General features: G+C 72.1%; 56 protein-coding genes and 1 tRNA gene (1 of these 57 cut by a window edge). 17 read left to right on the top strand and 40 right to left on the bottom strand.

The window, feature by feature from the left end; all coding sequences use genetic code 11:
- The first annotated feature begins 24 nt into the window (after positions 1-24).
- From ACZ514_RS08365 to ACZ514_RS08350, 4 genes are all read left to right on the top strand, one after another.
- Positions 25-1,017 carry an ABC transporter ATP-binding protein gene (locus ACZ514_RS08365; RefSeq protein ID WP_469124375.1) on the top strand — a complete coding sequence of 331 codons (993 nt, stop codon included), beginning with the start codon at positions 25-27 and terminating at the stop codon, positions 1,015-1,017.
- Positions 1,010-1,795 (top strand): ABC transporter permease subunit, encoded by a 786-nt coding sequence (locus ACZ514_RS08360; RefSeq protein WP_468166307.1) that lies wholly within the window; start codon positions 1,010-1,012, stop codon positions 1,793-1,795. Before ACZ514_RS08365 ends, ACZ514_RS08360 begins: the two co-directional genes overlap by 8 nt.
- Before the next feature lie 202 nt (positions 1,796-1,997).
- Positions 1,998-3,206 (top strand): ABC transporter ATP-binding protein, encoded by a 1,209-nt coding sequence (locus ACZ514_RS08355; RefSeq protein WP_468166305.1) that lies wholly within the window; start codon positions 1,998-2,000, stop codon positions 3,204-3,206.
- A complete protein-coding gene (locus ACZ514_RS08350; protein ID WP_468166303.1) occupies positions 3,203-4,057 on the top strand; it encodes an ABC transporter permease in 855 nt (284 codons plus the stop codon). Before ACZ514_RS08355 ends, ACZ514_RS08350 begins: the two co-directional genes overlap by 4 nt.
- Before the next feature lie 9 nt (positions 4,058-4,066).
- Here ACZ514_RS08350 and ACZ514_RS08345 read toward each other — a convergent pair whose 3' ends face one another.
- Positions 4,067-4,393 carry an ATP/GTP-binding protein gene (locus ACZ514_RS08345; RefSeq protein ID WP_468166301.1) on the bottom strand — a complete coding sequence of 109 codons (327 nt, stop codon included), beginning with the start codon at positions 4,391-4,393 and terminating at the stop codon, positions 4,067-4,069.
- A gap of 244 nt (positions 4,394-4,637) precedes the next feature.
- Here ACZ514_RS08345 and ACZ514_RS08340 point away from each other — a divergent pair, with 244 nt between their 5' ends.
- Positions 4,638-5,669: an LLM class flavin-dependent oxidoreductase gene (locus ACZ514_RS08340; protein ID WP_468166299.1), complete on the top strand. Its 1,032-nt coding sequence runs from the start codon at positions 4,638-4,640 to the stop codon at positions 5,667-5,669.
- A gap of 79 nt (positions 5,670-5,748) precedes the next feature.
- On the opposite strand, the gene ACZ514_RS08335 is transcribed toward ACZ514_RS08340, so the two are convergent.
- Positions 5,749-6,141, bottom strand: a complete 393-nt coding sequence (locus ACZ514_RS08335) for an SCO5389 family protein (protein WP_468166297.1) — start codon at positions 6,139-6,141, stop codon at positions 5,749-5,751.
- Between the two features lie 220 nt (positions 6,142-6,361).
- On the opposite strand from ACZ514_RS08335, the gene nucS reads away from it, so the two are divergent.
- A complete protein-coding gene (nucS, locus tag ACZ514_RS08330; protein ID WP_388939759.1) occupies positions 6,362-7,033 on the top strand; it encodes an endonuclease NucS in 672 nt (223 codons plus the stop codon).
- Between the two features lie 123 nt (positions 7,034-7,156).
- Here nucS and ACZ514_RS08325 read toward each other — a convergent pair whose 3' ends face one another.
- From ACZ514_RS08325 to ACZ514_RS08310, 4 genes are all read right to left on the bottom strand, one after another.
- Complete coding sequence (locus tag ACZ514_RS08325; protein ID WP_469124374.1) at positions 7,157-9,640, bottom strand: ATP-binding protein; 2,484 nt, start codon at positions 9,638-9,640, stop codon at positions 7,157-7,159.
- A gap of 348 nt (positions 9,641-9,988) precedes the next feature.
- Positions 9,989-10,630: a LysE family translocator gene (locus ACZ514_RS08320; protein ID WP_468166293.1), complete on the bottom strand. Its 642-nt coding sequence runs from the start codon at positions 10,628-10,630 to the stop codon at positions 9,989-9,991.
- Between the two features lie 88 nt (positions 10,631-10,718).
- Positions 10,719-11,042 (bottom strand): STAS domain-containing protein, encoded by a 324-nt coding sequence (locus ACZ514_RS08315; protein ID WP_125603340.1) that lies wholly within the window; start codon positions 11,040-11,042, stop codon positions 10,719-10,721.
- A 157-nt stretch (positions 11,043-11,199) separates the two neighbouring features.
- The gene (locus tag ACZ514_RS08310) at positions 11,200-12,048 is read right to left on the bottom strand and encodes a 3-hydroxyacyl-CoA dehydrogenase family protein (RefSeq protein ID WP_468166291.1); all 849 of its coding nucleotides are present in this window, start codon (positions 12,046-12,048) and stop codon (positions 11,200-11,202) included.
- 284 nt (positions 12,049-12,332) lie between these two features.
- On the opposite strand from ACZ514_RS08310, the gene ACZ514_RS08305 reads away from it, so the two are divergent.
- Positions 12,333-12,905, top strand: coding sequence for a cob(I)yrinic acid a,c-diamide adenosyltransferase (locus ACZ514_RS08305; protein WP_468166289.1), 573 nt, complete (start codon positions 12,333-12,335; stop codon positions 12,903-12,905).
- A 41-nt stretch (positions 12,906-12,946) separates the two neighbouring features.
- On the opposite strand, the gene ACZ514_RS08300 is transcribed toward ACZ514_RS08305, so the two are convergent.
- Entirely contained in the window at positions 12,947-13,531 is a 585-nt protein-coding gene (locus ACZ514_RS08300; RefSeq protein WP_469124373.1) for a hypothetical protein, read from the bottom strand.
- A 160-nt stretch (positions 13,532-13,691) separates the two neighbouring features.
- Between ACZ514_RS08300 and ACZ514_RS08295 the strand changes: the two genes are divergently transcribed.
- The 3 genes from ACZ514_RS08295 to ACZ514_RS08285 all read left to right on the top strand — a co-directional run bounded on the left by ACZ514_RS08295 (position 13,692) and on the right by ACZ514_RS08285 (position 17,558).
- Positions 13,692-14,876 carry a sensor histidine kinase gene (locus ACZ514_RS08295; RefSeq protein ID WP_468695931.1) on the top strand — a complete coding sequence of 395 codons (1,185 nt, stop codon included), beginning with the start codon at positions 13,692-13,694 and terminating at the stop codon, positions 14,874-14,876.
- Positions 14,873-15,529 (top strand): response regulator, encoded by a 657-nt coding sequence (locus tag ACZ514_RS08290; protein ID WP_469124372.1) that lies wholly within the window; start codon positions 14,873-14,875, stop codon positions 15,527-15,529. The genes ACZ514_RS08295 and ACZ514_RS08290 overlap by 4 nt, the downstream gene beginning before the upstream one ends.
- Positions 15,530-15,662: 133 nt before the next feature.
- Positions 15,663-17,558: a glycosyl hydrolase family 18 protein gene (locus ACZ514_RS08285; RefSeq protein ID WP_469124371.1), complete on the top strand. Its 1,896-nt coding sequence runs from the start codon at positions 15,663-15,665 to the stop codon at positions 17,556-17,558.
- A gap of 116 nt (positions 17,559-17,674) precedes the next feature.
- Here the strand turns inward: ACZ514_RS08285 and ACZ514_RS08280 are convergent, their stop codons facing one another.
- From ACZ514_RS08280 to ACZ514_RS08160, 25 genes are all read right to left on the bottom strand, one after another.
- A complete protein-coding gene (locus tag ACZ514_RS08280; RefSeq protein WP_467290514.1) occupies positions 17,675-18,121 on the bottom strand; it encodes a DUF2550 domain-containing protein in 447 nt (148 codons plus the stop codon).
- Positions 18,122-18,248: 127 nt separating this feature from the next.
- The gene (locus ACZ514_RS08275; RefSeq protein WP_007266595.1) at positions 18,249-18,623 is read right to left on the bottom strand and encodes a F0F1 ATP synthase subunit epsilon; all 375 of its coding nucleotides are present in this window, start codon (positions 18,621-18,623) and stop codon (positions 18,249-18,251) included.
- Positions 18,624-18,761: 138 nt separating this feature from the next.
- Positions 18,762-20,204, bottom strand: coding sequence for a F0F1 ATP synthase subunit beta (atpD, locus tag ACZ514_RS08270; protein ID WP_101390156.1), 1,443 nt, complete (start codon positions 20,202-20,204; stop codon positions 18,762-18,764).
- The gene (locus ACZ514_RS08265) at positions 20,204-21,121 is read right to left on the bottom strand and encodes a F0F1 ATP synthase subunit gamma (RefSeq protein ID WP_468166279.1); all 918 of its coding nucleotides are present in this window, start codon (positions 21,119-21,121) and stop codon (positions 20,204-20,206) included. The genes atpD and ACZ514_RS08265 overlap by 1 nt, the downstream gene beginning before the upstream one ends.
- A 20-nt stretch (positions 21,122-21,141) precedes the next feature.
- Positions 21,142-22,737 (bottom strand): F0F1 ATP synthase subunit alpha, encoded by a 1,596-nt coding sequence (gene atpA, locus ACZ514_RS08260; protein ID WP_388939734.1) that lies wholly within the window; start codon positions 22,735-22,737, stop codon positions 21,142-21,144.
- A 134-nt stretch (positions 22,738-22,871) separates the two neighbouring features.
- Positions 22,872-23,687 (bottom strand): F0F1 ATP synthase subunit delta, encoded by an 816-nt coding sequence (locus tag ACZ514_RS08255; protein WP_467887607.1) that lies wholly within the window; start codon positions 23,685-23,687, stop codon positions 22,872-22,874.
- A complete protein-coding gene (locus tag ACZ514_RS08250) occupies positions 23,684-24,214 on the bottom strand; it encodes a F0F1 ATP synthase subunit B (protein WP_362471677.1) in 531 nt (176 codons plus the stop codon). The genes ACZ514_RS08255 and ACZ514_RS08250 overlap by 4 nt, the downstream gene beginning before the upstream one ends.
- A 52-nt stretch (positions 24,215-24,266) precedes the next feature.
- Entirely contained in the window at positions 24,267-24,500 is a 234-nt protein-coding gene (gene atpE / locus ACZ514_RS08245; protein ID WP_007266589.1) for an ATP synthase F0 subunit C, read from the bottom strand.
- An 82-nt stretch (positions 24,501-24,582) separates the two neighbouring features.
- Entirely contained in the window at positions 24,583-25,419 is an 837-nt protein-coding gene (gene atpB, locus ACZ514_RS08240) for a F0F1 ATP synthase subunit A (protein ID WP_468166811.1), read from the bottom strand.
- Between the two features lie 210 nt (positions 25,420-25,629).
- A complete protein-coding gene (locus ACZ514_RS08235; protein ID WP_468166277.1) occupies positions 25,630-26,067 on the bottom strand; it encodes a hypothetical protein in 438 nt (145 codons plus the stop codon).
- A gap of 286 nt (positions 26,068-26,353) precedes the next feature.
- Positions 26,354-27,688, bottom strand: a complete 1,335-nt coding sequence (locus ACZ514_RS08230) for an MraY family glycosyltransferase (protein ID WP_468166809.1) — start codon at positions 27,686-27,688, stop codon at positions 26,354-26,356.
- A 104-nt stretch (positions 27,689-27,792) separates the two neighbouring features.
- Entirely contained in the window at positions 27,793-29,025 is a 1,233-nt protein-coding gene (locus tag ACZ514_RS08225) for a serine hydroxymethyltransferase (RefSeq protein ID WP_469124370.1), read from the bottom strand.
- Between the two features lie 87 nt (positions 29,026-29,112).
- Positions 29,113-29,748 (bottom strand): arsenate reductase/protein-tyrosine-phosphatase family protein, encoded by a 636-nt coding sequence (locus tag ACZ514_RS08220; protein ID WP_468166273.1) that lies wholly within the window; start codon positions 29,746-29,748, stop codon positions 29,113-29,115.
- On the bottom strand, positions 29,745-30,392 hold the full coding sequence (locus ACZ514_RS08215; protein ID WP_388939723.1) for an L-threonylcarbamoyladenylate synthase: 648 nt from the start codon (positions 30,390-30,392) through the stop codon (positions 29,745-29,747). The genes ACZ514_RS08220 and ACZ514_RS08215 overlap by 4 nt, the downstream gene beginning before the upstream one ends.
- A 52-nt stretch (positions 30,393-30,444) precedes the next feature.
- Positions 30,445-31,290, bottom strand: a complete 846-nt coding sequence (gene prmC / locus ACZ514_RS08210) for a peptide chain release factor N(5)-glutamine methyltransferase (protein ID WP_007266582.1) — start codon at positions 31,288-31,290, stop codon at positions 30,445-30,447.
- 43 nt (positions 31,291-31,333) lie between these two features.
- Positions 31,334-32,413, bottom strand: a complete 1,080-nt coding sequence (gene prfA, locus ACZ514_RS08205; protein ID WP_468166271.1) for a peptide chain release factor 1 — start codon at positions 32,411-32,413, stop codon at positions 31,334-31,336.
- A gap of 118 nt (positions 32,414-32,531) precedes the next feature.
- Positions 32,532-32,750, bottom strand: coding sequence for a 50S ribosomal protein L31 (rpmE, locus tag ACZ514_RS08200; protein ID WP_007266580.1), 219 nt, complete (start codon positions 32,748-32,750; stop codon positions 32,532-32,534).
- A 183-nt stretch (positions 32,751-32,933) separates the two neighbouring features.
- A complete protein-coding gene (locus tag ACZ514_RS08195; protein ID WP_468695947.1) occupies positions 32,934-34,037 on the bottom strand; it encodes an LCP family protein in 1,104 nt (367 codons plus the stop codon).
- A gap of 276 nt (positions 34,038-34,313) precedes the next feature.
- Positions 34,314-36,401, bottom strand: coding sequence for a transcription termination factor Rho (gene rho / locus ACZ514_RS08190; RefSeq protein ID WP_468695949.1), 2,088 nt, complete (start codon positions 36,399-36,401; stop codon positions 34,314-34,316).
- Between the two features lie 415 nt (positions 36,402-36,816).
- Positions 36,817-37,755, bottom strand: coding sequence for a homoserine kinase (thrB, locus tag ACZ514_RS08185; protein WP_468695951.1), 939 nt, complete (start codon positions 37,753-37,755; stop codon positions 36,817-36,819).
- A gap of 364 nt (positions 37,756-38,119) precedes the next feature.
- Positions 38,120-39,190, bottom strand: coding sequence for a threonine synthase (gene thrC / locus ACZ514_RS08180; RefSeq protein ID WP_469124369.1), 1,071 nt, complete (start codon positions 39,188-39,190; stop codon positions 38,120-38,122).
- Positions 39,191-39,196: 6 nt separating this feature from the next.
- A complete protein-coding gene (locus tag ACZ514_RS08175) occupies positions 39,197-40,486 on the bottom strand; it encodes a homoserine dehydrogenase (protein ID WP_468166807.1) in 1,290 nt (429 codons plus the stop codon).
- Positions 40,487-40,656: 170 nt separating this feature from the next.
- Complete coding sequence (lysA, locus tag ACZ514_RS08170) at positions 40,657-42,048, bottom strand: diaminopimelate decarboxylase (RefSeq protein WP_468695954.1); 1,392 nt, start codon at positions 42,046-42,048, stop codon at positions 40,657-40,659.
- A gap of 19 nt (positions 42,049-42,067) precedes the next feature.
- The gene (gene nrtL, locus ACZ514_RS08165; protein ID WP_469124368.1) at positions 42,068-43,072 is read right to left on the bottom strand and encodes an ArgS-related anticodon-binding protein NrtL; all 1,005 of its coding nucleotides are present in this window, start codon (positions 43,070-43,072) and stop codon (positions 42,068-42,070) included.
- Between the two features lie 18 nt (positions 43,073-43,090).
- Positions 43,091-43,558, bottom strand: a complete 468-nt coding sequence (locus ACZ514_RS08160; protein WP_468166805.1) for a response regulator — start codon at positions 43,556-43,558, stop codon at positions 43,091-43,093.
- Positions 43,559-43,663: 105 nt separating this feature from the next.
- Here ACZ514_RS08160 and ACZ514_RS08155 point away from each other — a divergent pair.
- Together ACZ514_RS08155 and ACZ514_RS08150 are read left to right on the top strand one after the other, a co-directional pair.
- A tRNA-Arg gene (locus ACZ514_RS08155) sits at positions 43,664-43,735 on the top strand.
- Between the two features lie 119 nt (positions 43,736-43,854).
- Positions 43,855-44,019: a hypothetical protein gene (locus ACZ514_RS08150; RefSeq protein ID WP_469124367.1), complete on the top strand. Its 165-nt coding sequence runs from the start codon at positions 43,855-43,857 to the stop codon at positions 44,017-44,019.
- 124 nt (positions 44,020-44,143) lie between these two features.
- Here ACZ514_RS08150 and ACZ514_RS08145 read toward each other — a convergent pair whose 3' ends face one another.
- Positions 44,144-45,433 (bottom strand): MFS transporter, encoded by a 1,290-nt coding sequence (locus ACZ514_RS08145; RefSeq protein ID WP_468166255.1) that lies wholly within the window; start codon positions 45,431-45,433, stop codon positions 44,144-44,146.
- A gap of 221 nt (positions 45,434-45,654) precedes the next feature.
- Between ACZ514_RS08145 and ACZ514_RS08140 the strand changes: the two genes are divergently transcribed.
- Both ACZ514_RS08140 and ACZ514_RS08135 read left to right on the top strand, forming a co-directional pair.
- Positions 45,655-46,635, top strand: coding sequence for an XdhC family protein (locus ACZ514_RS08140; protein ID WP_469124366.1), 981 nt, complete (start codon positions 45,655-45,657; stop codon positions 46,633-46,635).
- 332 nt (positions 46,636-46,967) lie between these two features.
- Positions 46,968-47,363, top strand: coding sequence for a DUF6479 family protein (locus tag ACZ514_RS08135; protein WP_468166251.1), 396 nt, complete (start codon positions 46,968-46,970; stop codon positions 47,361-47,363).
- Between the two features lie 97 nt (positions 47,364-47,460).
- Here the strand turns inward: ACZ514_RS08135 and ACZ514_RS08130 are convergent, their stop codons facing one another.
- Together ACZ514_RS08130 and ligD are read right to left on the bottom strand one after the other, a co-directional pair.
- Complete coding sequence (locus ACZ514_RS08130; RefSeq protein ID WP_469124365.1) at positions 47,461-48,360, bottom strand: ATP-dependent DNA ligase; 900 nt, start codon at positions 48,358-48,360, stop codon at positions 47,461-47,463.
- Positions 48,357-49,241, bottom strand: coding sequence for a non-homologous end-joining DNA ligase (gene ligD / locus ACZ514_RS08125; protein ID WP_468695966.1), 885 nt, complete (start codon positions 49,239-49,241; stop codon positions 48,357-48,359). Before ligD ends, ACZ514_RS08130 begins: the two co-directional genes overlap by 4 nt.
- Before the next feature lie 31 nt (positions 49,242-49,272).
- On the opposite strand from ligD, the gene ku reads away from it, so the two are divergent.
- Complete coding sequence (ku, locus tag ACZ514_RS08120; protein WP_469124364.1) at positions 49,273-50,493, top strand: non-homologous end joining protein Ku; 1,221 nt, start codon at positions 49,273-49,275, stop codon at positions 50,491-50,493.
- A gap of 96 nt (positions 50,494-50,589) precedes the next feature.
- On the opposite strand, the gene ACZ514_RS08115 is transcribed toward ku, so the two are convergent.
- Entirely contained in the window at positions 50,590-51,384 is a 795-nt protein-coding gene (locus ACZ514_RS08115) for an NERD domain-containing protein (protein WP_468695970.1), read from the bottom strand.
- Between the two features lie 193 nt (positions 51,385-51,577).
- On the opposite strand from ACZ514_RS08115, the gene ACZ514_RS08110 reads away from it, so the two are divergent.
- Complete coding sequence (locus ACZ514_RS08110) at positions 51,578-52,219, top strand: hypothetical protein (RefSeq protein ID WP_468695972.1); 642 nt, start codon at positions 51,578-51,580, stop codon at positions 52,217-52,219.
- Positions 52,220-53,216: 997 nt separating this feature from the next.
- Positions 53,217-53,966, top strand: coding sequence for a 2OG-Fe(II) oxygenase (locus ACZ514_RS08105; RefSeq protein WP_469124363.1), 750 nt, complete (start codon positions 53,217-53,219; stop codon positions 53,964-53,966).
- Between the two features lie 132 nt (positions 53,967-54,098).
- On the opposite strand, the gene ACZ514_RS08100 is transcribed toward ACZ514_RS08105, so the two are convergent.
- From ACZ514_RS08100 to ACZ514_RS08085, 4 genes are all read right to left on the bottom strand, one after another.
- Complete coding sequence (locus ACZ514_RS08100; protein WP_468175880.1) at positions 54,099-54,602, bottom strand: hypothetical protein; 504 nt, start codon at positions 54,600-54,602, stop codon at positions 54,099-54,101.
- Positions 54,603-54,754: 152 nt separating this feature from the next.
- Positions 54,755-55,036 carry a hypothetical protein gene (locus ACZ514_RS08095; RefSeq protein WP_468695975.1) on the bottom strand — a complete coding sequence of 94 codons (282 nt, stop codon included), beginning with the start codon at positions 55,034-55,036 and terminating at the stop codon, positions 54,755-54,757.
- Between the two features lie 10 nt (positions 55,037-55,046).
- Positions 55,047-55,766: a TetR/AcrR family transcriptional regulator gene (locus tag ACZ514_RS08090; protein ID WP_468175886.1), complete on the bottom strand. Its 720-nt coding sequence runs from the start codon at positions 55,764-55,766 to the stop codon at positions 55,047-55,049.
- A gap of 22 nt (positions 55,767-55,788) precedes the next feature.
- Positions 55,789-56,108, bottom strand: partial view of an AurF N-oxygenase family protein gene (locus tag ACZ514_RS08085; RefSeq protein ID WP_468175889.1) — the end only. 610 nt of this gene lie beyond the right edge of the window; 320 of the gene's 930 nt are visible here — the last part of the coding sequence; its start codon lies off the right edge, out of view — the gene reads right to left on this strand; it ends in the stop codon at positions 55,789-55,791.

The following is a 56,108-nucleotide window of genomic DNA, read 5'->3' as shown; positions in this document are numbered from 1 at the left end:
CCCTGGCCGTTCTAGCGTGGCCGCATGATCGAGCTAGAGGGCCTTACGAAACGATTCGGCGCGAAGACCGCCGTGGACAACCTCAGCTTCCAGGTCAGACCGGGGGTGGTGACCGGCTTCCTCGGCCCCAACGGGGCGGGGAAGTCCACGACCATGCGCATGATGCTCGACCTCGACCGCCCGACCGGCGGTTCGGTCCGGATCGACGGGAAGCACTACCGGGACCTGAAGGAGCCCCTGAAGCACATCGGAGCGCTGCTGGACGCGAAAGCCATGCACGGCGGCCGCAGCGCGTACAACAACCTCCTGTGCCTGGCCCAGTCGAACCGGATCCCGGAGCGGCGGGTGGCCGAGGTGCTGGACCTGGTCGGTCTGACGGCCGTGGCCAGGAAGAAGTCGAAAGGATTTTCGCTGGGCATGGGGCAGCGGCTGGGAATCGCCGCGGCCCTGCTCGGTGATCCGGAGATCCTGATGTTCGACGAACCCGTCAACGGTCTTGACCCCGAGGGAATTCTCTGGATCCGCAATCTGATGAAGGGGCTGGCCTCGGAAGGAAGGACGATCTTCGTCTCCTCCCACTTGATGAGCGAAATGGCCCTGACGGCTGATCATTTGATCGTCATCGGCCAGGGAAAGCTCCTTGCCGACTTGTCGATGTCCGATTTCATCCAGCAGAACTCGCGCAGTTACGTGCGGCTGCGCTCTCCGCAGCAGGAACGGCTCAAGGACGTCCTGCACGAGGCCGGGATCAGCGCGGTCAGCATCCCCGCCACCGGCACCCTGGAGATCGACGGCGTACCGTCCGAGCGGCTCGGCGAACTGGCCGCCCAGCACCAGATCGTGCTGCACGAACTCAGCCCGCAACGGGCTTCACTCGAGGAAGCGTTCATGCGCATGACGGCGGATTCCGTCGAATACCACGCCCACGCGCCCGGTGCGCCCGGCGCGCCCGTCCCCGGACCGGCGGGCCCCGCGTGGGGCACCGGCTTCGAGGCGACCCGCAAGGGCGGTGAGTGACGTGGCCTACTCCGCCGTCCTCCGGTCCGAGTGGACCAAGATCCGCACCGTCGCCTCCACCAGCTGGACGCTGGCCACCACGCTGCTGGTCACCGTCGCCGTCGGCGCCGGACTGTGCGCCGTCGTCAACGCCACCTTCGAGGACATGCCCAAGTCCTCGCAGGTCACCTTCGACGCCACGCAGATGAGCTTCTCCGGCATGCTCCTGGGCCAGCTGGCGGTGCTGGTCTTCGGTGCGATGGTGGTCGGCAGCGAGTACGGGACCGGGATGATCCGCACCTCCCTCGCGGCCGTGCCCCGGCGCGGCACCCTCCTGCTGGGCAAGGTCACCGTGGCCACCGGGCTGGCCCTGGCCGTCGGCCTGGCCACCGGGTTCCTGTCCTTCTTCCTCGGGCAGGCACTCCTCGGCGACCACAGCACCGCCCTGGGCGAGGAGAACGTCCTGCGCGCCGTGATCGGCGTCGGCCTGTACCTGGCGCTGCTCGCCGCCTTCGCGATCGGCGTGTCCATGATCCTGCGGAACTCGGCCGCCTCGATCTCGGTCCTGATCATGTTCGTCCTGATCCTGCCCATCGTCCTCAGCCTGGTCGACGCCACCCGCAAGATCGCCGACTACCTGCCCAACCAGGCCGGTTCCGCGATCATGGAGACCGTGCCGTCCGCCGTGAGCGGCTCGGACGCCCCCTACGGTCCCTGGGGCGGACTCGGGATCATGGCGCTGTGGGCGCTGGCGGCCGTGATCGGCGGTTACCTCACCCTCGCGAAGCGGGACGCCTGAGGGACACCGCGTGACGCCCCGGTGACGGGAGGGGTCCGTCCCGCGACGGACCCCTCCCGTACTACGGGACATCCCGGACCGGATCTCAGGGACGGCTCAGGGGCGGCTCAGGGATCCGGTCCGGCCGGGAACCGCGGGCGCCCCGATATCCTCTTAAGGCGTACGCGGGCGAAAGCCGTCCCGGCTGGCAAGGGGCACAGGGATGATCGAGGCAGTCGGCCTGACCAAGCGCTTCGGCGCCAAGACCGCCGTCGACCAGTTGTCCTTCCAGGTCAAGCCGGGTCACGTCACCGGCTTCCTGGGACCCAACGGCTCCGGCAAGTCCACCACCATGCGCATGATCCTCGGGCTGGACCGGCCCACCTCGGGCCGCGTCACGATCAACGGCCTCCCCTTCCGGGAACTGCCGAACGCCCAGCGGCACGTCGGCGCCCTGCTCGACGCCAAAGCCGTGCACGGCGGCCGCAAGGCCCGCACGCACCTGCTGGCGATCGCCCAGCTCTCCGGGATCCCGGAGAAACGGGTGGACGAGGTCCTCGGCGTCGTCGGCCTCAAGGACGCCGCCGGCCAGCGCACCAAGGGCTTCTCCCTCGGCATGGGCCAGCGGCTCGGCATCGCGGCCGCCCTGCTCGGCGACCCGCAGGTGCTGCTCTTCGACGAGCCGGTCAACGGCCTCGACCCCGAGGGCATCCGCTGGGTCCGCAACCTCATGCGGCAGCTGGCCGCCGAGGGCCGCACGGTCTTCGTCTCCTCGCACCTGATGAGCGAGATGGCGCTGACCGCCGACCACCTGATCGTGATCGGCCGGGGCAGGCTGCTGTCCGACATGAGCACCCAGGACTTCATCACCCACAACTCGGCCGGATTCGCGCGGGTCCGCGCCGCCGACGGCCCCGGAGCCGACGGCGCCGACGGCCGCACGGCCCTGGGCGCCGCGCTGACGCAGGCCGGCGGCCGGGTCCTCCAGGAGCCCGACGGGGCGCTGCGGGTGACCGGACTGGACCTTCCCCGCATCAGCGACCTCGCGCACGGGGCGGGCGTACGGCTGTGGGAGCTGTCCCCGCACCGGGCCTCGCTGGAGGAGGCCTACATGCGGATGACGCAGTCCTCCGTCGAGTACACCTCCACCGAGGACCCCCGAGCCGAGCTGTGGGAGCCCGAGCCGCTGACCGTCCCGGCGTGGGAGGAGGCGGAGGCACCCGTCCCGGCCGAGACCGCCGCGGGCTTCTTCCCTCCCCCGCCGCCCGGATCCGGGCGCCCCTTCCTGATGCCGGACAGCGCGGCCGGCCTGGCCAGCGCCACCCCGCGCCCCGCCCACGGCTCCCCCGCCGGGGCCCCGTCCCCCGGCCCCGCGTCCCCCGGCCCCGCGGGCGCGGGCGCGGGCAAGAACTCCCCCGAGGACCTCCGATGACCACCACCCCCGCCGGCCCGCCCGCGGCGAGCGCGGAGCAGCCGGGGACGTACAGCTCGCCCCTGCCCACGCCGCGGCCGCACCTGGGGCACGCCGTGTCCTCGGAGTGGACCAAGCTGACCTCGGTGCGCTCCACCGTGTGGACGCTCGGGTCCCTCGTGGCGCTGGTCGTCGGCATCGGGATGGTCGCCGTGTTCCAGACCTCGGCCGCCGACTACCAGTACCTCCCCTTCCCCGGTCCCGCCCTCTTCGGGCTGATGGCCGGCCAGGTGTCCGTGATGGTGCTGGGAGTGCTGACGATCTCCTCCGAGTACGGCACGGGCCTGATCCGCACCACCCTGACCGCCGCCCCCGACCGGCTGCGGGTGCTCACCGCGAAGTACCTGGTCTTCGGCACGGTCGCGTTCGTCGTGACGCTGTGCTCGGTGCTGTTCGTCGGCCTGTGGGCCGCGATCCTGCACAACGGCCCCGCCGCCGGGTCCCACGGGCCGGACGACTGGACGGGCGCGCTGGCCGGCTCCTTCTACGTGACCGTGCTGGGCGTCCTCGCGCTCGCGGTCGGGGCGCTGGTACGCCACTCCGCGGGCGGGATCGCGGTCATGCTCGGCGTGGTCACCATGCCCCCGGTGCTCGGGGCGATACTGACCGCCTGGCCGGTCACCTCGGGCCTGGGGGCGCTGGTGCTCCGCTACAACGCCCCGGTGGGCCTGGTGCAGCTCTTCGGGCTGGAGGGGGTCGACATGGAGGGCCGGTCCGCCCCCAGCGACGTGGTCCAGCTGGCGCTGCTGCTCGTGGTGACGGCGGGCGCGGTCGCCGCCTCGTACGCGGTGGTCGGCCGCCGCGACGTCTGACGGCGCGGCTCAGTACCTGGGCGCGTTGCGGGACCGCTGCACCTTGGAGGTGCGGCGGTCCTTCGCGTTCCAGCAGGCCTTGTGCCAGTGCCGCCGGTCGTCGACGCCGCCGTACTCGGGCCAGGCCACCACATGCGGGGTGCCCGAGGGGATCTCCTGGTCGCAGCCCGGGCAGCGGTAGCGCTTGCCGGCCGCGCCGGCCCCCGAGACCTGCCGGACCTTCCACTCCTCACCGAGGTACTCCTCGGTGCGCTCCAGCCCGAACCGGTCGAGGCCGGCGCCCGGGCGTTCGTCCGGACTCTCGCCGCCCCGGGGGCGGTTGTGGCGCGGTGACACGTATACCTCACGAAGGAGCGGGGGACAGTGACTTTCTCCCAGACTACGCGCAGCGAGCCGGGGTACCCGCAGGGTGGCTGGCGGGGCCGGTACTTCCGCGGGGAGCCGACCCGACTATCTCAATAACTTTCCTGTCAGGCCGTGCCTTTGGCACGTGTCAGGCGTTGTTGCCATCAGACGTTGATGCCATCAACGAGTCGGTCCACCTGGGGGAGGCCGCGTCAGCCGCGAGGAGGCTAAGGCGATGCGCGTAGGAGCGTTTGTACTGGCGGCCCAGTTCCCGGGTCAGGGGCAGGGGGAGGCGCTGCACCGGGCGGTGCGGACCGCCGAGGTGGCCGAGGAGGCCGGGCTGGACTCGGTCTGGCTCGCCGAGCACCACTTCGTGCCGTACGGGGTGTGCCCGTCGGCGGTGACCCTGGCGGCCCTGCTGCTGGGGCGGACCCGGCGGCTGCGGGTGGGCACGGCGGTCAGCGTGCTGCCGAACACCCATCCGGTGGCCCTCGGGGAGCAGGCGGCCCTGCTGCACGTCACCTCGGGCGGCCGGTTCAGCCTGGGGGTGGGGCGCGGCGGGCCGTGGGTGGACCTGGAGGTGTTCGGCGCCGGTCCGCAGGCGTACGAGACTGGCTTCCCGGAGGACCTGGACCTGCTGCGGCGGTGGCTGGCGGAGCCGCGGGTGGGGGCCGCCGGCGCGCGGCACTCCTTCCGCGAGGTGGCCGTCGTACCGCGCCCGGCCGACGCGCTGGACGGCGACGGGACGGGGCCGGAAGTGATCGTCGCCTGCACCTCCCCGGCCTCGGTGCGGCTGGCCGCCGAGCGGGGTCTGCCGATGCTGCTGGGCATGCACTGCGGGGACGAGGAGAAGGCCGAGCAGGTCGCGCTGTGGCGGCGGACCGCGCTGGAGCACGGGCACGCGCCGGAAGCCGTACGGGCCGCCGCGCACGTCTCGGCGGGGGTCTGCCAGCTGGCCGACACCACGGCCGACGCCCGGGAGACCCTGCTGAAGGCGATGCCGGGCTGGTTCCGCCAGGGCCTGGACGCCCACGTGACGGTGGACGGCCGGCAGCGTGCGATGCGCGACCCCCACGCGTACACGGAACTGCTGTGCTCACTGCACCCGGTCGGCAGCCCCGTCCTGGCGGCGGACCGGCTGGCGCAGACCGCGGAGCGGACGGGCATCACCCGCTTCGCCCTGCTGACGGAGGGGTCGGGCGACCTCGCCGCCACGGAGGACAACGTCCGGCGCCTCGCCGCGGAGGTCCTCCCCCTGCTGGTGTGACCCGGTACGGGCCTGGGCTGCCGCTCCTGTGTCAGTCGCACCTCCCGCGACACGGAGCGGCAGCGCGGTACCGGTCCTGCTAGCAGTCCCGAAGTTCCGGGGACTGGTTGAGCAGCTGGCCGCGGATCGAGGTGAACTTGGCCAGCCGGTCGTCCACCGAGGAATCCAGCGGGAACACCGCCACGCGGTGACAGTTCTGGAATGCCAGGCGCACCCCGAAGTGCCGCTGCAGCGCTCCGCGTATCGCGTCACTCGCGAGCGCGCGCAGCAGCTGCCCGCGCGCCTGCTCGTCCGGCGGCGGCGTCTGGTTGTCGGCGAACTCTCCGCCCTCAACCTCCAGCTGGGCCACCAACGAGCTGATCATCTCCCATGCGAAGGGCAGGGAGGTCCGGACGCAGTCGACGAAGGCGGCTTCGTCGACCTCGCCTCGCTCGGCCTGTTCGAGTAGGGCCGGTGAGACGTCGAGCGACATGGGTTCTCCTCTCGTGACCCCGGCAGTTTGGGCTGCCGGAGTCCTACGGGCAGGGAGGGAGGCCGCGACGCAGCGTGCACGCTCGGCAACCTCCCGCTCACCACGGTAGGCGCCCGCCGGGTACCGCACCAGGAGAATGCGCATACAACGCGCCATCGGCGAACGGGGCTTTCAGGGGCGAATCGCGTGGAGGCCCGTCGGTCGAGTAGCGTTGCCGACCATGCGTCTCGTCATTGCCCGCTGCTCCGTCGACTACGCGGGCCGGCTCACCGCCCATCTGCCCTCGGCACCCCGTCTGATCCTCGTGAAGGCCGACGGCAGTGTCTCGATCCACGCGGACGACCGGGCGTACAAACCGCTCAACTGGATGTCGCCTCCGTGCACCCTCAAGGAGGGGACCGGTGACGACGCGAACGTCTGGACCGTCGTCAACAAGGCGGGCGAGAAGCTCATCATCACCATGGAGGAAGTCCTCCACGACTCCTCCCACGAGCTGGGCACCGACCCCGGCCTCATCAAGGACGGCGTCGAGGCGCACCTCCAGGAGCTGCTCGCCGACCGCATCGACACGCTGGGCGAGGGCTACACCCTGATCCGGCGCGAGTACATGACGGCCATCGGCCCGGTCGACATCCTGTGCCGGGACGCGTCCGGCGCGACGGTGGCGGTCGAGATCAAGCGGCGCGGGGAGATCGACGGCGTCGAGCAGCTGACCCGGTACCTGGAGCTGCTGAACCGCGATCCGCACCTGGCGCCGGTGCGGGGCGTCTTCGCGGCGCAGGAGATCAAGCCGCAGGCGCGGGTGCTCGCGCATGACCGCGGGATGGACTGCGTGGTCCTCGACTACAACGCCCTGCGCGGCATCGAGGACGACAAGCTCCGCCTATTCTAGGCCGCCTCTTTCGGATCTTGCCGGTCAAGCCCGCGGCCCGTCGTTCCCACGGCCCTCCGAGCCCCGCTCGGAGGGCCGTTGGCGTACGGGCGCCCGTGCGGGCCGGTGCCGCGCCCCGCCGGGTCAGATCGTCGTCGGGGACTGCGCCGCCGTCGGGGACTGGGCTTCCGACGAGGTCGTCGGGGTGGTCGGCGCCGAGTCGGTCGGGGCCGGGCTCGTCGGGGGCGGCGGTGACGTCACCGGGGGCTCCGGGTCCGGGTCCGGGTCGGGCTTCGGGGTCTCCGGCGTCGGCTTCGGGGCCGGCGGGGTGGGCCGGGGCTGCTGCGGGCCGGGCGTGTGGCCCGCCGGCGGGGGCGTCGGCCGGCGGACCCCGCCCGGGTCGTCCGGGCCGGCGGCCGACGGCGGCGCGGCCGGTTCCGGCGCCGAATCGTTCCCGCTGTTCCCCGGCACCTGCGGCGGGGCCACCGCGGGCGTGTCCGGGGTCGAGGACACGGCCGGCGCCGCCGGCTGCTCCGGGTCGCCCCCGGCGGTCAGCGACAGGCCGACGACCGTGCCGAGCGCCACCACCGTGAGCGCTCCGGTGGCGGCCAGCAGCACCGTCTTGCGGCGTCCGGCCGCGAAGGGCCGCGGGCGGCGGGGAAGGGACGCCGGTGGCGGTGCCGGTGCCGCCGCGGCCGCCGGTGCGGGCGTGAACGCGTCGGCGTAGACCTGGGCGAGGGTCGAGGGCGAGCCGGCCGGCTTCCCGATCACCGGGGTCACCCGGGTGACGGCCTCGGACGGCGCCGGCTGGGGCGCCGTCCGCGGAGCCGGCGGCGACGGCTGCGACGGCGGCTGCGCAGCGGGCCCGGCGGCCGGAAGGGCCGGCGGCGGCTCCAGGCGCAGCGGGGGCGACGCCTTCGCCCCGGCCGCCGCCCGGTCCCGGTCGGTGACCAGCGCCAGCGCCCGGCGGCCGGAGACCGTCCCGCGCTTGTCCGCGAGCGCGCCGCGCAGCCCGATCGAGGCCTCCAGCTCCGCCCGTGCCCGGTCCAGACGCCCCTCGCACAGCGCGAGCACGCCCAGCTCGTGGTGGAAGTACGCCTGCTCGGCGACCTCGCCCGCCTTCCGCGCGGCTTCGGCTCCCGAGCGCAGCACCCGCTGCCACGCCTCCCAGTGGGGCGCCGCCGCGAGGGCCGGCGCCGCCGTGCGGGCCAGGAGTACGGCGGCCACCACGTCGGCCCCCGCCAGCGCGGCCAGTACGGCGTCGGCCTCCGCCGCGACCCGCTCCGGGGTGACCGAGGCGTGCCCGGTCCACCAGGCGTAGTGCCGGGCGGCGGTACGCGCCTCCTCGGCGGCGGTCTCCCCGTACCCGGCCTCCTCCAGCTGCCGCGCGACGCCCTCCGCGAGGCGGTAGCGCGGCCCGACGGGGGTGATCAGGCCGCAGCCGAGGAGTTCGGCGACGGCGGCGTCGGCGTGCGTGTCCCCGACCAGCGCGGGGAGGTGGGCGTGGTGCGGCAGTTCCCCGGCCAGCGCGCAGGCGGTCCGCAGGGCGGCGCGGGCCGACTCGCTCACCCGGGACGCCAGCAGTCCGGCGGGGGCGGCGGCCTGCGCCAGGGTGGGCAGCGGCACGTGGGAGGGATCGCGGGGGCGCTCCTCGAAGACGCCGGGCTCCTCGTCCTCGTCGGCGGCGGCGGTGTCGTTGAGCTCGTCGCGCTGCCGCAGCAGCGCGGCGGCCTGTACGAAGCGCAGCGGCAGGCCCTCGGAGGCGAACCGCAGGTCCTCCGCCCAGGCCGTCTCCTCGTCGGTGAGCGCCCTGCCGGTCGCGGCCTCCAGCAGCCGCAGGCAGTCGGCCCGGCCGAGGCCGCCGAGGAAGACCTCCTCCAGGTGCGCGTCGTCGGAGGGGGCCTTGGTGTCGGGGGTGGCGGCGAGCAGGTAGGCGCATTCGGGGGTGGCGCGGAGCAGCTCGTCGAGGGCGGGGCCGCCCAGTTCGAGGTCGTCGAGGAGGACGATCGCGCCGATCCGGGCGACGCCCTCGAGGAGCCGCGTGCGGTCGGGGCGCTCGTCCCGGGTGTCGTACACGGTGCCGTACAGGGTGTGGAGCAGTTCGGCGGGCTGCTGCCGGCCGTGGCCGCTGAGCCGGACGACCCCGTCGGGCGCGAGGTCCGCGCAGTCGGCGGCGACCGCGTCGAGGAGGGTGGACCGGCCGGATCCGGCGGGCCCGGTCAGCCGTACGGAGCGGCCGCGCCCGAGGAGGCGGACGAGCCGCTCCCGCTCGTCGGCGCGGCCGAGGAGCGGCAGGGCGGGGACGGGCGGTCCGGGCAGCGCGGGCGGACGCGCGGCGGCGTCCCGGGCGGCGCGGGCGGCGGCGTCGCGCCTGGCGGGGCGGCGGGCCGCCGCTGCGCGCGCGTCGGGGCGCAGGGGTTCGATCTCGCTGCCGTCGACGGGGTTGACGGTGAGGGTGTACTCACCGGTGGTCAGGGTCACGACACGGGCGGGTGCCGGGGCCTGCGCCGGTGCCGCAGGCTGCGCCGGGGCCTGCGCCGCCGCTGCCGGGGGCCGCGCCGCCGCTGCCCCGGCCGGCCGGCCCGCCGGCTGCTCGTCCGGGCCGGGCTGCCCCTGTGTACGGTCCATGACCAAGTCCCCCGATCGCGCCGCGCGCCGCCGCGTCTTCACCGTCTTCGTCGTGCCGGCGCCCGCTCACGTCGTCGTCGTTACCGGTCCGGTTTCCGCCCGAACCCTAGACCGTGGCCGGCCCCGCCGTCACCGCAGGGGTGGCTTCACCACCGGACCGTTACGATTCCCGCCGATCTTCGGCCTAGGCTGTCTCTTTCGGATCTTGCCGGTCACGCCCGCGTCGTCCGGTGCCGTGCATCGCAAGGCGGAGAGGCTCCCGATGACCGGACGTCCTCGGGTGCCTCGACAACGCGGCGAGGTGCGGTGCCGGGCGACGCGGGTCAGGCAAGATCCGGAAGAGCCGGCCTAGTCCTTCCGGCCGGTCACGGCCACGGTGACCCCGAGGCCGATCATGGCGAGCCCGCCGGCCCCGCCGACCGCGGAGAGCCTGCGGGGCGATCCGGCGAACCAGTCCCGGGCGGTGGCGGCGGCGATCCCCCAGACGCTGTCGGAGACGATCGCGATGAGGTTGAAGACCAGCCCGAGCAGGAGCATCTGGAGCACGACGTGGCCCTGCTCCCGGTCGACGAACTGGGGCAGCACGGCGGCGAAGAAGACGATGGTCTTGGGGTTGGCCACGCCGACCGCGAAGCCCTCCCCCAGGGTCCGCAGGCCGCCGGCGGCCGTGGGGGGCGCTTGCGCGACGGCGGCGTGCAGCGACCGCCGGTCCCGGAAGGCCTTGACGCCGAGGTGGACGAGGTAGGCGGCGCCGGCCAGCTTCAGGGCGGTGAAGACGAGGACGGACCGCTCGACGACGGCTCCGACGCCGAGCGCCACGGCGACGACGAGCGCGTACGCTCCGAGCGTGTTGCCGGCCACCGTGATCAGCGCGGCCCGGCGGCCCTGTGCCAGCGCCCGTCCGACGACGAAGAGCACGCTCGGGCCGGGGATCAGGATCAGCAGGAGGGACATGGCGGCGAAGGCCGCGAGCCGGTCGGTGGACACCATGGCTCCATGTAAGCGGAGGGCGCCCCGGGGACGCAGCCCCTTTTCCCGCCCCGCGTCCGCGCTCCGCGCCCCCGCACCCCGCCCCGGATCACACCCGGGGCAGGCTCTCCGCTTCCAGGCCGCCCTCGATCGCGAGGATGCGGTGCAGCCGGGTGGCGACGAGCAGCCGCTGCATCCGGTCGGGCACCCCGCGCAGGACCAGGCGCCGCCCGGTCCGCCCGGCCCGCCGGTGCGCTCCCATGATCACGCCGAGACCGGTCGCGTCCCAGGAGTCGAGTCCGGTCAGGTCGAGCACGAGGTCGCCGTGGCCGTCGTCGAGGGCGGTGTGGAGGACCGTACGGGCGTCAGCCGCGCTGCGCACGTCGAGGCGACCCCCGACAGCGAGTTCGGCGTGGTCGCCCCTGATGTGCATGTGTGCTCCCCGGCTTTACTGCGTACGTGTGGTCCGACGGGTCCGTGATCGGAAACTCTCACTGCAACTGACTGCCGCGCGGGCGGTGAAGTTGCCGACCGTGAGCGAACCGATACCTAATTCACCCCGTAGGGTGCGGGGATTCGAACGTCCGTGCTCAGTGCTTGTAGAAGCCCTGGCCGCTCTTGCGGCCGATGTCGCCCGCGTCGACCATGCGGCGCATCAGCTCCGGCGGCGCGAACTTCTCGTCCTGGCACTCGGTGTAGATGTTGCTGGTCGCGTGGAGCAGGATGTCGACGCCGGTGAGGTCGGCGGTGGCCAGCGGGCCCATGGCGTGCCCGAAGCCCAGCTTGCAGGCGATGTCGATGTCCTCGGCGGTGGCGACGCCCGATTCGTAGAGCTTCGCGGCCTCGACGACCAGCGCGGAGATCAGACGGGTGGTCACGAAGCCGGCGACGTCGCGGTTGACGACGATGCAGGTCTTGCCGACCGACTCGGCGAACGCGCGGGTGGTGGCGAGGGTTTCGTCGCTCGTCTTGTAGCCGCGCACCAGCTCGCAGAGCTGCATCATCGGGACGGGCGAGAAGAAGTGCGCGCCGACGACCCGCTCCGGGCGCTCCGTCACGGCCGCGATCTTGGTGATCGGGATGGCGGAGGTGTTGGAGGCCAGGACGGTGTCCTCGCGCACGATCTTGTCGAGGGTGCGGAAGATCTCGTGCTTGACCTCGAGCTTCTCGAAGACGGCCTCGACGACGATGTCCACGTCGGCGACCGCGTCGAGTTCGGTGGTCGTGGTGATCCGGGCCAGGGCCGCCTCGGCGTCCTCGGCGGTCATCCGGCCCTTGGAGACGAACTTGTCGTACGAGGCCTTGATGCCGTCCGTGCCCCGGGTCAGCGCGGCGTCGGTGACGTCCCGCAGGACGACGTCCCAACCCGCCTGAGCGGAGACCTGAGCGATCCCGGAACCCATCAGTCCCGCGCCGATGACGGCGAGCTTCCCAGCCACTGCACACCCCTTGCTGTTCTCAGTACGACCCGGCCTCGTAGCCTCTCCGGCGGAGACTAGCGCCCGTGAGGGGCCGAGTGACCGCGAAGTAACACGCGTCACGTCTCAGATGACGGACATCACACTGGTACGGCCCACCAGGCGTGCGCCGCCTCACAGTTCACCTGCGGAGCCGCCCCCGCCGCGCGCGGGACGGCTCCCCGGCCGTCCCGCGCCGCGGGCGCGCCCCGGGGGCGGGCGGCCGCGCCCGGTGGTTCTGCGGCGGGCCCGTCTACGCTGGCGGCATGGTGAACCTGACGCGCATCTACACCCGCACCGGCGACCAGGGCACGACCGCCCTGGGGGACATGAGCCGGACGCGGAAGACGGACCTGCGGATCTCCGCGTACGCCGACGCCAACGAGGCCAACGCCGCCATCGGGACGGCCATCGCGCTGGGGTCGCTTCCGGAGGAGGTCGTGAAGGTCCTGGTCCGCGTGCAGAACGACCTGTTCGACGTCGGCGCGGACCTGTGCACCCCGGTCGTGGAGGACCCGGAGTACCCGCCGCTGCGCGTGGAGCAGTTCTACGTGGACCGGCTGGAGGCGGACTGCGACGTCTTCAACGAGCGGCTGGAGAAGCTGCGGAGCTTCATCCTCCCCGGCGGCACCCCGGGCGCGGCCCTGCTGCACCAGGCCTGCACGGTGGTCCGCCGGGCCGAGCGCTCCACGTGGGCGGCGCTGGAGGCGCACGGCGAGGTGATGAACCCGCTGACGGCCACCTACCTGAACCGCCTCTCCGACCTCCTCTTCATCCTGGCCAGGACGGCCAACAAGGAGGTCGGTGACGTGCTCTGGGTCCCCGGCGGCGAGCGCTGACCCACCCCCCCGCCCGGGCCGTGGTCCACCGGGACCCCTGGCTAGCGCCTGCTCCCGGCCGGTTCGGCGCTCCCGTCCCGGTCGGCGTCCGTGCCCGCCGGGGCCTTGCGGGGCCAGATCGAGTAGCTCGCGGCGATCAGGGCCTGGATGCCGAGGACCCGCAGGGCGCCGGACTGCCAGGCCCGGAGCCCGTCGGTGGCGGCGTCGCCGCCGACGTACCAGATCCCGGCCTGGAGCAGCCCGACGGCGACGAGGGCGGCGGCCAGGGTCCGCGCCCACAGCTTCCACTCGTGGACCGCGCGCTCCTTGCCGTAGGTGGTTCCGGGCGGCTTGGGGCCCCCGGCGAAGCGGTGGGCGGCGTGCCGGTCGAGCCACTGCACGGTGTAGTGCCCGTAGCCGACGGTGTAGCCGATGTAGAAGGCCGCGAGACCGTGCCTCCAGCTGGGCTCCCCGCCGTTCTTCAGATCGATGAAGGACACCACCAGCAGCACCAGCTCCAGCAGCGGCTCCATCAGCAGCACCGCGGCTCCCAGCCGCGGCATTCCGGCCAGGTAGCGCAGCGCCAGTCCGCCCGCCAGCAGCACCCAGAAGCCGACCTCACAGGCGACGATCAGCCCGAGCAGCATGACGGCCCTCCCTTCCTTCCCCGGTTTCCCCTCCAGGTTCCCGGCGGCCGCGCCCCGCCGCGTCGTCGCCAGTGAGGAACGTCCACTGCATCCTTCGATGTAGCGCCGTCTCCGCCCCCGTGCCGAGGCCGCCCCTCGGCGGACCGTGTTGGATGGGACCGTGCTCCTCCAGATCCCCCGCCCCCACCGCGACGACGTCCTGCTCGCGGTGGTCAGCGTGTGCGCCGGCCTGCTGCTCTGGGCGCTCGGCGTGTACAGCACGCCCAGCCGGCACCTCCTGCCCGACTGGGCGGCGCTGGTGCCCCTCGCGGTGCTCGGCGTCCTGGAGCTGCTGCGCCGCTCCGCGCCCGCCGTCACCCTGCCCGTCGGCACCGTCGCCCTGGTCGCGGACCAGTTCACGGTCGGCAGCATCGCCAGCGTCATCGTCTTCACCGACCTGATGTACGCGGCGGTGGTGTACGGAAAACCGGCCACGGCCCGGCGGCTCCCGGTCAGCACCGGGCTGATCACCATGGCCGTCACCATCGGCTCCCTGGTGTGGCTGCGCACCCCGCAGGCCCTGCTCATCGGCGTGCTCACCGGCATCGTGAGCTTCGCCCCGGCGCTGACGGGCGCCACCCTGCGCAACCACCGCGAGGCCGCCGAGGCCGCCCGGCTGCGCGCCGAGCAGACGGCGCTGCTGGCGGAGATGGACCGGACGCAGGCGGTGGCCGCCGAGCGCGCCCGGATGGCGCGGGAGCTGCACGACATGGTGGCCAACCACCTCTCGGCGATCGCCATCCACTCGACCGCCGCGCTGTCCATCGACTCCCCCGCCACCAGCCGCGAGGCCCTCGGGGTGATCCGGGAGAACAGCGTGCAGGGACTGGCCGAGATGCGCCGTCTGATCGGGCTGCTGCGGGACGCCGGAGCGGGGCAGGAAGCCGTCGCGGTGCCCTCCCTGGACGGCCTGGACGCCCTGCTGGGGCAGGCCCGGACCAACGGGTCGGCGAGCGGGCTGGACTTCGTCCTGGCGGACGAGCGGGCCGCGGGGCCGCCGCTGCCGGCACCGGTGGAGCTGGCGGCGTACCGGATCGTGCAGGAGTCGCTGACCAACGCCCTCAAGCACGCGGTTCCCGGCACGGTCCGGGTCCGGGTGGCGCGGGGCGCCGGGCTGCTGACGGTGGCGGTGGACTCCCCGTACGGGGAGCGGCCGGGCCCGCGCGCCCCGGGCTCGGGGGCGGGGCTGGTCGGCATGCGGGAACGGACGGAGCTGCTGGGCGGGACGTTCGCGGCGGGCGCTTCGGGCAGGGTGTGGCAGGTGCGGGCGGCGCTGCCCGCCGGGGAGAGGGCGGTGCAGTCATGACCATCAGGGTCGTCGTGGCCGAGGACCAGCGGGCGGTACGGGCCGGTCTGGTGCTGATCCTGCGCAGTGCGGGGGGCATCGAGGTGGTGGGAGAGGCCGCCGACGGTGAGGAGGCGGTGCGGCTGGCGGAGGAGCTGCGGCCGGACCTGGTCCTCATGGACGTGCAGATGCCGAGGCTGGACGGGGTGTCGGCCACCCGCCGCGTGGTGGAGCGGGAACTGGCGGACGTGCTGGTGCTGACCACCTTCGACCTCGACGAATACGTCTTCGGGGCGCTGCGGGCAGGGGCGGCGGGCTTCCTGCTGAAGGACGCGGACGCCGCGGAGCTGATCGCGGCGGTGCGGACGGTGGCGCGCGGCGAGGGGCTGATCGCGCCCGCGGTGACCCGGAGGCTGATCGCCGAGTTCGCGGCTCCGAAGGCGGTGCGGGCGCCGGTGCGGCCGGAGGCGGCCGCGGCGGTGGAAACGCTGACGCGGCGCGAGCGGGAGGTGCTGGGGGCACTGGGCGGGGGGTTGTCGAACGCGGAGATCGCCGTACGGCTGGACATGGCGGAGGCCACGGTGAAGACCCACGTCAGCAGGCTGCTGGGGAAGCTGGAGCTGCGCAGTCGGGTCCAAGCGGCCGTGCTGGCGCAGGAGTTGGGGATCGAGTAGGCCCCTGGGGATGAGGTCTGGACCTCTTGACGGTTGGTCCAGACCTTTCTAGTCTCACCGCATCACTGTGGTGAGCGTGCCATGACAAAGATTGCACCGAGGCGTGCTCACGGGCGGCGCAGGTCCCACCCCCATGTACCGGTCGGCCCCACGACCGGTACGGACCTCCGGAGGAGCACCCTTGAGCACAGCACCCCCACGACGCAACCGTCTGTTCGGGAGGCTGGCCGCCACCGTGGCCGCCCTCGCCCTGCCCGTCGCCGGCCTGGTCGGCCTGGCGGGCCCGGCGCAAGCCGCCGCCTCCGCGACCGCGACCTACACGAAGGCCTCCGACTGGGGCTCCGGCTTCGAGGGCAAGTGGACGGTGAAGAACACCGGCACCACCACCCTCAGCAGCTGGACCGTGGAGTGGGACTACCCGGCCGGCACCCGGGTGACCTCCGCGTGGGACGCCACGGTCACCAGCTCCGGCGACCACTGGACGGCCAAGAACGTCGGCTGGAACGGCACCCTCGCCCCCGGCGCCACCGTCAGCTTCGGCTTCAACGGCACCGGGTCCGGCGCCCCCTCCGGCTGCAAGATCAACGGCGGCTCCTGCGACGGCGGCTCCAGCCCCACCGACGCCCCGCCCTCGGCCCCCGGCACCCCCACCGCGACCGGCGTCACCGAGACCGCCCTGACCCTGTCCTGGACGGCGGCCACCGACGACAAGGGCGTCAAGAACTACGACGTCTACCGCGACGGCACCAGGCTCACCACCGTCACCGGCACCACCTTCGGCGACAGCGGCCTGGCCAAGGGCACCACGTACACCTACGCGGTCACCGCCCGTGACAGCGCCGACCAGACCGGCCCCTCCTCCGGCACCCTCTCGGTGACCACCACCGGCGGCGGCACCCAGCCCCCGGACCCCGGCACCAAGGTCAAGCTCGGCTACTTCACCAACTGGGGCGTCTACCAGCGCAACTACCACGTGAAGAACCTGGTCACCTCCGGCAGTGCCGCGAAGATCACCCACATCAACTACGCCTTCGGCAACGTCCAGAACGGCAAGTGCACCATCGGCGACGCCTACGCCGACTACGACAAGGCCTACACCGCCGACCAGAGCGTCGACGGCGTCGCCGACACCTGGGACCAGCCCCTGCGCGGCAACTTCAACCAGCTGCGCAAGCTCAAGGCCAAGTACCCGCACATCAAGATCCTCTACTCCTTCGGCGGCTGGACCTGGTCCGGCGGCTTCGGGCAGGCCGCGCAGAATCCGGCCGCCTTCGCCGACTCCTGCCACGCCCTGGTCGAGGACCCGCGCTGGGCGGACGTCTTCGACGGCATCGACATCGACTGGGAGTACCCGAACGCCTGCGGGCTGTCCTGCGACACCAGCGGCGCCGCCTCCTTCAAGAACCTGATGTCGGCCCTGCGCGCCAAGTTCGGCGGCTCCAACCTGGTCACCGCCGCGATCTCCGCCGACGGCTCCAACGGCGGCAAGCTCGACCTCGCCGACTACGCGGGCGCCGCCCAGTACGTCGACTTCTACAACGTCATGACGTACGACTTCTTCGGTGCCTGGGAGGCCAAGGGACCCACCGCCCCGCACTCCCCGCTGACCTCCTACGCCGGCATCCCCATCGCCGGCTTCAACTCCGAGGCCGCCATCACCAAGCTCAAGGGCAAGGGGATCCCCGGCTCCAAGCTCAACCTCGGCATCGGCTTCTACGGCCGCGGCTGGACCGGAGTCACCCAGGACGCCCCCGGCGGCACCGCGACCGGACCCGCCCCGGGCACCTACGAGCAGGGCATCGAGGACTACAAGGTCCTCAAGAGCAGCTGCCCCACGACCGGCACCGTCGCCGGCACGGCCTACGCCAAGTGCGGCGGCAACTGGTGGAGCTACGACACCCCCTCCACCATCGCCGGGAAGATGACCTGGCTGAAGAACCAGGGCCTCAAGGGCGCCTTCTTCTGGGAATTCAGCGGCGACACCGCCAACGGCGAACTGGCCGACGCCATCCACACCGGGCTGCGGTGACCCCCACGCACCGCCCCGGTCCGCGATCCCTCGTATGAGGGTACGAAGCCGGGGAGGCGGGACCGTCCCCCGCCTCCCCGGCTTCTCCACGTCCCGCGGGCGGTGGCCCGCCCGCCTCAGGCGACGTTCACCCGCTGCCCGGGCGGCGCGGCCTCCAGCCACGCCAGGAAACCGGTCAGCGCGTCCTCGCTCATCGCCAGCTCCAGGCGCGTCCCCCGGTGGGAACAGCCGAGCACGACGGCGTCGGACAGCAGGGCCAGCTCCTCCTCGCCCTCGGGCGCGCGGCGCGCGAGGACCTCGATGGAGGACCGCTCCAGCAGCCGGCGCGGGCGCGGGGAGTACGAGAAGACGCGGAACCACTCGATCCGGTCACCGCTGTAGCGGGCGACCCCGTAGACCCACCCCTTGCCGGAGACGTCCGGCTCGTCGGTCACGCCCCAGCGCAGGCTGCAGTCGAAGGTCCCGCCGGACCGCTGGATGAGTCTGCGGCGCAACCCGAACACGAACAGCCCGATCACCACCAGGGCTACGACCAGGCCGCTCACAAGCAGAGCGAGGAGCATCTTCACCGACCTCCTCGCTCATCGAAAACCGCACAAACAAAAGTACGTACATCGCCTCAGCCGCGACCCGGTCCGGAAAATTCCGGACCTGACCGCGGCTGAGGTATCAAACTGTTCGGTACGGGGCTCAGTGCCCCGCGACCGCGCGCAGCCGGACATCGGCGCGACGTTCGGCGGCCGCGTCGGCCTCCGACTTCGCGCGCTCCAGTGCCCGCTCCGCCCGCTGGACGTCGATCTCGTCCGCGAGCTCGGCGATCTCGGCCAGCAGGGACAGCTTGTTGTCCGCGAACGAGATGAATCCGCCGTGCACCGCGGCGACGACAGTGCCGCCCTCGCTGGTACGGATGGTCACCGGGCCCGATTCCAGCACACCGAGAAGCGGCTGGTGACCGGGCATGACGCCGATGTCGCCGGACGTGGTGCGGGCGACGACCAGGGTGGCCTCGCCGGACCATACATTGCGGTCCGCCGCGACCAGCTCGACGTGCAGCTCAGCAGCCAAGGTGGCTCCTCGGGTCACCACCCGGCGGGTCAGCCGGGTGTTGGGTCAAATTCTAATGGGCGTGGGGAGAGGGACGGGACACCCGCCCCTCTCCCTGGGGACTGCGAACCGGGAGCGCTCCTCGCGGAGCGCGCCGGATCAGGAGACGCCCAGCTCCTTGGCGTTGGCCTTCAGGTCCTCGATGCCACCGCACATGAAGAACGCCTGCTCGGGGAAGTGGTCGTACTCACCGTCGCAGATCGCGTTGAACGCGGTGATCGACTCGTCGAGCGGAACGTCCGAACCGTCCACGCCGGTGAACTGCTTGGCGACGTGGGTGTTCTGCGACAGGAAGCGCTCGACGCGACGGGCACGGTGGACGACGAGCTTGTCCTCCTCGCCCAGCTCGTCGATACCGAGGATCGCGATGATGTCCTGGAGGTCCTTGTACTTCTGGAGGATCCCCTTGACGCGCATGGCGGCCGCGTAGTGGTCCGCCGCGATGTAGCGGGGGTCCAGGATGCGGGACGTGGAGTCCAGCGGGTCGACGGCCGGGTAGATGCCCTTCTCGGAGATCGGACGGGAGAGAACCGTCGTCGCGTCGAGGTGGGCGAAGGTGGTCGCCGGCGCCGGGTCGGTCAGGTCGTCCGCGGGGACGTAGATCGCCTGCATCGAGGTGATCGAGTGACCGCGGGTCGAGGTGATGCGCTCCTGGAGGAGACCCATCTCGTCGGCCAGGTTCGGCTGGTAACCCACCGCGGAGGGCATGCGGCCGAGCAGGGTCGACACCTCGGAACCGGCCTGGGTGTACCGGAAGATGTTGTCGATGAAGAAGAGCACGTCCTGCTTCTGCACATCGCGGAAGTACTCCGCCATGGTCAGACCGGCCAGGGCGACGCGCAGACGGGTGCCCGGGGGCTCGTCCATCTGGCCGAAGACGAGCGCCGTCTTGTCGATGACGCCGGAGTCGCCCATCTCCTCGATGAGGTCGTTGCCCTCACGGGTACGCTCACCGACACCCGCGAACACCGACACACCGTCGTGGTTGTTGGCGACGCGGTAGATCATTTCCTGGATCAGAACGGTCTTGCCGACACCGGCACCACCGAACAGACCGATCTTTCCACCCTTGACGTACGGGGTGAGGAGGTCGATGACCTTGACGCCGGTCTCGAACATCTCGGTCTTCGACTCGAGCTCGTCGAAGCTCGGGGCCTTGCGGTGGATCGGCCAGCGCTCGGTGACCTCGGCGTTCGCCTCCGGGTAGTTGAGCACCTCACCCAGGGTGTTGAAGACCTTGCCCTTGGTGAAGTCACCGACGGGGACGGTGATGCCCTCGCCCGTGTCGGTCACCGGGGCCTGGCGGACCAGGCCGTCGGTCGGCTGCATCGAGATGGTGCGGACGAGGCCGTCACCCAGGTGCTGCGCGACCTCGAGGGTCAGGGTCTTGAGCTTGCCGTCCTCGGCCGGGTCGGCGACCTGGACCTTGAGGGCGTTGTAGATCTCGGGCATCGCGTCGACGGGGAACTCCACGTCGACGACCGGGCCGATGACCCGGGCGACGCGGCCCGTGGCGGCGGCCGTCTCAACAGTGGTCGTCATTACTTGTCACTCCCCGCGGTCGCGTCGGCCATGGCGCTCGCGCCACCGACGATCTCGCTGATTTCCTGGGTGATTTCGGCCTGGCGGGCCGCGTTGGCAAGCCGGGAGAGGCTCTTGATGAGGTCTCCGGCGTTGTCGGTCGCCGACTTCATCGCGCGGCGGCGGGCGGCGTGCTCGGAAGCGGCCGACTGCAGCAGTGCGTTGTAGATGCGGCTCTCGACGTAGCGCGGCAGAAGGGCGTCGAGGACGTCCTCCGCCGACGGCTCGAAGTCGAACAGCGGAAGGATCTCGCCCTTCGTACCGCTCTCCTCCGCAGCCTGGTCGAGGCTGAGCGGCAGCATCCGGCCGTCCACCGCGTTCTGCGTCATCATCGACACGAACTCCGTGTAGACGATGTGCAGCTCGTCGACGCCGCCGTCGGCCGTTTCCGTCTGGATGGCCTCGATCAGCGGCGCCGCGACGCGCTTGGCGTCGGCGTAGGCCGGGCTGTCGGTGAAGCCGGTCCACGAGTCCGTGACCTTGCGCTCACGGAAGCCGTAGTAGGCGACACCCTTGCGGCCGACGATGTAGCTGTCGACCTCCTTGCCCTCCGCCCGCAGCCGCTCGGTGAGCCGGTCTGCCTGCTTGATGGCGTTCGAGGAGTAGCCGCCGGCCAGACCGCGGTCGCTCGTGATGAGCAGGACCGCGGCGCGGGTCGGCGCCTCGACCTCGGTGGTCAGGGCGTGCTTGGTGTTCGAACCGGTCGCCACCGCGGTCACCGCGCGGGTGAGCTCGGTCGCGTACGGCATCGATGCCGCCACCTTGCGCTGCGCCTTGACGATGCGCGAGGCGGCGATCATCTCCATCGCCTTGGTGATCTTCTTGGTCGCCGTGACGGCACGGATGCGACGCTTGTAGACCCGGAGCTGCGCTCCCATGAGTCAGGTCCCTTCCGTCGTCACTTGGAGACGTTGACGGCCGGCGCGTCCTCGCCCAGGAGCTTGCCGTCCGAGGTCTCGAACTGGCGCTTGAAGGCGGCGATGGCGTCGGCGATCGACGTCAGGGTGTCGTCCGACATCTTGCCGCCCTCGGCGATGGAGGTGAGGAGGTCCTTGCGCTCGCGGCGCAGGTGCTCCAGCAGCTCCGACTCGAAGCGACGGATGTCGTTGACCGGGACGTCGTCCATCTTGCCGGTGGTGCCGGCCCAGACGGAGACGACCTGCTCCTCGACGGGCATCGGCTGGTACTGGCCCTGCTTCAGCAGCTCGACCATGCGCTTGCCGCGCTCCAGCGAGGCCTTCGACGCGGCGTCCAGGTCGGAACCGAAGGCGGCGAACGCCTCCAGCTCGCGGTACTGGGCGAGGTCGACGCGCAGACGGCCGGAAACCTGCTTCATGGCCTTGTGCTGCGCGGAACCACCGACGCGGGAGACCGAGATGCCGACGTTCAGCGCCGGGCGCTGGCCCGCGTTGAACAGGTCGGACTCCAGGAAGCACTGGCCGTCGGTGATGGAGATGACGTTGGTCGGGATGAACGCCGAGACGTCGTTGGCCTTGGTCTCGACGATCGGCAGACCGGTCATCGAGCCGGCGCCCATGTCGTCGGAGAGCTTCGCGCAGCGCTCCAGCAGACGGGAGTGCAGGTAGAAGACGTCACCCGGGTAGGCCTCGCGGCCCGGCGGGCGGCGCAGCAGCAGCGACACGGCGCGGTAGGCGTCGGCCTGCTTCGACAGGTCGTCGAAGATGATCAGGACGTGCTTGCCGGCGTACATCCAGTGCTGGCCGATGGCGGAACCGGTGTACGGCGCCAGGTACTTGAAGCCGGCCGGGTCGGACGCCGGGGCGGCGACGATCGTCGTGTACTCGAGCGCGCCGGCCTCTTCCAGGGCGCCGCGAACGGACGCGATGGTCGAGCCCTTCTGGCCGATGGCGACGTAGATGCAGCGGACCTGCTTGTTCACGTCGCCGGAGCGCCAGTTGTCACGCTGGTTGATGATCGTGTCGACGGCCAGGGCGGTCTTGCCGGTCTGGCGGTCGCCGATGATCAGCTGACGCTGGCCGCGGCCGATCGGCACCATCGCGTCGACGGCCTTGTAGCCGGTCTGCATGGGCTCGTGCACCGACTTACGGACCATGACGCCCGGGGCCTGCAGCTCGAGGGCGCGGCGGCCTTCGGTCGCGATCTCGCCGAGACCGTCGATCGGGTTGCCGAGCGGGTCGACCACGCGGCCGAGGTAGCCCTCGCCGACGCCTACGGAGAGGACCTCACCGGTGCGCTGCACCGGCTGGCCCTCCTCGATGCCGCTGAATTCGCCGAGGACGATCGCACCGATCTCGCGCTCCTCGAGGTTGAGGGCGAGACCGAGGGTGCCGTCCTCGAACTTCAGCAGCTCGTTCGCCATGGCGGAGGGCAGACCCTCCACCTTCGCGATGCCGTCGCCGGCAACGCTGACCGTTCCGACCTCCTCGCGCGAGGCCGCGTCCGGCTGGTACGACTGGACAAAGGTCTCCAGTGCGTCCCGGATCTCCTCCGGCCGGATCGTGAGCTCCGCCATCTGGGTTCCCTGCTCTCCTTGTTGGGCCTGAAGCTTCTTAGGGGTCTGGGGGTGACCCCCAGGAATCTTCTGCAAGTTCTGCACGGCCCAACCGGGCCGCTAGGAATGCTTTGTATCTGTGTGGTGGCGGCTGGTCAGCCGGCCATGCGGCGCGACGCCTCGGCGAGGCGGTCCGCGATGGTGCCGTCGATGACCTCGTCGCCGACCCGCACCGAGATCCCGCCGAGGACCGCGGGGTCCACGTCGAGGTTCAGGTGCATCTGGCGGCCGTACAGCTTGGCCAGCACCGCGCCGAGACGCTGCTTCTGCACGTCGCTGAGCGGAACCGCGCTGGTCACGGTGGCGACCATGCGGTCACGGCGCTCGGCGGCGAGCTTGGAAAGGGACTCGAGTCCCGCTTCCAGGCTACGTCCACGCGGGTGCGTGACGAGACGGATGACCAGACGCTCGGTGACGGCGTTCACCTTGCCGCCGAGCAGGCCGCGCAGCAGCTCGCTCTTGGCGGTGCCGGTGGCGGCGCGGTCGGTCAGCGCGGAACGCAGCTCGGTGCTCGAGGAGACGATCCGGCCGAAGCGGAAGATCTCGTCCTCGACGTTGTCGAGCCCGTTGCCCTGCTGGGCCGCCGTGAGGTCGGCGGTGGCCGCCAGCTCCTCCAGCGCGTCCACCAGGTCGCGGGACTGCGACCAGCGGGAGCGCGCCATGCCGGACACCAGGTCGAGGGTCTCCCCGCCCACCTGGCCGGACAGCAGCCGGCCGACGAGCTCGGCCTTGGCCTCGCCGGACTGCGCCGGGTCCGTGATGACCCGACGCAGCGAGACCTCACGGTCGAGCAGCGCGGTGACGGCTGCCAGCTCACCGGCGAGCTTCGCCGCGTCGACGGACGTGTTGTCCGTCAGCGCGTCGAGACGCTCGCGCGCGGAGGCCAGCGCCTCGCGGCTCGCTCCGTTCATCGGGCCGCCTCGGCCTTCTCCTCAAGCTCGCTGAGGAAGCGGTCGATGGTGCGGCTCTGGCGGGCGGCGTCCTCGAGGGACTCGCCGACGAGCTTGCCGGCCAGGTCGGTGGCGAGCTTGCCCACGTCCTGACGCAGCGCCTGAGCGGCGGCCTTGCGGTCTGCCGCGATCTGGGCGTGACCGGCAGCGATGATCTCCTCACGCTGCCGCTGGCCCTCTGCGCGCAGTTCTTCCTTGAGCGCAGTGCCCTGCTCCAGCGCGTCCTGGCGCAGGCGCGCGGCCTCGTGCCGGGCTTCGGCGAGCTGGGCCTTGTACTGCTCCAGCACGCTCTGGGCCTCGGTCTGAGCGGCTTCGGCCTTCTCGATACCGCCCTCGATCTGCTCGCGGCGCTCGTCCAGAACCTTGTTGATGTTCGGGAGGAGCTTCTTCGCGAGGAAGCCGAAGACGATGACGAAGGCGATCAGACCGATGACGAGCTCGGGGATCGGCGGGATGAGAGGGTTTTCCATCTCAGCCGCGAGAACCATGAGGTTCACATCAGTGCCTTTCGTCTAGTGGGCTGTTCGTCGAGACCGAGGATCAGGAGCTCGGGTAGACGAACGGCATGACCAGACCGATCAGGGCGAGCGCCTCACAGAAGGCGAAGCCGAGGATCTGGTTGGCGCGGATCAGGCCGGCCGCCTCGGGCTGGCGGGCGAGGGCCTGCGTGCCGTTACCGAAGATGATGCCGACGCCGACGCCGGGGCCGATGGCCGCGAGACCGTAACCAACGGAGCTGAGGGAGCCGGTGACGGCGGCAAGGGTCTGGGACATGCCAGTTCTTCCTTCTCTTTCACGGACCGGTGGGGGTTGGCCACCGGACGAATACGGGGGGCTGAGCGGGGGCGGGCCTGGCTCAGTGGTGCTCGGCGAGCGCGCCCTGGATGAAGCTGCAGGCCAGGAGGACGAAGACGTACGCCTGGACGGCCTGGATGAAGAGCTCGAAGGCGGTCATCACGATCACCATCACGAACGACACACCGGCGTAGGCGATGCCGATGCCGTTCAGCAGGTACCAGCTGGCGATCGTGAAGAGCAGCAGCAGGGTGTGACCGGCGAACATGTTCGCGAAGAGTCGGACCGCGTGGGTGAACGGGCGCACCAGGACGTTCGAGAAGAACTCGATGACCATGATGAGCGGAAGGACGCCGCCCAGGCTCTTGTCGTAGCCGGTGAGGTTCTTCAGGCCGCCGACGAAGCCGTGGCGCTTGAAGGTGACCGACATCCAGATCACGTAGACGATCAGCGCGAGGACGGCCGGGTACGCGATGATCGAGGTCACGGGGAACTGCGCCACCGGGACGATCGACCAGACGTTCAGGATCCAGACGAAGAAGAACAGGCTGACCATGAAGGGGACGTACTTCTCGCCCTCCTTCTTGCCCAGCGTCTCGTAGACGATGCCGCGGCGCACGAAGTCGTAGCCCGCCTCGCCGACCATCTGGAGCTTGCCGGGAACGATCTTCGCCTTGCCGAAGGCGGCCCAGAAGAAGGCCACGATGATGACGGAGCCCAGGAGGGCCAGCAGCATCGGCTTGTTGAAGTAGGCATTGCTGCCGGCTTCGCCCCACAGCGGCTCGAAGAGGAACGAGTGCAGGCCCGGGCCGGGGAATCCACATCCGTCGAAGATGTGACAGTCGGTCTCGAAGGCGAGGACCTGCGTCGGGTCAGCACTCACCGCGGGCTCCTTCAGCGTGGCGCATAGGTACGGCAACCTCGTTGTGTCGGCGCGGCGCGCGGCCGCGGTTCGGCACTGGACTGGTGTAACGGATGTGGGGGCGGCAGTCAGGCATCGAGCCTCGCGATGGAACAGGCGTCAGCTCAGATGCCCGCGCCCGCAGTGCCGCAGTTGGAACCGGACGATAGCAGCATCTCGAACGCACACTTATCCCGGCCCTACCCCTCACGGCTTCGACCCCGGGTTCTCGGGCTTTTCACCCTTCGTCGAGTCCGGCTCGACGTACAGGATCTTCGCCTTCATGTGAGCACGCGTCTGCGCGCCGATCCACACCAGGGTGGCGGCGACGAGCGTGATGGCGAACGCGCGGGGGTGGAACAGCGTCGTGTTCTTGAACACGGCGAGAAAGACGAAGAGCAGCAGGATCTGCGCGGCGTAGAGCATGAGGCCCATGGCCTGGAACAGGTGCGGCAGGGATTTCGCCGTGCGCTGCAGGACGACGAATCCGAGTCCCATGAACAGGATCACGACCGCGGTCGCGACGACGGACCCGACGGCGCCCTTGCCCCCGACGACCAGACCGCTGATCACGGCCGCGACGGCGCCGGCGAGAGCGGTGGGTACGGCGGTTTGCAGGAGGGATCGGACGTCATCTGACCGCATGGCGGTTTGCTCCGCGTGGTGGTGGGGGCACGGACTCGTACGGGAACTCGTACGGGGACGAGCGTAAGCCCGGTCCGAGCGAGAGCCTCGGGCCAATGGACCGTCGCACTACGGTCCTTCGGCTCTGTCACCGGGTTTAGTGAACGGTATCACAAACTATTTGATGAGAGCTTTACCTGCCTGGTGTGCTGACTGTCACACATGAGGGCTAACCCGCCCGTGTGTGCAGGACAAGGCGGCTCATTGTCTGGTAAAGGGCGCCCATGTCGGATATGCGGCCGCGCCGTCAGCGAGCCGATCCGGCCTTACGCCGGTCGGGGAGGCGCGAACGGGGGCCTACGGCGGTCGCGCCGTTGACGCCCGACACCCCCGCCACGACGGGCCGTGCCGGCACCGGCTCCAGGCCCTCGTCGTCCCGCACGGCCGCCTCCGCTGCCCGCTCGGCGTGCCGGTAGCGCGGCGGGACCAGGCCTTCGGCCCAGCGCGGCGCGCGCGGGGTGAAGCGCGGCATGAGGAGGAGCACGAGTCCCAGCGCGCTCAGCGCGGCGAGGGAGAGGACGATCCACATCGAGGCCGAATGCACCGAATAGGCCACCGTGCCGAATGCGATCAGGCCCGACCAGAAATACATGATGAGTACGGCGCGGCTGTGGGAATGCCCGAGTTCCAGCAGCCGGTGGTGCAGGTGGCCCCGGTCCGCGGCGAAGGGGGACTGGCCGTTCCAGGTGCGCCGGACGATGGCCAGGACGAGGTCGGCCATCGGAATGGCGATGATGGTCAGCGGCAGCAGCAGCGGAATGAAGACCGGCAGCATCGCGTGGGTCGCGTTCCGCTCACCGCCGACGAAAAGGGCCATCGTGTCGGGGTCGACCTGCCCCGTGATCGAGATGGCCGAGGCGGCCAGCACCAGCCCGATCAGCATCGAGCCGGAATCCCCCATGAAGATCCGCGCCGGGTGCATGTTGTGCGGCAGGAAACCCAGGCACATGCCCATCAGGATCGCCGCGAACAGGGTCGCGGGAGCGGCGGACTCGATGCCGTAACCGAACCAGATCCGGTAGGCGTAGAGGAAGAACGCGCACGTGGCGATGCAGACCATGCCCGCCGCGAGACCGTCGAGGCCGTCGACGAAATTCACCGCGTTGATCGTGATCACCACCAGCGCCACGGTGAGCAGGGTGCCCTGCCACTGGGTGAGCGCCACGGTGCCGATGCCCGGAACCGGAATCCACAGGATGGTCAGGCCCTGCATGACCATCACGCCCGCGGCGATCATCTGGGCGCCCAGCTTGATCAGCGCGTCGAGTTCGAACTTGTCGTCCAGGACGCCGATCAGCCAGATCAGCGCCGCACCCGAGAGCAGGGCCCTGGGCTCGTTGGACCGCTCGAAGACCCCGTTGAGGTTCTGCAGGTGGTCGGCGATCAGCAGCCCCGCGCACATGCCGCCGAACATCGCGATCCCGCCGAGCCGCGGGGTCGGCTCCCGGTGCACGTCGCGCGCGCGGATCTCCGGCATCGCGCCGGCCGCGATCGCGAACTTCCGCACGGGCCCGGTCAGCAGGTAGGTCACCGCGACCGTGACGCAAAGCGTCAGCAGGTATTCACGCACTGGCTGCCCCAGAAGTATCGCCGGCCATCTCAGCCCCACACATTAGCCGCGATGTCACCACGGACGAGGACGCGCGGGGGCCCCGTTCCGGTTGCACTACGCCATACTCGTCCCGGTTACGCCCCGTACGGGGGAAATCCACTGGTCAGCTCGGCCACGTCGGCACGCGTCGCCGCCGCTTCCCCGCGCAGCGCGGCCGCGAACAGGTCCGCGATCACGGCCATCTCCGGCTCCCCCATCCCCTGCGTGGTCACCGCCGCGGTACCCAGGCGGATGCCGCGCTGGTCCCCGTACGGCAGCGCGCAGGTGTCCAGGACGATCCCCGCGGCGGCCAGGCGGCCCCGCGCCGTCGGCCCGTCGACGCCGAGCCCGGCGGGATCCGCGCTGACCAGGTGGGTGTCCGTACCGCCGGTCGTCACGGCGAACCCGTGCCGCTCCAGGGCGGCGGCCAGGGCGCGGGCGTTGGCGACGACCCGGTGCGCGTACCGGCCGAAGGCGGAGGCGGCCGCCTCGCCGAAGGCCACGGCCTTGGCGGCGATGGTGTGCATCTGGGCGCCGCCCTGGGTGAAGGGGAACACCGCCCGGTCGACGCGCTCCGCGAACTCCGCGCCGCACAGGACCATTCCGCCGCGCGGGCCGCGGAGCACCTTGTGGGTGGTCGCGCAGACCAGGTCCGCGTACGGGACGGGGCTGGGCGCCGCCCCGCCGGCGACGAGCCCGATGGGGTGCGAGGCGTCGGCGATCAGATGGGCCCCGACCTCGTCGGCGATCTCGCGGAACGCCGAGTACTCGAGGTGGCGGGGGTAGCAGATCGACCCGCACACGATGGCCTTGGGCCGGTGCGTACGGGCCAGCCGCTGCACCTGCTCGTAGTCGACGAGCCCGGTCTCCGCGTCGACCCCGTACCCGACGAAGTCGAACCAGCGGCCGGAGAAGTTGGCGGGAGATCCGTGCGTGAGGTGGCCGCCGTGCTCCAGTCCCATGGCCAGGACGGTGTCCCCGGGCCGCAGCAGCGCCGCGTAGGCGGCCAGTACGGCGGCGGAACCGGAATGCGGCTGGACGTTGGCGTGCTCGGCCCCGAAGAGCGCCCTGGCCCGCTCCACGGCGGTCCGCTCGGCGAGGTCCGCGTACGCGCAGCCCCCGTGGTAGCGGGCGCCCGGATACCCCTCGGCGTACTTGTTGGAGAGCGCGGAGCCCAGCGCCGCGAGCACGGCGGGCGAGGTGAAGTTCTCGGCGGCGCTCATCTGCAAGGTGGTCGCCTGCCGCTGCCGCTCCCCTTCGAGGATGTCGGCCATCTGCGGGTCCTGCTGCCGCAGGAGGTCCGCCGCCTGCTGGGTGGTGACAGTCATGGCACGACTCCCGCGCGTGGGTGTACCGGTACCAGCCACTGTAGGCCGGACCCGCCCCGCGCGCCCGCCGCCCGGCCGCGGCGGGGCTCAGCGGGAGGAGGTGACGCCCGTCAGGGCCGTGACCACCGGGTCCAGCGCCTGGTTGATCTCGTCGCCGATCGACCGGAAGAAGGTGATCGGCGAGCCGTACGGGTCGTACACCTCGTCGGCGTCGGCGGACGGCGCCAGCAGCCAGCCGCGCAGCGCCGCGGCGGCCCGTACCAGCGCCCGCGCCCGCTCCGCCATGCCGTCGTCCAGCGGCGGCAGCGTGGCCGGGTCTATCGCCCGTACCAGCCGGGTGAACTCCTTCAGCGTGAAGGTGCGCAGGCCCGCCGAGTGGCCCATGGAGATCACCTGCGCCCGGTGGTCGCGGGTGGCGGTGAGCACCAGGTCGGCGCGTATGACGTGCTCGTCCAGCAGTTCCCGCCCGGTGAACCCGGACGCGTCGGCACCGAAGTCGGCGAGGACGGCGGCCGCGTTGGCCTCCATCGGGGCGCCCTCGTGGCCCCAGGTGCCCGCGCTCTCCACGATGAGGTCCCCGGCCGGGAGGCCGAGGGCGCCCAGCCGGTGGGCCAGCGCGTGCCGCGTCAGCCGCTCGGTGATGGGCGAGCGGCACACGTTGCCGGTGCTGACGTGGAGTATGCGGAAGGACCGACTCGCTATGCCACGCCCCTCAGGGCTCACGGAGCCACCTCGAGGTCGGGTACGACCTCCCGCAGCTGTTCCGCGGTCAGCGCGCCCTCGCGCAGCAGTACGGGAACCTTCCCGGTGACGTCGACGATCGACGACGGCTCGGTGCTCGGCGTGGGACCGCCGTCCAGGTACACGGAGACGGAGTCGCCGAGCATCTCGCGGGCCGCGTCGCAGTCCGCCGGCGCGGGGTGCCCGGAGAGGTTCGCGGAGGACACGGCCATCGGGCCGACCTCGGTCAGCAGCTCGATCGCGACGGGGTGCAGGGGCATCCGCACCGCCACGGTCCCGCGGGTCTCCCCCAGGTCCCACGCCAGCGACGGCTGGTGCCTGGCGACCAGGGTGAGCCCGCCCGGCCAGAAGGCGTCGACGAGCTCCCACGCCTGCTCGGAGAAGTCCGTGACGAGACCGTGCAGGGTGTTCGGGGAGCCGATGAGGACGGGGGTGGGCATGTTGCGGCCGCGTCCCTTGGCGGCGAGCAGGTCGCCGACCGCCTCCGGGCTGAAGGCGTCCGCGCCGATCCCGTACAGGGTGTCGGTGGGCAGCACGACGAGCTCTCCGCGGCGCACTGCGGAGGCCGCTTCACGCAGACCCGTCTTGCGGTCCGTCGCGTCGTTGCAGTCGTATCGCCGGGCCATCAGCGGTTCTCCTCGTGCGGCGGGGTGGTGGCGGGGAAAGCGGTCGCGCGGGTCACGGCATGGCCTTGCGGGCGGTCGCGAAGCGCGGACGGTTGTTCAGGTCGGGGTGGTCGGCGGCGTCGGCCCAGCCCCGTTCGTCGGCGAAGATCCACGGCACCTGGCCGCCCTGCGTGTCGGCGTGCTCGATCACGACGATGCCGCCGGGACGCAGCAGCCGGTGGGCGGTGCGCTCGATGCCGCGGATGGTGTCGAGGCCGTCCTCGCCGGAGAAGAGCGCCATCTCGGGGTCGTGGTCGCGGGCCTCGGGGGCCACGTACTCCCACTCGGTGAGCGGGATGTACGGCGGGTTGGAGATGACCAGGTCGACCTGACCGTCCAGCTCGGGCAGCGCGGTGAGCGCGTCGCCCTGGTGGACGGTGACCCGGGAGCCCTCGGCGTTCTTGCGGGTCCAGCGCAGGGCGTCCTCGGACAGCTCCACGGCGTGCACGCGCGAGCGCGGCACCTCCTGGGCCATGGCGAGCGCGATGGCGCCGGAACCGGTGCACAGGTCCACGATCAGGGGCTCGACCACGTCCATGGCGCGGACGGCGTGTATGGCCCAGTCCACGACCGACTCGGTCTCGGGCCGGGGCACGAACACCCCGGGGCCTACCTGGAGCTCCAGGTACCGGAAGAAGGCCCGGCCGGTGATGTGCTGGAGCGGCTCGCGGGCCTCGCGGCGGGCGACGGCCTCCCAGTAGCGGGCGTCGAAGTCCGCGTCCTTGACGTGGTGCAGTTCCCCCCGCTTGACGCCGTGCACGAAGGCCGCGAGCTCCTCCGCGTCGAAACGCGGTGAGGGCACGCCGGCGGCGGCCAGCCGCTGGGTGGCCTGGGCCACCTCGGCAAGCAGCAAGTTCACGCTGGTCCTCCGGGCTGCTGTCGTACGGGGGGTGGGGCGAAGGTCAGTGCGCGGCCGCGAGCTTCGCCGCGGAGTCGGTGTCGACGCAGGCCTGGATGACCGAGTCGAGGTCGCCGTCGAGCACCTGGTCCAAGTTGTACGCCTTGAAACCGGTCCGGTGGTCCGAGATCCGGTTTTCCGGGAAGTTGTACGTACGGATCTTCTCGGAGCGGTCCACGCTGCGCACCTGGCTGCGGCGCTGGTCGGAGGCCTCCTGCTCGGCGGCTTCCTGGGCGGCGGCCAGCAGGCGCGAACGCAGGATGCGCATGGCCTGCTCCTTGTTCTGGAGCTGGCTCTTCTCGTTCTGGCAGGAGGCGACCACACCGGTCGGGATGTGCGTGATGCGCACGGCCGAGTCGGTGGTGTTGACGGACTGGCCGCCGGGGCCCGAGGAGCGGTACACGTCGATGCGGAGGTCGTTCATGTTGATCTCGACCTCGACCTCCTCGGCCTCCGGGGTGACGAGCACGCCCGCGGCGGAGGTGTGGATGCGTCCCTGGGACTCGGTGGCCGGCACGCGCTGGACGCGGTGCACGCCGCCCTCGTACTTCATCCGGGCCCACACGCCCTGGCCGGGCTCGGTGGCCCCGTTGCCGCCCTTGGTGCGGACGGAGACCTGGACGTCCTTGTAGCCGCCGAGCTCGGACTCGGTGGAGTCGATGATCTCGGTCTTCCAGCCCACGCGCTCGGCGTAGCGCAGGTACATGCGCAGCAGGTCGCCGGCGAACAGGGCGGACTCGTCGCCGCCGGCGCCCGCCTTGATCTCCAGGAGCACGTCCTTGTCGTCGCTGGGGTCGCGCGGGACGAGCAGCAGGCGGAGCTTCTCGGTGAGCTCGTCGCGCTGGGCGCTCATTTCCTTGACCTCGGCGATGAAGTCGGGGTCGTCGGCCGCCAGCTCCTTGGCCGTCTCGATGTCCTCGCCCGCCTGCTTCCACGCACGGAAGGTGGCGACGATCGGGGTCAGCTCCGCGTACCGCTTGTTCAGCTTGCGCGCGTTCGCCTGATCGGAGTGGACCGAAGGGTCGGCGAGCTTCTTCTCGAGGTCGGCGTGTTCGCCGACCAGTTCCTCGACCGCTTCGAACATCGGATGCTCCTGTGTGAAAAGTCAAAAATGGGCTGGGCTGGCTGAACGACGACAAAGGCGCCGGTCCGGCCGCCCCCGCGTGGTCAGGGGGCGGCCGATGACCGGCGCCTGGGTCGCGCTACTTCTTGGCCGCACCCTTGCCGAAGCGGGCCTCGAAGCGGGCCACGCGGCCACCGGTGTCGAGGATCTTCTGCTTGCCCGTGTAGAACGGGTGGCACTCGGAGCAGACCTCGGCACGGATGGTGCCCTCGGTCAGGGTGCTGCGGGTGGTGAACGACGCGCCACAGGTGCAGCTGACCTGGGTCTCGACGTACTCGGGGTGAACATCGCGCTTCAAGGTGTCTCCTAGATTCGGGAGGGCGCCGGGTCGCAGGAGCCGAATTGCGCACTGCGTGAACCGGGGCCGACAGACCAGTCTGCCAGGACCGGGCCGCCTGTCAAAATTCCGGGAACGCTCCCCTCAACGGGGAGGGGCCGCCCCCTATTCCCCGGGGGTGCTGCCGGATCCCGGCAGCCCCTCCTACTGGACGATCGAGCCCGCGGTGCTCTTGTCCCCGGCGGACTTCTCGGTGGCCTGGGGCGGGATCGGCTGGTCGGCCAGCAGGGAGTCCCAGACCATCTTGGACTCCTTGGTGAGGGGGACCACCCGGTCGCGGTCGGCGGGGTCCGGCCCGACCGGCAGGGTGATCATGTGCATGTTCTCGGCGCCGATCCCCTGGAGGCCCTGGGCGAAGCCCATGAGGGACTTCACGTCGCCGAGCGCCTTGTCGGTGGTGATCGCCTTGGTGGCGGAGTCGGCGAGGCCGAACAGCTTCTTCGGGTTGTCGAACACCCCGACCCCCTTGACCTGCTTGATCAGCGCCTTCATGAAGGCCTGCTGGAGCTGTATTCGGCCCAGGTCACTGCCGTCGCCGACGCTCTTGCGGGTGCGTACGAGGCCCAGGGACTGCTCCCCGTCGAGCTTGTGCGGGCCGGGCGGCAGGTCGAGGTGGCTGGCGTCGTCCTTGATCGGCTTCGTGGTCGTGAGCTGGACCCCGCCGAGGTTGTCGATGATCTTCTTGAAGCCGGTGAAGTCGACCTCGATGTAGTGGTCCATGCGGATCCCCGACAGCTGCTCCACGGTCTTGACCGCGCAGGCCGGCCCGCCGACCGTGAAGGCCTCGTTGAACTGGGCCTTCCTCCGGCCGGGGTCGGTCTTGCCCTTGCCGGTGGCGCAGGCGGGGCGCGGGACCATCGCGTCGCGCGGGATCGAGACGACGCTGGCCTTCTGGTGGCCCTCGTAGAGGTGGACGATCATCGCGGTGTCCGAACGGGCGGAGCCGCCGTCGTCCTGGCCGTACTCGCCGTTGGCGCCGCTGCGGGAGTCGGAGCCGAGGACGAGGATGTCCATGGAGCCGTTGTCGACGTCGGCCGGGCGGTCCTTGCCGAGGGCCTGGTCGATGTCGACGCTGTGCAGGTTGCCGTTGAGCTTGAAGTAGAACCAGCCCAGCCCGCCCCCGCCCAGCAGGACCACTCCGGCGGCGGTCCAGGCGGCGACGGTGAGGCCCTTGCGGCGCCGCGGCTGCCCCCTGCGCCGGCCCCCGCGTGCGGCTCGGCGGCCGCGGCCTCTGCTGTCCTCGCTCATGCTCTCCTCAGTCCTGGCTCCGTGGCCCGTCGTCTCTCACTCAGACGGGTGAGCGCGGTCCAGGGTTCCACGCCTCCCGGTGCCGTTCGCACACCGGGGGGCGGTCCGCCCCCGCTTCCCCGGTCTCCGGGCCGCGGCCGGTCTGCCTGGGGTTCCGGTACGGGTGCGGGGCCGCGCGGGGGTCCGCCCGCGGTCGGGAGTGTGGTGAAGGTCGCACAAACGGAACCGCCCCCGCCGTGGGAGGGCGGGGGCGGTTCCGTACTGCGGGCGACCCGGTCAGTCGTCGTTCTTGCCGGCCGGGGTCGTCTTGGCGATCTGCATCAGGAACTCGGCGTTCGACTTCGTCTGCTTCATCTTGTCGAGCAGCAGCTCGATCGCCTGCTGCGAGTCGAGCGCGTGGAGCACCCGGCGCAGCTTCCAGACGATGGCGAGCTCCTCGCTGTTGAGGAGGATCTCCTCCTTGCGGGTGCCCGACGGGTCGACGTCGACGGCCGGGAAGATGCGCTTGTCGGCGAGCTTGCGGTCGAGCTTGAGCTCCATGTTGCCGGTGCCCTTGAACTCCTCGAAGATCACCTCGTCCATGCGCGAGCCGGTGTCGACGAGCGCGGTGGCCAGGATGGTCAGCGAGCCGCCGTCCTCGATGTTGCGCGCGGCACCGAAGAAGCGCTTCGGCGGGTACAGCGCGGTCGAGTCGACACCACCGGACAGGATGCGGCCGGAGGCGGGCGCCGCGAGGTTGTACGCGCGGCCCAGACGGGTGATGGAGTCCAGCAGGACGACCACGTCGTGACCCAGCTCGACGAGGCGCTTGGCACGCTCGATGGCCAGCTCGGCGACGGTGGTGTGGTCCTCGGCCGGGCGGTCGAAAGTCGAGGAGATGACCTCGCCCTTCACCGACCGCTGCATGTCGGTGACCTCTTCCGGACGCTCGTCGACCAGGACGACCATCAGGTGGCACTCGGGGTTGTTGGTGGTGATCGCGTTGGCGATCGCCTGCATGATCATGGTCTTGCCGGTCTTCGGCGGGGCCACGATCAGACCGCGCTGGCCCTTGCCGATCGGCGACACGAGGTCGATGATCCGGGTGGTCAGCACGCCCGGGTCGGTCTCCAGGCGGAGCCGGTCCTGCGGGTAGAGCGGGGTCAGCTTCTGGAACTCCGGCCGGCCGCGGCCTGATTCGGGCGCCATGCCGTTGACGGAGTCCAGGCGCACGAGCGCGTTGAACTTCTCGCGGCGCTCGCCGTCCTTGGGCTGGCGGACCGCACCGGTGGTGTGGTCGCCCTTGCGCAGGCCGGCCTTGCGGACCTGGGCGAGGGACACGTACACGTCGTTCGGACCGGGCAGGTAGCCGGAGGTCCGGATGAACGCGTAGTTGTCGAGGATGTCGAGGATGCCCGCGACGGGGATCAGCACGTCGTCATCGGCGACCTGCGGCTCGTTCGGCGCGAACTCGTCACGGCCGCGACGGCCCCGGCGGTCGCGGTAGCGGCCGCGGCGGCCGCGACGGCCGTCCTCACCGTCGAAGTCGTCCTGCGGGCCGTTGTCCTGACGGTCCTGCCGGCCCTGGCCGCGGCCGCCCTGCTGCTGGCGGTCCGCGCGGTCCGTACGGTCCTGGCGGCCGCCGCCCTGCTGCTGGCCCTGGCCGCCGCCCTGCGGCTGACCCTGCTCGTCGGCCTTGGCGCCGCGCTCGCGGCGGCCCTGCTGGCGGTCACCGCGGTCACCACGGTCACCGCGCTCGCCACGGTCACCGCGCTCGCCGCGGTCACGGCGGTCGCGGCGGGTGCGGCCCTCGCCGGCCTCCTGCGCCTGGCCCTGGGGCTGGGCGGACACCGCGACGGCGGCCTCGGCCTTGGCCTCGGGCTGCGCGGCCGGGACCGTCTCGGTCTTCTGCTCGACCTGCACGGCGGCGGGGGCCGAGGACTCGGGGCTGCCGGAGGGGGCGGTGGCCCGGCGGCGGCGTCGCTCGCCGACGGGCGCGTCCTCGCTGGCCGGCTGGCCCGGGATCTCGATCTGCGGCTGGGCGGCGGTCTTCTCCGCGGGAGCCGCGGCGGCGACCTCGCCCGTGCGGGCCTTGCTGGTGGCGCGGCGCTTCGGCTTGGCCTCGGCGGCGTCGGCGGCGGGGGCCGCGGCGGCCTTGGCGGCGCCGCCGCCCTGCGCCTCCTTGATGACCTCGATCAGCTGGCTCTTGCGCATCCGCGCGGTGCCCCTGATACCGAGGCCCGACGCGACCTGCTGCAGCTCGGCCAGGACCATGCCCTCGAGGCCGGTGCCGGAGCGGCGGCGCTTGGGGGCGGCGCCCGCGGCGGGAGCACTGGTGTCGACGTTGGTGTCGGCAGCGCCCATCAGATCGGTGGTGTCGCTCACGAAGGGTCCTTCCCTGGAGCGGACGTCGGCCTGTCTGGCTCGGCGACCGGTTGTGCTGTCCGACAGCAGTCCTAGGTGTGGACCGTGCCGGGGCGGTGGTCCGCCGGTAGAGATACGGCGGAGAGAAACGTGCGTGGTGGTTCCGGCGAGAAGCCCCCGAGCTGGAAGCGTGGGAATGTCACGCCGATTCCGGAGCGTGCCCGAAGCTGCTGGCAGTGATCAAAGCAGTCGGGGAGGCTCCCGGAAGAAATGTGGTCCCGAAGGGGGACACTGAGCACCGAGCCATGGCGGCTTCGGATGCGCACTTGAGGTTAACACTACCGGATCCAACAGACATTCCCCCTCTCAATCACCGGCAATCGCCCTGTCGGGGGCGGAGGGCCTGCCCGGCCGCCCGCCCCCGAGGGCCGTGTCGTTACGACACGGGCTGACCGCCCGGGGCGCCCAGCGGAAGGACGCTCGCGCCCGCGGCGTCGAGGGCGAGCCGGTTGGCCGCCCACCCCTCGCCCGCGAGCCGCGCGACCTTGTCGGCCGCGCCGTTGTCGACCAGCGCGAGGACCGTGGGGCCCGCACCGGAGATGACCGCGGGGAAGCCGTCCGCCCGCAGCCGGTTGACGAGTGCCACGCTCTCCGGCATCGCCGGGGCCCGGTACTCCTGGTGCAGCCGGTCCTCGGTGGCGGGCAGCAGGAACTCGGGACGCCTGGTCATGGCCTCCACGAGCAGGCCCGCCCGGCCCGCGTTCACGGCCGCGTCCACGTGCGGGACGGAGCGCGGCAGCAGCCCGCGCGCGGTCTCGGTCAGGACCGGCTTCGAGGGGACGAAGACCACCGGAACGATGGAATCCGAGGGGTCCATCCGGATCGCCCTGGCGCTGCCGCCGTCCATCCAGGCCAGGGTGAAACCGCCGAGCAGACAGGCGGCGACGTTGTCGGGGTGGCCCTCGATCTCGGTGGCGAGTTCCAGCAGTGCCGCGTCGTCGAGCTTGGCCTCGCCGCCTATGGTCACGGCGCGGGCGGCGACGATGCCGGCGCAGATCGCGGCGGAGGAGGAGCCGAGGCCCCGGCCGTGCGGGATGCGGTTGGCGCAGACGACCTCCAGGCCGCGCGGCTGCCCGCCCAGCAGGTCGAAGGCGGTGCGCATGGAGCGTACGAGGAGGTGGCTCTCGTCCCGCGGCAGGGTGTCGGCACCCTCACCGGCGATGTCGATGTCCAGGCCGGAGTCGGCGACCCGGACGACTACGTCGTCGTAGAGCCCCAGGGCCAGGCCGAGGGCGTCGAAGCCGGGGCCGAGGTTGGCGCTGCTGGCGGGGACGCGCACCCGTACGGCGGCGGCGCGGAACGCTGGACCTGCCATCGGTCGATGACACTCCTTGTGACTGTGCGGGATCCGGCTGCGGTGCGGGATCTTCGCTGCGAATGTACTGGAGAACGTACGACACCCGAAGGCCCTGGGGGCAGCACCGTGGTCATGTGCGCGGTGGCGGATGTAAGTACAGCGTATCGAAGGAAGGTTCTCCCGCGACATAGGGCGCACGGGAGGCGCACGACGCGTGTCGGCGTCTTCCGGCGGATACCGCTGCGGTCCGGGTGGCCCCCGGCCGGCTTCCGGCGGCGTACGGCGCCGGGCCGCCGGATTCCGCAGACTTCCGGAATCCGGCAACCCGGGCGCGGGGCCCGGCGGCCGGGGACGGGGCGCCCCCGGCAACCCGGGCCGTGCGTCAGGCCAGGCCGAGACGGATGGCGGCGGCCTCGGCGTCCACGGGGACGGTCACCGGCTGCGGAGCGCCGGCGACGGCCCAGTCGGGGTCCTTGAGGCCGTTGCCGGTGACGGTGCACACGATCGTCTGGCCGGGGTCGACCAGGCCGGCCTCGGCGGCCTTCAGCAGACCGGCGACCGACGCGGCCGAGGCGGGCTCGACGAAGACGCCCTCCTGCGCGGCCAACAGGCGGTAGGCCGCCAGGATCTGGCGGTCCGTCACCTCGTCGATGAAGCCGCCCGACTCTTCGCGCGCGGCGAGCGCGTAGTCCCAGGAGGCCGGGTTGCCGATGCGGATCGCGGTGGCGATGGTGTGCGGCTCCTTGACGACCTCGCCGCGCACGATCGGCGCGGAGCCGGAGGCCTGGAAACCCCACAGGCGGGGCGTGCGGGAGGCCAGGCCGTCGGCCTTGTACTCCTTGAAGCCCTTCCAGTACGCGGTGATGTTGCCGGCGTTGCCGACGGGCAGCACGTGGATGTCGGGGGCGTCGCCGAGCGCGTCGACGATCTCGAACGCGGCCGTCTTCTGGCCCTCGATGCGCACCGGGTTCACGGAATTGACCAGGGCGACCGGGTAGTTGTCGGACAGCGCGCGGGCCAGGTTCAGGCAGTCGTCGAAGTTGCCGTCAACCTGCAGGATCTTCGCGCCGTGCACGAGGGCCTGGCCCATCTTGCCGAGCGCGATCTTGCCGCGGGGCACGAGGACGGCGGACACCATCTCGGCGCGCACCGCGTAGGCCGCGGCGGAGGCCGAGGTGTTGCCCGTGGAGGCGCAGATGACGGCCTTGGCGCCCTCCTCCTTGGCCCGGGTGATGGCCATGGTCATGCCGCGGTCCTTGAAGGACCCGGTGGGGTTCGCGCCCTCGACCTTGAGGTGGACCTCACAGCCGGTGCGCTCGGAGAGCACCTGGGCGGGGACGAGGGGAGTACCGCCCTCGCGGAGCGTGACCACGGGAGTGGTGTCCGTGACCGGCAGGCGGTCCCGGTACTCCTCGATGATGCCGCGCCACTGGTGGGTGCGATTGCTGCTCATGGGTCCTTACTCCCCTTCAACACGCATGATGCTGGCGACACCGCGCACGGTGTCCAGCTTCCGCAGCGCCTCGACGGTCCCGGAGAGGGCGGCGTCGGGTGCGCGGTGGGTGACGACGACGAGGGAGGCCTCGCCGTCCTTGCCCTGCTGCCTGACCGTGTCGATCGACACGCCGTGCTCCGCGAAGGTGGTCGCCACCTGGGCGAGGACGCCCGGCTTGTCCGCCACATCGAGGCTGATGTGGTAGCGGGTGACGACGTCCCCCATGGGGCTGACCGGCAGCTGGGTGTACGCCGACTCGCCGGGCCCCGTTGCCTCGGCGAGCTTGTTGCGGCAGACGGCGACGAGGTCGCCGAGGACCGCGGAGGCGGTCGGAGAGCCGCCCGCGCCGGGCCCGTAGAACATGAGCCGCCCGGCGGCCTCGGCCTCGACGAAGACCGCGTTGTACGCCTCGCGGACGGAGGCCAGTGGGTGGGTGAGCGGGATCATCGCCGGGTGGACGCGGGCGGTGACGGAGGCACCGTCGGCGGCGCGCTCCAGGATGGCGAGGAGCTTGATGGTGCAGCCCATGCGCTTGGCGGAGGCGAAGTCCGCGGCGCTGACCTCGGTCATGCCCTCGCGGTAGACGTCGTCGAGGCGGACCCGGGTGTGGAAGGCGATGCCCGCCAGGATCGCGGCCTTGGCGGCGGCGTCGTAGCCCTCGACGTCGGCGGTGGGGTCGGCCTCGGCGTATCCCAGGGCGGTGGCCTCGTCCAGGGCCTCCTGGTAGCCGGCGCCCGTCGAGTCCATCTTGTCGAGGATGAAGTTCGTCGTGCCGTTCACGATGCCCATCACCCGGTTGATCTTGTCGCCGGCGAGGGACTCGCGCATCGGGCGGACCAGCGGGATGGCGCCGGCGACGGCGGCCTCGTAGTAGAGGTCCAGCCCGGCCTGCTCGGCGGCGGCGTGCAGGGCGGCACCGTCCTGCGCGAGCAGCGCCTTGTTCGCGGAGACGACGGAGATGCCGTGCTCGAAGGCGGTGGTGATCAGGGTGCGGGCCGGCTCGATGCCGCCGATGACCTCGATGGCCACGTCGATGTCGCCCCGTTTCAGCAGGGCGGTCGCATCGGTGGTGATCAGCGACGGGTCGATGCCCTCGCGCACCTTGGAGGGACGGCGCACGGCCACGCCGGCGAGTTCGACGGGCGCGCCGATCCTGGCCGTCAGGTCGTCGGCGTGCGTCGTCATGATGCGCGCCACCTCTGAGCCGACCACGCCACAGCCCAGCAGCGCCACCTTCAGCGGACGCGTACGCATCATTGACCTACGCCTTTCGATCTTTCTTCGCTCCCGGCGCGCGGTTTGCGCGTCAGGTAGGACCCAGTCTCACTCAATGGACAGAAGTTTCCATCTCCGGTCCATTGAGTGAGACGTGGACTGAGACGTCTATTTTGGGGACCCGGGGCCCTTCCCCAGAAACATGCGGTTCATCCGAGGTCGAGGGACAGGAGATCTTCTTCCGTCTCGCGGCGGACGATCACCCGGGCCGCTCCGTCGCGCACCGCGACCACGGGCGGACGGAGCGCGTGGTTGTAGTTGCTGGCCATGGAGCGGCAGTACGCCCCGGTGGCGGGCACGGCGAGGAGGTCGCCGGGCGCCAGGTCGGCCGGCAGGAAGGCGTCCTTCACGACGATGTCACCGCTCTCGCAGTGCTTGCCGACGACGCGGACGAGCATCGGCTCGGCGTCGGAGACCCGGGAGACCAGGGTGACCGCGTACTCGGCGTCGTACAGGGCCGTACGGATGTTGTCGGACATGCCGCCGTCGACGGAGACGTACGTCCGCAGCCCCTCGAGCGGCTTGATGGTGCCGACCTCGTACAGGGTGAACGCCGTCGGGCCGACGATGGCGCGGCCGGGCTCGACGGAGATCCGGGGCGCCTTCAGCCCGGCGCTCTCGCACTCCCGGGCCACGATCTCGGTGAGGGCCTTGGCGATCTCGTGGGGCTCGCGCGGATCGTCGGCCGACGTGTACGCGATGCCGAGGCCGCCGCCGAGGTCGATCTCGGGCAGCTCGACGCCGTGCTCGTCGCGGACGGCGGCCAGCAGCCGGACCACCCGCTTCGCGGACACCTCGAAGCCGGCCATGTCGAAGATCTGCGAGCCGATGTGCGAGTGGACGCCGAGCAGCTCCAGGCTGTCGTGGCCGAGCGCCCGGCGCACGGCCTCGGCGGCGGACCCGTCGGCGACGGCGATGCCGAACTTCTGGTCCTCGTGGGCGGTCGCGATGAACTCGTGCGTGTGCGCCTCGACGCCGACGGTCACGCGGATCTGCACGGGCTGGCGCACGCCCAGCTCGCGGGCGGTGTGGGCGACGCGGGCGATCTCCTGGAAGGAGTCGAGCACGATCCGCCCGACGCCGGCTCCGATGGCCCGGCGGATCTCGCCCTCCGACTTGTTGTTCCCGTGGAAGGCGATCCGCTCGGGCGGCATCCCCGCGGCGAGGGCCGTGGCCAGCTCCCCGCCGGAGCACACGTCGAGGTTGAGCCCCTCTTCCTTGAGCCACTTCACGACGGCCTTCGAGAGGAAGGCCTTGCCGGCGTAGAACACGTCGGCGTCCTTGCCGAAGGCGTGCGCCCAGGCGCGGCAGCGGGCGCGGAAGTCCTCTTCGTCGAGGAAGTAGGCGGGGGTCCCGAACTCCTCGGCGAGCCGCGTCACTTGCATGCCGCCGACGCGGACGACCCCGTCGTCGTCGCGGGTGACCGTACGGGACCACACCTTCTCGTCGAGCGCGTTCAGGTCGGCGGGCGGCGGGGCGTAGTGGCCCTCGGGCAGGACGTCGGCGTGGCGGGGCCCGGCGGGGTGCGCGGAACGGCTCATCGGAATCTCTCTTCGCGGATCACAGGAAGTCGGGGGCGTCTATGCCGAGGAGGGCGAGGCCGCCTGCCAGCACCGTCCCGGCGGCTTCGGCGAGTGCCAGCCGGGCGCGGTGGGCGGCCGAGGGTTTCTCGTCCCCCTTGGGCAGGACCTGGTGCTGGAAGCCGAGGAGGGCGTCGGCGACGGCGACCAGGTGCCGGACGAGCCGTTCGGGCGCCTGGTGGTGCGCGGCGGCCTCCAGGACGAGCGGGTACTCGGCGAGCAGGCGCAGCAGGGCGGGGGCCTCGGCGTCGGCGTCGCGGGGCCCGGCGGGCTCGCCCGGCTCCGCGTCGAACCCGAGCCGGCCGGCGTTGACCCGCAGGGACCGGGCGCGGGAGTGGGCGTACCGGACGCGGAAGAACTCGCTGGACTCGTCCTGGACGAGCAGGCCGGGCGTGAAGGAGGGGGTCTCGCGGGCCGGTACGCAGAGCATCGCCCAGGCCGCGGCGTCCGCCCCGTACGCGGCGACGACGTCCCCGTCGCGCCCGGCGACGGGCGCGACGCGCAGTTCCTCGGGGCCGGCCACGCCCTGACTGGCCCGGATCCGCCGCACGGCCTCCCCCAGGACCCGCGCCCGCAGCTCCCCGTCGGGCGCGTACCCGTACCTGTGCCCCCTGGCCCGGATCTCGCGCACCAGCTCGGCGGCGGGGACCGGCGCGAGGGTGAAGTTCAGGAACCCGGGCCCGGTGATCTCCACGCTCCGGATCCCGGGTTCGTCGGCCAGCAGCCGGTCCGCGAGCACCCGGGCGACCTCACGGGGCTGCTGCCCGGCGCTCCTGGCGACCTGGAGGGCGACGGGGGTGGCGTACTCCCCCGCTCCCCCGGGCCGGGTCCGCTCGACGACCGCCCGCGCGGGCACGCCCCCGGACAGCTCCCCATCCTCCACGGCGCGACGTACGGCTTGTACGACGGCACGAGAGAGGTCGGCGGGGATCACGGAACCCAGCCTAGGGGAGAAGCCCGCGGGCCATGCATCGGGTTTCGCCATGTGAACAGGGCGGAGCCGTCAGGCCCCCCGGCCCGCCCTCCCGGCCCGTCCGGCCGGGGCTCCCTTGCGCTCCACGAGGCGGCGTACGACGCGGACCAGCTCGGCCGGCTCGAAGGGCTTGGCGACGAACGCGTCAACCCCGGCGGCGATCGCCGCCTCGGCCTCGAGCTGCGTACAGGCACTGACGATGGCGACGGGCAGGTGCCGGGTCCGCGGATCGGCCCGCAACCGCGCGGCGGCCCCGAACCCGTCCAGCCGGGGCATGACCACATCAAGGGTGATGACATCCGGACACACCCGGTGCACGACGTCCAGGCACTCGGCACCATCGCTCGCGGTCACGACCTCGAAGCCCTCCAGCTCGAGATTGACCTTGATCAGCTGCCGGATGACCTTGTTGTCGTCGACAACAAGCACCCGGCCCGAGGCGCCTGGCACAACTCGAGAGTAGGTCGCCCTAAGCCCCCGCGTCCGGGTTTTCGCCACTTCCACCCCCTCCGGGCGACCGACCGCCCCCTCCCGCCGAATCGGTTCCTGATCACCCCGCGGAAGCTGGTAGTGTTCAACCCGTCGCCGCAACGCGGACGACACGCCCCCGTAGCTCAGGGGATAGAGCAACGGCCTCCGGAGCCGTGTGCGCAGGTTCGAATCCTGCCGGGGGCACTTCGCAGGAAGTGCCCAAAGACCCCGCCATCAGCGGCAACGCTGAGACGGGGTCTTCGCGTATGCGCAGCCAACTGCCGTGTCCCGGCAGCTTTTTCGCCCCGGGTACGCGGAGCGGCGTGCCCGCCCCACTCCCAACCGAAGCCGACACGGTCCTGGCCGGCCTCGAAGCCGCACTGCGGTGCCCCCACATCAGCGACTACATCTACTGGGACTTCGACGCCGAACCGAGCGCCGAGAAGGTCGTGGACCGAGCCATGGCGTACGAGCCCTTCGCGCTCTGAGCCGGACGGCGCCGTACGGGCAGGGGCTCGGGCACGGCGGTCACCGTGGCGGCGGGGCCGGGCGGGGGCACGGGTCCGGCGCCCGGCGGGGTCGGCGCCCGCGCCGGGGACGGCGGGGCAGCGGTCAGGGTTGCTCGCGCCGGAGGTCCTGCGCGGGGGTGCCGGAGTGCGTCGTCCGTGCGGGGGCGTCGTCCGGGGTGGCGGGGGCGGGTTTCCGGCCCGGGGCGGCCGTTGCGGCCAGGGCCGTGGCCGCCAGTGAGACCAGGCCGCCCGCCGAGAGGGCCCAGCGGGGGCCCCAGTGGTCGGCCAGCCATCCCGTCAGGAGGGCGCCCAGCGGGGTGGTGCCCTGGAAGATCAGCATGTAGAGGGCCATGACGCGGCCCCGGTAGGCGGGGTCCGAGCCGAGCTGGATCCGGTGGTTGGCGGCCTGCGCGAAGTACATCATCGCGAAGCCGGTCAGGGCCAGCAGCAGGCACGCCGTCGGCAGGGTCGGGGCCAGGCCGGTGAGGGCCTCGGCGGCGCCGAAGGCCAGGGCGGAGCCCGTGACGACGGCGGCCGTCGGCCGGGCGCGGCGGGACGAGCCGGCGAAGGCGGCCAGCAGGGAGCCCGCCGCCAGGGAGCTGCTCAGCAGCCCGAAGGCGGCCGAGCCGGTGCGGAACCCGGTCTTGGCCAGCAGGGGCAGCGTCAGCTGGAAGTTGAAGCCGGCCAGGCCCAGTACGCCGATCAGGGCCAGCGGGAGGACCAGGTCCGGGCGCCGGGCCACGTAGCGGAGCCCGTCCGCCACCCGGGGGTCGCCGGGGCGGGCCGGCGGTCGGTGGAGTTCGGCGGGGCGCATCAGCGCGAGGCCCGCCACCGACCCCAGGTAGCTGCACGCGTTGATCAGGATCACCGGCCCGACGTCGAGGCGGGCGATGAGGAGGCCGGCCGCGGCGGGGCCGGCCACCCGGGCGGCGTTGAAGTACGCGCCGCTCAGCGCCGACGCGTTGGGCAGCAGCTCGTTGCCCACCATCTCCCCGACGAAGGCGATGCGGGCGGGCGCCTCCACCGAGTTGACGGTGCCGAGGGCGAGCGCGAAGAGCCAGATGTGCCAGAGCCGGATCTCGCCGAGGAGCACCCACAGGCCCAGTACGAGGGCGAAGGCGCCGGACGCCAGGTTGGCGAGGACCAGGATGCGGCGTTTGCTGTGGCGGTCGGCGAGCCGGCCCCCGTACAGCGTCAGCAGCAGGACGGGGGTGAACTGCAGGGCCGTCACCACCCCCAGGGCGGTGCCCGAGTTCCCCGACAGCTCCAGTACCAGCCAGTCCTGCGCGATCACCATCATCCAGGTGCAGGTCACCGAGAGGAGCTGGCCGAGGAAGAAGAGCCGGAAGTTGCGTACGGAGAGGGAGTCGAAGGCGTGTCTGAGGGTGTGCACGGTGGTCGTTTCCCTTCACGTCCCCTCGATTCTCCGTGGTGCCGGTGGAGCAGCCACCCGTGGGGGTCTTCCGGTGGTCCGTACGAGGGCGGCGGGCCGGGGTCTGTGGGTTCGGGGGGTGGGGGGCGGCGGAGGGCGTGCGTAGGGTGGTTCCGAGGCCGCTTCGCGCCCGCTGACCAGGCGCTTCGCGGCGAGGGAGCGCACAGGATGGGGCGACGAGGATGCGTGGGCTTGCGGAGACGGCACGGCGGTGGACGGCCGAGGGGCGGGTGGCCTTCCTGGCCCGGCCGGTGACCGAGCAGGGGTTCGGGCCGCGGGATCCCGCCGGGGCCGTGCTCGTGGACGCCCGGGGGGAGTGCGTCGGAGCCCTGTACCGCGGGGTGTTCGACGCCGAGCTCGTCGCGGAGGCCGGGGCCCTGGGCGCCGGGCGGACCGCGCGGGTGTGCGAGGTGTCGGTCGGTACCGGCGAGGCGGTGGACGCGAAGCTGACGTGCGGCGGGCGGGCCGAGGTACTGCTCCAGCCCCTCTCGACGGTGCCCGCCGCATGGTGGGAGCTGCTCGGCAGCGGCGCCGGGGTGGCGCTGGTGACCCGGATCGGCGAGGGCGCGGACGGCACCGTCAGCGAGGTCGTGCGGGCCGGCGACGAGCCCGACGACGAGGCCGGGCGGCGGGCCGGGGAACTGCTGGGGACCCGGCGCCCGGGACGGGACGCCCTGTACGGGGGCGCCGGGCTGGTGCTGGTGGAGGCGTACCCGTCGGCCCCGTACCTGGTGATCGGCGGGACCGGTGAGCTGGCCGAGGTGATCGGTGCGCAGGCGGCGCTGCTGGGCTGGGAGGCGGCCGTGGTGGAGGCGGCGGCGGACGCGGAGAAGGCGCTGGCGGCGCACCGGGACGCCGCCTGCCTGGTGATGCTCAGTCACGAGCCGGACTTCGACGTGCCCACGCTGCGCACCGCCCTGGCCCTGGGGATCCCGTACGTCGGCGCGCTGGGTTCGCGGCGGACCACCGCGCGGCGCCGGGAGGGGCTGGTGGCCGCCGGGGTGGACGAGGCCGCGCTGGCCCGGGTGCACGGGCCGATCGGGCTGGACCTGGGTGCCCGGACCCCGGCCGAGACGGCGCTGGCCATCTGCGCCGAGATCCTGGGGGTGCTCGGGGGCCGGGACGCGCGGGGGCTGCGGGACGCGGAGGGGCCGCTGCGCTGAGCGGCCGCCGCCCGGCGGTCCGGGGCGGGGTTTCGGCCCGGGCGGTACGGCGTACCGGGCGGGGCGGGGCGGTAGGAGCCCGGGGCGGGAGGCCGGGCGTGTCATCCGTCCGGAGCACGCGGCGCGGGCGGAATCGTTCCGGCCCGGTACGGCGTGGGCGGGGGGCGGCGCGGGCCCCGGGCCGGGTGTCCCCTGCCCGGGTCCGCGGGGGTGCGGGGCGGGTCCGGGGGCGGCTCCCTCGGCCGGCCGCGGAGGGCGGGAGCCGCGCCGGCCGGGGGATTCTTTGCACCGCCCCCGCGTGCAAAAGCAGCAAAAGCGGGAAAATGGGATCCATGGACACGATCCTCAGCGTGGACGAGATCCTGACCGACATCGCCTGGTTCTTCGTCGTCGGAATCATCATCACCGGCATGCTGCTCGGTGGCTTCAAGCTGGGCCAGCGGGTCCGGGCGAAGGAACCGCCGCCGCCCACCCCCGAGAGCCAGCCGCACCTGCCCGACGGCGGGGCCGTCCACGAGGTCCGCGAGGAGCGGGACCCGGTGGAGATCCCGAAGGGCGGTCTGCGGCCGCACGAGATGCAGGGCTACGGGAACTTCGGCTCCACCACCTCCAGCCATGCCGACGAGGTGCGGGCCGAGCGCGAGTCCGGCTTCGAGAAGCCGGAGGGGCCGGGGCCGCACCCGCAGCCCGGCGCTCCCCCCGACGCCGGCCGCGGGGCCCACTCGTAAGCGGTCGCACCCGCCCGGCACGTGCCCCCGACCTGCGCCTCCCGCGCGGGTCGGGGGCACGTCGGCGTCCACGTCCGCGTCCGCGTCCCTATAGGTCCTACAGGTCCGTCCGCAGCCGCAGCACCTCCGGCGGCGGGTGCCTCGCCGAGGTGTGCCGGACCTCGGCGGCCAGCGGCGGGTCCAGGGGGCTGAACGGCACCTCCCCGAGCCCGATGGCGGTGACCGTGGCCCCGCCCGGGGCGGCGCGCCCGCGCTCGGCGAGCACGGCCGCGAGTTCCGCGCGCAGCGCCGCCGGCAGCGGGCTCGACACGAGCGGCGCCTCGTCCTCCTCCCCCGGCAGGACCAGGACCAGTGCCGTCGGGCGGCGCGCGGTGCCGGTGTAGCCGATCACCGCCGCGTCCCGCACGTCCGTGTGCCGGAGCTTGCGCCAGGCGCGCCGCCCCGCCGGGTAGGGCTGGTCCAGCCGCTTCACCACCAGGCCCTCGATGCCGCTGGCGGGCAGGGTCTCGTACCAGGTCTGCGCCAGCTCCGGGTCGGTCGTCATCGGCACCGGCTGGATCGGCGGCCCGAGCGGCAGCAGCAGGTCGACCAGCAGGGCCCGGCGCCGCTCGTAGGGGCGGCCCCGGACGTCGACCCCGGCCAGCTCCAGCACGTCGAAGGCCGCGTACGAGGCCGGCAGGCTCTGCGCCAGCACGGCGGCGCGGGCCGCCGTGGCCGCCGCGCGCCGCTGGACCAGGGCGAAGTCCGTGCGGCCGGCGTGCCAGACGACCACCTCCCCGTCCAGCACCGTACCGGCGGGCAACTGCCGTGCGGCCGCCGCCAGATCGGGGAACGCGCTGGTGACGGTCCGCCCGGAGCGGGCCTGGAGCACCACGTCCTCCTCGGTGCGCAGCACGACCATGCGGTGGCCGTCGAACTTCGGTTCGTACGCCAGTCCCGCCCCGCGCGGCAGGGTCCGTACGGCGGCGGCGAGCGCGACCCGCACGCGCGGGGTCACGGCAGGCTCCCGGCCTGCCCGGGGTCGTTCAGCGGGGCGAGGAGGTCACCGTCGCGGGCCAGCCTGGGCGGGATGTCGTCGGCGAGGAACACCAGGTCGGAGGGGTCGCGGCAGGCTTCGACCTCGGCCCAGGAGACGGGCGCGGAGACGGTCGGCAGGGGCCGCGCGCGCAGCGTGTAGGGCGCGGCGGTGGTCTTGGCGGCGGCGTTCTGGCTGTGGTCGACGAACACCTTGCCCGGGCGCAGCGCCTTGGTCATGCGGTGCACGACGAGCCCGCGCAGCTCGCCCTCGGCCTCCTGGGCGAGTGCCTTCGCGTACGCGGACGCGCGCGCGGAGGAGACCGGTTCGAGCGCCACGGCCAGGTGCAGGCCCTTGGAGCCGGAGGTCTTGGCGTACGCCGTCAGGCCGTCGGCGGCGAGGCGCTCGCGCAGCCAGAGGGCGGCGGTGCAGCATTCCACGACGGTGGCGGGCGGGCCGGGGTCGAGGTCGAGGACGAGCCGGTCGGCGACGGCGGGGGCGCCGGCCCGCCACTGGGGGGTGTGGAACTCCACGACGAGGTTGGCGGCCCACATCAGGGACGCCAGCCCGGATACGACCACTTGTTCGGCCCGTTCGTCCTCGGAGCGGGGCACGGGGGTGGTCTTCACCCAGGCGGGTGTGCCGGGCGGAGGGTTCTTGGTGAAGAAGAGCTGACCGTCCGGACCGTCCGGATAGCGCAGGAAGGAGAGGGGGCGGTCCTGGATGTGCGCGAGGAGGGGGTCCGCGACGGTGGCGTAGTAGTGCAGCACCTCGCCCTTGGTGAAGCCGGTCCCCTTGTAGAGGACCTTGTCCAGGTTGCTGAGCGCGATGCGACGCCCCTCCACCATCGTGATCGGCGTCATACGATGAGATTGCCACGAATCAGGAGGAACCGTGCGATCCATTTGGAATGGGGCGATCTCCTTCGGCCTGGTCAGCATCCCGATCAAGCTCGTGAACGCCACCGAGAGCCACTCGATCTCCTTCCGCCAGATCCATGTGACCGACGGCGGCCGGGTCCGCTACCGCAAGGTGTGCGAGCTGGACGGGGAGGAGGTGCCCTCCGTCGAGATCGGCAAGGGGTACGAGGAGGCGGACGGGTCGATCATCCCCATCACGGAGGAGGACCTGGCACGGTTGCCGATCCCGACGGCGAAGACGATCGAGATCGTGTCGTTCGTACCGACCGAGGAGATCGACCCCCTCCAGATGGACGCCGCGTACTACCTCGCGGCGAACGGCGCCACGGCGGCCAAGCCGTACACGCTGCTGCGGGAGGCGCTCAAGCGCAGCCGCCGGGTCGCGATCGCCAAGTACGCGCTGCGGGGGCGGGAGCGGCTGGGCATGCTGCGGGTCGTCGACGACGTGATCGCGATGCACGGGCTGCTGTGGCCGGACGAGATCAGGGCGCCGGAGGGGGTGGCCCCCGAGGCGTCGGTGACCGTGCGGGAGGCGGAGCTGGACCTGGCCGACGCGCTGATGGCCACCCTCGGCGAGGTGGACATGTCCTCCCTGCACGACGACTACCGCGAGGCCGTGGAGGCGATGATCGCGGCGAAGGCGGACGGGGCGTTCGAGCCGTCGGAGGCCGTGGTGGAGCCGGCCGGGGCGCAGGTGATCGACCTGATGGCGGCGCTGGAGAACAGCGTCCGGGCCGCCAAGGCCTCGCGCGGCGGCGGTCAGGGGAGCGCGGAGACGGAGGACGAGCAGGGCACGGGGGACGAGCAGGGCACGGAGGCGGAGGAGGGCACGGAGGCGCGGGTGACTCCCATCCGGCGCGGCGCGGCACCCGCCGCGCCGAAGGCGGTGGGCGGGAAGAAGTCGACGGCCTCGGGCGCCCGCAAGACGGCGGCGTCCGGGAAGAATACGACCGCGAAGTCCACTTCGGCGGCCGCTTCGGGCAAGTCGCGGGCCGCGAAGTCCACTTCGACCGCAACGAAGTCCACCTCGGCCGCCACGAAGTCCGCCTCCAGGGCGACGAAGTCCACCGCGAAGTCGGCGACGAAGTCCACGGCGAAGTCCACGGCGAAGTCCGCTTCGGCCGCCGCCGCGAAGAAGACGGCCGGCGCCGGCGCGGCCAGGAAGGCGGCTCCGCGCAAACGGAGTTCGGCCTGAGGAAGGCCGGGCGACGGGGCGCGGCGGGGTGCGGTGGGGTGACGGGGCGCGGCGGGGCGGCCGAGCGGCGGGGCGCGGCGGGGCGGCGGGGCCTGCTCAGCCCCACGCGGGGCGGGCGCGGGCGCGGGCGAAGAGGGCTTCGACCTCCGGGGGCTTGAGGGTCGCGGGCACCGCCCGCAGCACGGCCGTCAGGGTCGGGGGCTGGAGGACGAGGACGTCCTGCTGCGTCGGGGCCACCACCACCCGGGAGGCGTCCGCCAGGACCAGGGCCGGGGTCACCGGAGCGTCCAGCACCCGGGCGGCGCAGGCCGCCGCCCGGCGGATCCAGCGGGGGTCGGGCCGGGGCTCGGCGCGGCCCACCGTCAGCAGCAGGTCCCCGACCTGGACGCGCTGGCGCCGGCCCGGGACGGTACGCACGGCCAGGACGCCCGGCGGGCCGATGAGCAGGTGGTCCAGCAGCCCGAGCCCGGGCACCGGGACGTCGTGCAGGGCCCGCCAGTCCGTCGCCTCCAGCAGGTCGAGTTCCGCACCCGTACGCTGCCGGGCCTGGAGTTCCTGCCGCATGCGGAGCCGGGCGCGGCTGCCCGGTGAGCCGTACGCCAGCTCGCCCAGCAGGGTCTCGCCGGGCCGGTTCGGGGCCAGGTCCCCGTCGGGCGGCAGGCTCAGGCAGCGCAGCTCCGCGGCGGTCGGCACGGGGGGCGGGCCGATGGTCCAGCCACGGGTCAAGTACGGGCGCAGGGCGGCCAGTACCGCTTCGCGCTGGTCCTCCGCCAGAACGCTGATCCGGTTGGCCTGCCGGTCGTACCAGGCCACCGCCTGGCCGTCCGGCCGGTTGACGTAGAGCCGGCCGCGGCCGGGCCTGCCGCTCGGAAGGACCTTGAGTCCGCGCATCGGCCTCACCCCCGCCCTCCATGGGAGCAGGCGGCGCTGCCCCGGGCAATCCCTCGGTTGTGTAACAGCTCCGTCGGGTCCCTGCTGCCTTCCTGTTACAAGGCCATCGCCCTACCGCAACGGCCGGGGCCTACTTTTGTGCCGTCCGGAAGCCGTCCGGAAGCACCAGACGCTGACCAACCGAGGGAACCCCGTGGACACCGCCCGCCGCCGTGCCATCGTTCGCGCCACCGCCGTGACCGCCTGCGCCGGTGCGCTGCTGGCCCTGCCGGCCGCCGCAGCGCTCGCCGACGCGGCACCGGCCGCCTCCGGCGCGCAGCGGACCCTCGTCAGCAGCATCTCCCTCGCGGACGGCCGGTCGACGGCGAAGGTGTACCGCGTCGCGAAGGACGCCTACCAGGCCGAGATCCTGCGCGCCGGAGCCACGGTCGTGACGCTGACCAGCCGCGACGGGGCCACCGGGGTCGGTGCCGCCGGTGAACTGCACGCCGCGCTGGGTCCGGACGGGCGGCTGTCCTCCTGGGTCGGCGAGACCGTCCGGGGAGACGGCTCTCACGCGGTGGGCGGCGACGGGCACAAGACCGGGACCCGGACCCCGCACGGCGGTGGCGGCGGCGGTGGCGGTGGCGGTGGCCAGGTCGTACCCGCCTCGGTGGACGCCGCCGCGCGGGACCGCTCCGGCGCCCCGGGTACGGCCGAGGCCCTGCGCCTGAACACCCTGGCCGACGGCCCCGGCGAGGGCGTGCTGCTGCTCGCCGCAGGCGGCGGCATCGCGGCGGTGGGCGCCGCCGGGCTGGGCTACGCGATGCTGCGACGCGGCCGCACGGACGGCTGATCTTCGTTTTTCGGGGGCGCGGGCGGAGCGGGGGGCGGGGCGGGGGCTGTTCCGGCGGGGCGGGGGTTCGGGGGCGGTAGCCCCTCGGGCGGTGTCAGGGCTGGTTCGGGGGTTTCCCGTCAGTCCCATCGTCCTTCCGTGTCGGGCCGGTCCCTCAAGGGCGCTCCTTCGTCGCGTCACTGCGTGATGGCCTTCGGCCACCCTTGACCGACCGTCCCGCCCCGGAAAGACAAGGACTGCCGAGAACCCCCCAAAGAAACGGGACGGTCCAGAGGGAAGGACTTCCGTATCAGCGATGAGGCGGGGTGGGCGGGCGTCGGCCTGCCGGGCATTCGGGCTCCCAGAGACCCCCGGCGGTCCACCCGGGCGCGTCAGATCGCTACGTGCTCCTCCCGGCATGGCGTCCGGCGACCGGCCGGGGCTGATACCTGCACGAAATGCCGAGCAGAGCCCCTTTCGGGGGCGGTGGGCACGTCAGATCGCTACGCATCAAGGTCCTCCAGGGCGGGGTTCCTCTTCCCCGGGCGTCGACGCGGATTCCGTCGACGTTGGGCCCCAAGTTCGCCGGGGAGTTTGCTGCGGGGAGTGCAGCGCGGATCTCGGCCGGGTTTCCGCGCACACAGCGCCCTGCTGCTCCGCCTCGCCCATCCGGCTGCGGCGACAAGGGCTCTGTCCGCTCCGACTCCGCGTCCTTCGAGCAGCCTTGACCTGCCGTCAGGTTCGCCACGCGGGGGACGCCCAGGTTGCTTTGCAGGTTCCTCCCGTCTAATCTCGTCAGCATGACGATAAGCGCGCGGCGGCCCCCGCTCCCTGCGGGGATCGACTCCAGGAGCCTCGGTCCGCCACCGCTCGCACGGCTGTGACGTCGAGCACCGGGCAGAGACGGCACGAAGGCTGCGGGCACCCCAACGCCTGATGTGACCGCTGCGTGAACTCGGACGGCGAGCCTTCTCTCCTGCCGAAGAAATCCCTTCGACGATCACCACAGGACGGTAAAGTGACCACGTTCGCCATGCCGGTGAATCCCTTCGACCTCTCCGAAGCAACGCTGAGCCGAATATCCGCCGATGACTCATGGGCCCCGACCGCGTCGGAGATCCCACATGTCGACGCCAGGGTGATTCGCCATTTCCTCAGCCCTGCCGAAGTCGCGGCATTCGCGGCCGAACTCGCGGCTCAGCGCTTCGCGCCGGTGGGTCTGGACGGCATTGCCGCCAACTACGCGGAGGGAGATCCGGTCGGCTATTACCGTGCGACGGCTGACTCCGAAGCCTTGGCGGCAGAGTTCTACCGCAGGCTGCGGACGTTTCTGTCGTCTGAAGCAGGACCGGACGATCCGACGGATTCAGACGGAAGGGTCTGGAGGCCGGCGGCCGTCAATCCGCGCATGCGCTTCATCACCTACGAACAGGGCGGATTCCTCGTTCCGCACTATGATTCGCCCTATTTCGCGCCCGATGGGATGCGAACGCATCTGACGGTCGTCGTCTACCTGGCGTATGAGGCGGTGGGCGGAGAAACGCGGTTCATCGCCGACAAGCAGAACGACCTCCCCTTTGCGCAACGCGACTTCTCGGACTGGCCGCGGCTCGCAGAGCCCGAGGAAATATTGAGCGCCCACCGCCCCGAACCGGGCGATGCCCTCCTCTTCTGGCATCGGACGCTTCACGACTCGGCCCCGCTTCTCGAGGGAACGAAAACGATCCTCCGAACCGACGTGCTCTACGAGCCCGTAGAGGCGCCTTGAAGGCAACGTCACGGCGTCCCCGAGCCCGTCACACCACCGTCCCCATGCCCCGGTAGTGCGGGGTGACCTCCCGCGCGTTCCCAAGGGCCATGCGGCGGGGAGCCGCGAGGTGGTGGTCCGCAGTGCCGTCCGCTACGCCAGAAGGAGGGTCAGGAGTTCGGGGAGCTCGGGCAGGCCGGGGGCGCATCGGGCGTGCACGCCCACGAAGTTGATCACGTCGACGCGGTCGGTCTCCTTGAGGCTGCCACGGATGCTCCAGTCGCCCTTCTTGAGCGAGACGAGAACGAGTTCGCCCCGCTCGCTGCGGCTCTCGCGCCGCCATCCCCGCTTCTCCAGTGCCCTGACGACGGCCTCGTACGGTCCGGCCCCGGTTCCCTGGCCGACCGGGGCGTCGGGGCGGCCGGACCACAGTGTCGTGCACGGTGCCAGCTGCGTACCGGACGGTCCCTTGACCTCGGGGGCCACCGACGGAGACAGCCCGATCATCCCTGCCTCGGCCGTGGCCTCCTCGACGTCGCGGTCGACCTCGTCCCGGTCCGCCGCCTTCGAGGCTGCGGACGTATCCGGACGGGGGTCCCCAGCGTCCCCACCGCCGCAGCCGGTCACACCCGCCATCACGACGGCCGTCGCGGCCACAGCCCTGACCGCTGCTCTCCACACAGGCACTCTCCCGCCCCTTTACCGTTCACCAGGCGGTGCCCGCACGTTTCTCCGGGGAGTATCCCATGGTGACGGACGCACCGGTTCGCCTCATACGGCCACGCCCCGGACCGGTGGCACTCGTGCCCTCAGCGTGAGGCCCCGCCCCGCCCCGGCCTTCCCCACGGCCAGCGCGGCTTGGGCTTCCGGCCCGTCGGGGAGAAGGTGTACTTCCACCCCTTCTGGAGTCCCAGCCGCTTCGTGTACCCCGACGGGACCCGCTCGTAGAGCAGTACCGTCGGGGGTCCGCCGTCCGGGGCCGGGACGGGGATCTCGTACCACTTCGGCGGGTGGCCCGTCGGGCCGACGAGGATCGGGAGGACCCGGCCGTCCATCGGCCCGCCCTCGAAGGGGGTCGGTTCGCTTCTCACCCCACCAGTGTCACAGCAGGTGGGCCGCCTCGGAGACCAGTGGGATGACGCGTCGGGCGAGGACGCCCACCGGGCCCTCCGGCGGTTCCAGCGCGAGCGCGGCCCGGGCGGCGGACGCCGTCTCGGGGTCGGTGGCCGCCGTGGCCGTGAGGAGGGCGATGAACTGGTCCACCAGCCAGTCGCGGAGGGTGGCGGCCTCCGGCTGTTTCCCCTCGTCGATCCAGATCAGGGACGCCGCCTCGACCGCCGTGATCCAGGTGCGCACCATCATCCGCAGCCGTGGTCCGGGCCCCGGGGCGGGGACGTCCAGGTGGAGGAGGATCTGGTCGGCGGCCGCGCGGCGGATGCCGTCCACCGTGGCCGTGGTGCGGGAGGTCTCGACGACGCTGCCGCCCTGCAGGAGGGCGGCGAAGCCGGCGTCGTGCTCGTCGACGAAGGCCAGGTAGCGGTCCAGGACCCGGGAGAGCCGCTGGGTCAGCGGGCCGGTCTGCGGTTCCGCGAAGCACAGTTGGAGGACGTCGGCCGCCGAGCGCAGGGCGGCTTCGTACAACTGCTGTTTCCCGCCCGGGAAGTAGCGGTAGACCAGCGGGCGCGAGACGCCGGCGGCCTCCGCGACGTCGTCGAGGGAGATCTCCTCCGGGGCACGGTGCGCGAACAACGACAGCGCGGCGTCGAGGAGCTGGGCTCGCCGCTCCTCGACGCTCAGTCTGCGGTAGGCCCGTACGGTCATGCCCGCAGCGTAGACGACCCTCCTACGCGAGGAGGCCCGAGCTGCGCCAGAGCCTGCGGCCGACGCCGCGCAGCACGCCGATGTCGTCGAGGAAGTCGGTGAGCCGCTTCGCGCCGGTCTGCATCACCTCGCGGCGGTGGCCGCTGGCCTTGACCTGGGCGACGGCTTCGCGCCGGTCGAGGCCCACGTTCTCGTAGACGGCCGGGTTGACGAAGGCCACGGAGAAGACGCGGGCGGCCTCGCCGCAGCTGATGCGGGTGAGTTCCCGCTCCCAGCGCGGGGCGGTCAGCATCTGGCGGCGCAGTTCCTCGCGGGCGTAGCGGACGTGCCGGGCCTCCTCGA

The sequence above is a fragment of the Streptomyces sp. NPDC034086 genome, assembly GCF_055575515.1.
Note: the sequence above shows the minus strand (reverse complement) of the source record. Positions and strands in the feature narration are given on the sequence as shown.

Bases quoted from the DNA above. Each gene is read 5' to 3' on its own strand.
- ACZ514_RS08365 (WP_469124375.1), top strand. From the start codon at position 25: ATGATCGAGCTAGAGGGCCTTACGAAACGATTCGGCGCGAAGACCGCC.
- ACZ514_RS08355 (WP_468166305.1), top strand. From the start codon at position 1,998: ATGATCGAGGCAGTCGGCCTGACCAAGCGCTTCGGCGCCAAGACCGCC.
- ACZ514_RS08350 (WP_468166303.1), top strand. From the start codon at position 3,203: ATGACCACCACCCCCGCCGGCCCGCCCGCGGCGAGCGCGGAGCAGCCG.
- ACZ514_RS08340 (WP_468166299.1), top strand. From the start codon at position 4,638: ATGCGCGTAGGAGCGTTTGTACTGGCGGCCCAGTTCCCGGGTCAGGGG.
- ACZ514_RS08335 (WP_468166297.1), bottom strand. From the start codon at position 6,141: ATGTCGCTCGACGTCTCACCGGCCCTACTCGAACAGGCCGAGCGAGGC.
- nucS (WP_388939759.1), top strand. From the start codon at position 6,362: ATGCGTCTCGTCATTGCCCGCTGCTCCGTCGACTACGCGGGCCGGCTC.
- ACZ514_RS08325 (WP_469124374.1), bottom strand. From the start codon at position 9,640: ATGGACCGTACACAGGGGCAGCCCGGCCCGGACGAGCAGCCGGCGGGC.
- ACZ514_RS08320 (WP_468166293.1), bottom strand. From the start codon at position 10,630: ATGGTGTCCACCGACCGGCTCGCGGCCTTCGCCGCCATGTCCCTCCTG.
- ACZ514_RS08315 (WP_125603340.1), bottom strand. From the start codon at position 11,042: ATGCACATCAGGGGCGACCACGCCGAACTCGCTGTCGGGGGTCGCCTC.
- ACZ514_RS08305 (WP_468166289.1), top strand. From the start codon at position 12,333: ATGGTGAACCTGACGCGCATCTACACCCGCACCGGCGACCAGGGCACG.
- ACZ514_RS08300 (WP_469124373.1), bottom strand. From the start codon at position 13,531: ATGCTGCTCGGGCTGATCGTCGCCTGTGAGGTCGGCTTCTGGGTGCTG.
- ACZ514_RS08290 (WP_469124372.1), top strand. From the start codon at position 14,873: ATGACCATCAGGGTCGTCGTGGCCGAGGACCAGCGGGCGGTACGGGCC.
- ACZ514_RS08285 (WP_469124371.1), top strand. From the start codon at position 15,663: ATGTACCGGTCGGCCCCACGACCGGTACGGACCTCCGGAGGAGCACCC.
- ACZ514_RS08280 (WP_467290514.1), bottom strand. From the start codon at position 18,121: ATGCTCCTCGCTCTGCTTGTGAGCGGCCTGGTCGTAGCCCTGGTGGTG.
- atpD (WP_101390156.1), bottom strand. From the start codon at position 20,204: ATGACGACCACTGTTGAGACGGCCGCCGCCACGGGCCGCGTCGCCCGG.
- ACZ514_RS08265 (WP_468166279.1), bottom strand. From the start codon at position 21,121: ATGGGAGCGCAGCTCCGGGTCTACAAGCGTCGCATCCGTGCCGTCACG.
- atpA (WP_388939734.1), bottom strand. From the start codon at position 22,737: ATGGCGGAGCTCACGATCCGGCCGGAGGAGATCCGGGACGCACTGGAG.
- ACZ514_RS08255 (WP_467887607.1), bottom strand. From the start codon at position 23,687: ATGAACGGAGCGAGCCGCGAGGCGCTGGCCTCCGCGCGCGAGCGTCTC.
- ACZ514_RS08250 (WP_362471677.1), bottom strand. From the start codon at position 24,214: ATGGTTCTCGCGGCTGAGATGGAAAACCCTCTCATCCCGCCGATCCCC.
- atpE (WP_007266589.1), bottom strand. From the start codon at position 24,500: ATGTCCCAGACCCTTGCCGCCGTCACCGGCTCCCTCAGCTCCGTTGGT.
- ACZ514_RS08235 (WP_468166277.1), bottom strand. From the start codon at position 26,067: ATGCGGTCAGATGACGTCCGATCCCTCCTGCAAACCGCCGTACCCACC.
- ACZ514_RS08225 (WP_469124370.1), bottom strand. From the start codon at position 29,025: ATGACTGTCACCACCCAGCAGGCGGCGGACCTCCTGCGGCAGCAGGAC.
- ACZ514_RS08215 (WP_388939723.1), bottom strand. From the start codon at position 30,392: ATGGCCCGGCGATACGACTGCAACGACGCGACGGACCGCAAGACGGGT.
- prfA (WP_468166271.1), bottom strand. From the start codon at position 32,413: ATGTTCGAAGCGGTCGAGGAACTGGTCGGCGAACACGCCGACCTCGAG.
- ACZ514_RS08195 (WP_468695947.1), bottom strand. From the start codon at position 34,037: ATGAGCGAGGACAGCAGAGGCCGCGGCCGCCGAGCCGCACGCGGGGGC.
- thrB (WP_468695951.1), bottom strand. From the start codon at position 37,755: ATGGCAGGTCCAGCGTTCCGCGCCGCCGCCGTACGGGTGCGCGTCCCC.
- thrC (WP_469124369.1), bottom strand. From the start codon at position 39,190: ATGAGCAGCAATCGCACCCACCAGTGGCGCGGCATCATCGAGGAGTAC.
- ACZ514_RS08175 (WP_468166807.1), bottom strand. From the start codon at position 40,486: ATGCGTACGCGTCCGCTGAAGGTGGCGCTGCTGGGCTGTGGCGTGGTC.
- lysA (WP_468695954.1), bottom strand. From the start codon at position 42,048: ATGAGCCGTTCCGCGCACCCCGCCGGGCCCCGCCACGCCGACGTCCTG.
- nrtL (WP_469124368.1), bottom strand. From the start codon at position 43,072: ATGGCGAAACCCGATGCATGGCCCGCGGGCTTCTCCCCTAGGCTGGGT.
- ACZ514_RS08140 (WP_469124366.1), top strand. From the start codon at position 45,655: ATGCGTGGGCTTGCGGAGACGGCACGGCGGTGGACGGCCGAGGGGCGG.
- ACZ514_RS08135 (WP_468166251.1), top strand. From the start codon at position 46,968: ATGGACACGATCCTCAGCGTGGACGAGATCCTGACCGACATCGCCTGG.
- ligD (WP_468695966.1), bottom strand. From the start codon at position 49,241: ATGACGCCGATCACGATGGTGGAGGGGCGTCGCATCGCGCTCAGCAAC.
- ACZ514_RS08115 (WP_468695970.1), bottom strand. From the start codon at position 51,384: ATGCGCGGACTCAAGGTCCTTCCGAGCGGCAGGCCCGGCCGCGGCCGG.
- ACZ514_RS08090 (WP_468175886.1), bottom strand. From the start codon at position 55,766: ATGACCGTACGGGCCTACCGCAGACTGAGCGTCGAGGAGCGGCGAGCC.